This is a genomic window from Paralcaligenes sp. KSB-10, from assembly GCF_021266465.1.
GTDB lineage: Bacteria > Pseudomonadota > Gammaproteobacteria > Burkholderiales > Burkholderiaceae_B.
The window spans coordinates 1,719,134-1,776,075 of sequence record NZ_CP089848.1 but is presented as its reverse complement, the minus strand read 5'-3'; the positions used below and the strand labels follow the sequence as shown (position 1 = coordinate 1,776,075).

General features: G+C 58.7%; 47 protein-coding genes and 1 tRNA gene (2 of these 48 running past the window's edge). 26 read left to right on the top strand and 22 right to left on the bottom strand.

The features are described 5' to 3' along the window. Window positions 1-1,162, bottom strand: the 5' portion of a protein-coding gene (locus tag LSG25_RS08050) for a M20 aminoacylase family protein (protein WP_232744156.1). 44 nt of this gene lie to the left of the window's left edge; only the first 1,162 of its 1,206 coding nucleotides appear in the window; the start codon lies at window positions 1,160-1,162; its stop codon lies beyond the left edge, outside the window. An 89-nt stretch (window positions 1,163-1,251) separates the two neighbouring features. Here LSG25_RS08050 and LSG25_RS08045 point away from each other — a divergent pair, with 89 nt between their 5' ends. Then, window positions 1,252-2,937 carry an AMP-binding protein gene (locus LSG25_RS08045; protein WP_232744155.1) on the top strand — a complete coding sequence of 562 codons (1,686 nt, stop codon included), beginning with the start codon at window positions 1,252-1,254 and terminating at the stop codon, window positions 2,935-2,937. Between the two features lie 45 nt (window positions 2,938-2,982). Here the strand turns inward: LSG25_RS08045 and LSG25_RS08040 are convergent, their stop codons facing one another. Further along, complete coding sequence (locus LSG25_RS08040) at window positions 2,983-3,828, bottom strand: inositol monophosphatase family protein (protein ID WP_232744154.1); 846 nt, start codon at window positions 3,826-3,828, stop codon at window positions 2,983-2,985. A gap of 109 nt (window positions 3,829-3,937) precedes the next feature. On the opposite strand from LSG25_RS08040, the gene mnmC reads away from it, so the two are divergent. From mnmC to LSG25_RS08015, 5 genes are all read left to right on the top strand, one after another. After that, window positions 3,938-5,812, top strand: a complete 1,875-nt coding sequence (gene mnmC / locus LSG25_RS08035) for an FAD-dependent 5-carboxymethylaminomethyl-2-thiouridine(34) oxidoreductase MnmC (protein ID WP_232744153.1) — start codon at window positions 3,938-3,940, stop codon at window positions 5,810-5,812. Between the two features lie 118 nt (window positions 5,813-5,930). Beyond that, the gene (locus LSG25_RS08030) at window positions 5,931-8,144 is read left to right on the top strand and encodes a TIM-barrel domain-containing protein (protein ID WP_232744152.1); all 2,214 of its coding nucleotides are present in this window, start codon (window positions 5,931-5,933) and stop codon (window positions 8,142-8,144) included. A 170-nt stretch (window positions 8,145-8,314) separates the two neighbouring features. Next, window positions 8,315-9,022: an RNA polymerase sigma factor gene (locus tag LSG25_RS08025; RefSeq protein WP_232744151.1), complete on the top strand. Its 708-nt coding sequence runs from the start codon at window positions 8,315-8,317 to the stop codon at window positions 9,020-9,022. A gap of 38 nt (window positions 9,023-9,060) precedes the next feature. After that, window positions 9,061-9,639 (top strand): ferritin-like domain-containing protein, encoded by a 579-nt coding sequence (locus LSG25_RS08020; protein ID WP_232744150.1) that lies wholly within the window; start codon window positions 9,061-9,063, stop codon window positions 9,637-9,639. 62 nt (window positions 9,640-9,701) lie between these two features. Beyond that, entirely contained in the window at window positions 9,702-10,058 is a 357-nt protein-coding gene (locus LSG25_RS08015) for a cytochrome c family protein (RefSeq protein WP_232744616.1), read from the top strand. A gap of 20 nt (window positions 10,059-10,078) precedes the next feature. Here LSG25_RS08015 and LSG25_RS08010 read toward each other — a convergent pair whose 3' ends face one another. Continuing rightward, window positions 10,079-10,864, bottom strand: a complete 786-nt coding sequence (locus LSG25_RS08010) for a metallophosphoesterase (RefSeq protein WP_232744149.1) — start codon at window positions 10,862-10,864, stop codon at window positions 10,079-10,081. A gap of 144 nt (window positions 10,865-11,008) precedes the next feature. On the opposite strand from LSG25_RS08010, the gene LSG25_RS08005 reads away from it, so the two are divergent. Both LSG25_RS08005 and LSG25_RS08000 read left to right on the top strand, forming a co-directional pair. Continuing rightward, window positions 11,009-11,084: transfer RNA gene (locus tag LSG25_RS08005), tRNA-Lys, on the top strand. 221 nt (window positions 11,085-11,305) lie between these two features. Further along, window positions 11,306-11,860, top strand: a complete 555-nt coding sequence (locus tag LSG25_RS08000; RefSeq protein WP_232744148.1) for a hypothetical protein — start codon at window positions 11,306-11,308, stop codon at window positions 11,858-11,860. Between the two features lie 877 nt (window positions 11,861-12,737). Here the strand turns inward: LSG25_RS08000 and LSG25_RS07995 are convergent. After that, the gene (locus tag LSG25_RS07995) at window positions 12,738-16,424 is read right to left on the bottom strand and encodes an EAL domain-containing protein (protein WP_232744147.1); all 3,687 of its coding nucleotides are present in this window, start codon (window positions 16,422-16,424) and stop codon (window positions 12,738-12,740) included. Between LSG25_RS07995 and LSG25_RS07990 the strand changes: the two genes are divergently transcribed. From LSG25_RS07990 to glnQ, 7 genes are all read left to right on the top strand, one after another. After that, entirely contained in the window at window positions 16,411-16,689 is a 279-nt protein-coding gene (locus tag LSG25_RS07990; RefSeq protein WP_232744146.1) for a hypothetical protein, read from the top strand. The two genes, LSG25_RS07995 and LSG25_RS07990, sit on opposite strands and share 14 nt — an antisense overlap. Window positions 16,690-16,957: 268 nt before the next feature. After that, on the top strand, window positions 16,958-17,968 hold the full coding sequence (locus LSG25_RS07985; RefSeq protein WP_232744615.1) for a methionine ABC transporter ATP-binding protein: 1,011 nt from the start codon (window positions 16,958-16,960) through the stop codon (window positions 17,966-17,968). After that, the gene (locus LSG25_RS07980; RefSeq protein WP_232744145.1) at window positions 17,965-18,624 is read left to right on the top strand and encodes a methionine ABC transporter permease; all 660 of its coding nucleotides are present in this window, start codon (window positions 17,965-17,967) and stop codon (window positions 18,622-18,624) included. Before LSG25_RS07985 ends, LSG25_RS07980 begins: the two co-directional genes overlap by 4 nt. Window positions 18,625-18,644: 20 nt before the next feature. Further along, window positions 18,645-19,430, top strand: a complete 786-nt coding sequence (locus tag LSG25_RS07975; protein WP_232744144.1) for a MetQ/NlpA family ABC transporter substrate-binding protein — start codon at window positions 18,645-18,647, stop codon at window positions 19,428-19,430. A 237-nt stretch (window positions 19,431-19,667) separates the two neighbouring features. Next, window positions 19,668-20,432, top strand: coding sequence for a glutamine ABC transporter substrate-binding protein GlnH (glnH, locus tag LSG25_RS07970; protein WP_232744143.1), 765 nt, complete (start codon window positions 19,668-19,670; stop codon window positions 20,430-20,432). Between the two features lie 106 nt (window positions 20,433-20,538). Beyond that, window positions 20,539-21,378: an ABC transporter permease subunit gene (locus LSG25_RS07965; RefSeq protein ID WP_370635972.1), complete on the top strand. Its 840-nt coding sequence runs from the start codon at window positions 20,539-20,541 to the stop codon at window positions 21,376-21,378. Further along, window positions 21,375-22,103, top strand: a complete 729-nt coding sequence (gene glnQ, locus LSG25_RS07960) for a glutamine ABC transporter ATP-binding protein GlnQ (RefSeq protein ID WP_305072067.1) — start codon at window positions 21,375-21,377, stop codon at window positions 22,101-22,103. Before LSG25_RS07965 ends, glnQ begins: the two co-directional genes overlap by 4 nt. Before the next feature lie 827 nt (window positions 22,104-22,930). Here glnQ and LSG25_RS07955 read toward each other — a convergent pair. The 3 genes from LSG25_RS07955 to LSG25_RS07945 all read right to left on the bottom strand — a co-directional run bounded on the left by LSG25_RS07955 (window position 22,931) and on the right by LSG25_RS07945 (window position 25,576). Continuing rightward, window positions 22,931-23,641, bottom strand: coding sequence for a DUF6776 family protein (locus LSG25_RS07955; protein WP_232744142.1), 711 nt, complete (start codon window positions 23,639-23,641; stop codon window positions 22,931-22,933). Window positions 23,642-23,828: 187 nt separating this feature from the next. Then, window positions 23,829-24,524, bottom strand: a complete 696-nt coding sequence (gene murU, locus LSG25_RS07950; protein ID WP_232744141.1) for an N-acetylmuramate alpha-1-phosphate uridylyltransferase MurU — start codon at window positions 24,522-24,524, stop codon at window positions 23,829-23,831. Next, on the bottom strand, window positions 24,524-25,576 hold the full coding sequence (locus LSG25_RS07945; protein ID WP_232744140.1) for an aminoglycoside phosphotransferase family protein: 1,053 nt from the start codon (window positions 25,574-25,576) through the stop codon (window positions 24,524-24,526). Before LSG25_RS07945 ends, murU begins: the two co-directional genes overlap by 1 nt. A gap of 146 nt (window positions 25,577-25,722) precedes the next feature. On the opposite strand from LSG25_RS07945, the gene LSG25_RS07940 reads away from it, so the two are divergent. The 3 genes from LSG25_RS07940 to rsmA are packed head-to-tail and all read left to right on the top strand — an operon-like array spanning window position 25,723 to window position 30,426. Continuing rightward, window positions 25,723-28,110, top strand: a complete 2,388-nt coding sequence (locus LSG25_RS07940) for an LPS-assembly protein LptD (protein WP_370635971.1) — start codon at window positions 25,723-25,725, stop codon at window positions 28,108-28,110. Next, window positions 28,107-29,630: a peptidylprolyl isomerase gene (locus tag LSG25_RS07935; RefSeq protein ID WP_232744611.1), complete on the top strand. Its 1,524-nt coding sequence runs from the start codon at window positions 28,107-28,109 to the stop codon at window positions 29,628-29,630. Before LSG25_RS07940 ends, LSG25_RS07935 begins: the two co-directional genes overlap by 4 nt. A 7-nt stretch (window positions 29,631-29,637) precedes the next feature. Next, window positions 29,638-30,426: a 16S rRNA (adenine(1518)-N(6)/adenine(1519)-N(6))-dimethyltransferase RsmA gene (rsmA, locus tag LSG25_RS07930; RefSeq protein WP_232744139.1), complete on the top strand. Its 789-nt coding sequence runs from the start codon at window positions 29,638-29,640 to the stop codon at window positions 30,424-30,426. 656 nt (window positions 30,427-31,082) lie between these two features. On the opposite strand, the gene LSG25_RS07925 is transcribed toward rsmA, so the two are convergent. Both LSG25_RS07925 and LSG25_RS07920 read right to left on the bottom strand, forming a co-directional pair. Further along, the gene (locus tag LSG25_RS07925) at window positions 31,083-32,114 is read right to left on the bottom strand and encodes an IS110 family transposase (protein ID WP_232740868.1); all 1,032 of its coding nucleotides are present in this window, start codon (window positions 32,112-32,114) and stop codon (window positions 31,083-31,085) included. A gap of 558 nt (window positions 32,115-32,672) precedes the next feature. After that, window positions 32,673-33,902, bottom strand: a complete 1,230-nt coding sequence (locus tag LSG25_RS07920; protein ID WP_232744138.1) for a nucleoside recognition domain-containing protein — start codon at window positions 33,900-33,902, stop codon at window positions 32,673-32,675. A gap of 146 nt (window positions 33,903-34,048) precedes the next feature. On the opposite strand from LSG25_RS07920, the gene LSG25_RS07915 reads away from it, so the two are divergent. After that, on the top strand, window positions 34,049-36,274 hold the full coding sequence (locus LSG25_RS07915; protein ID WP_232744137.1) for an acyl-CoA dehydrogenase: 2,226 nt from the start codon (window positions 34,049-34,051) through the stop codon (window positions 36,272-36,274). Window positions 36,275-36,390: 116 nt separating this feature from the next. Here LSG25_RS07915 and gloA read toward each other — a convergent pair whose 3' ends face one another. From gloA to glyQ, 6 genes are read right to left on the bottom strand one after another with little or no spacing between them, the layout of a single operon-like run. Beyond that, the gene (gene gloA, locus LSG25_RS07910) at window positions 36,391-36,786 is read right to left on the bottom strand and encodes a lactoylglutathione lyase (protein ID WP_232744136.1); all 396 of its coding nucleotides are present in this window, start codon (window positions 36,784-36,786) and stop codon (window positions 36,391-36,393) included. A 48-nt stretch (window positions 36,787-36,834) separates the two neighbouring features. Then, window positions 36,835-37,719 carry a M48 family metallopeptidase gene (locus LSG25_RS07905; protein ID WP_232744135.1) on the bottom strand — a complete coding sequence of 295 codons (885 nt, stop codon included), beginning with the start codon at window positions 37,717-37,719 and terminating at the stop codon, window positions 36,835-36,837. Continuing rightward, on the bottom strand, window positions 37,709-38,434 hold the full coding sequence (locus LSG25_RS07900) for a 1-acyl-sn-glycerol-3-phosphate acyltransferase (protein WP_232744134.1): 726 nt from the start codon (window positions 38,432-38,434) through the stop codon (window positions 37,709-37,711). Before LSG25_RS07900 ends, LSG25_RS07905 begins: the two co-directional genes overlap by 11 nt. Window positions 38,435-38,437: 3 nt before the next feature. After that, entirely contained in the window at window positions 38,438-38,977 is a 540-nt protein-coding gene (gene gmhB / locus LSG25_RS07895; protein ID WP_232744133.1) for a D-glycero-beta-D-manno-heptose 1,7-bisphosphate 7-phosphatase, read from the bottom strand. After that, complete coding sequence (gene glyS / locus LSG25_RS07890) at window positions 38,974-41,121, bottom strand: glycine--tRNA ligase subunit beta (protein ID WP_232744132.1); 2,148 nt, start codon at window positions 41,119-41,121, stop codon at window positions 38,974-38,976. Before glyS ends, gmhB begins: the two co-directional genes overlap by 4 nt. Further along, window positions 41,118-42,029: a glycine--tRNA ligase subunit alpha gene (gene glyQ, locus LSG25_RS07885; protein WP_232744131.1), complete on the bottom strand. Its 912-nt coding sequence runs from the start codon at window positions 42,027-42,029 to the stop codon at window positions 41,118-41,120. Before glyQ ends, glyS begins: the two co-directional genes overlap by 4 nt. Window positions 42,030-42,228: 199 nt before the next feature. Here glyQ and LSG25_RS07880 point away from each other — a divergent pair, with 199 nt between their 5' ends. The 5 genes from LSG25_RS07880 to LSG25_RS07860 all read left to right on the top strand — a co-directional run bounded on the left by LSG25_RS07880 (window position 42,229) and on the right by LSG25_RS07860 (window position 47,643). Continuing rightward, window positions 42,229-42,996 (top strand): crotonase/enoyl-CoA hydratase family protein, encoded by a 768-nt coding sequence (locus LSG25_RS07880; RefSeq protein WP_232744130.1) that lies wholly within the window; start codon window positions 42,229-42,231, stop codon window positions 42,994-42,996. 70 nt (window positions 42,997-43,066) lie between these two features. Further along, complete coding sequence (locus LSG25_RS07875) at window positions 43,067-44,590, top strand: fumarate hydratase (protein WP_232744129.1); 1,524 nt, start codon at window positions 43,067-43,069, stop codon at window positions 44,588-44,590. Window positions 44,591-44,783: 193 nt separating this feature from the next. Then, window positions 44,784-45,614, top strand: coding sequence for a MaoC family dehydratase N-terminal domain-containing protein (locus LSG25_RS07870; RefSeq protein ID WP_232744128.1), 831 nt, complete (start codon window positions 44,784-44,786; stop codon window positions 45,612-45,614). After that, complete coding sequence (locus LSG25_RS07865; RefSeq protein ID WP_232744127.1) at window positions 45,611-46,834, top strand: CaiB/BaiF CoA-transferase family protein; 1,224 nt, start codon at window positions 45,611-45,613, stop codon at window positions 46,832-46,834. Before LSG25_RS07870 ends, LSG25_RS07865 begins: the two co-directional genes overlap by 4 nt. Continuing rightward, entirely contained in the window at window positions 46,831-47,643 is an 813-nt protein-coding gene (locus LSG25_RS07860) for a CoA ester lyase (protein ID WP_232744126.1), read from the top strand. Before LSG25_RS07865 ends, LSG25_RS07860 begins: the two co-directional genes overlap by 4 nt. Window positions 47,644-47,728: 85 nt before the next feature. On the opposite strand, the gene folK is transcribed toward LSG25_RS07860, so the two are convergent. From folK to hda, 4 genes are read right to left on the bottom strand one after another with little or no spacing between them, the layout of a single operon-like run. Beyond that, window positions 47,729-48,211, bottom strand: a complete 483-nt coding sequence (gene folK / locus LSG25_RS07855) for a 2-amino-4-hydroxy-6-hydroxymethyldihydropteridine diphosphokinase (RefSeq protein ID WP_232744125.1) — start codon at window positions 48,209-48,211, stop codon at window positions 47,729-47,731. Next, window positions 48,208-49,557, bottom strand: a complete 1,350-nt coding sequence (gene pcnB, locus LSG25_RS07850) for a polynucleotide adenylyltransferase PcnB (RefSeq protein ID WP_232744124.1) — start codon at window positions 49,555-49,557, stop codon at window positions 48,208-48,210. The genes folK and pcnB overlap by 4 nt, the downstream gene beginning before the upstream one ends. A 9-nt stretch (window positions 49,558-49,566) precedes the next feature. Continuing rightward, window positions 49,567-50,268 (bottom strand): HAD family phosphatase, encoded by a 702-nt coding sequence (locus LSG25_RS07845; protein ID WP_232744123.1) that lies wholly within the window; start codon window positions 50,266-50,268, stop codon window positions 49,567-49,569. Beyond that, window positions 50,265-50,966, bottom strand: a complete 702-nt coding sequence (gene hda / locus LSG25_RS07840; protein ID WP_232744122.1) for a DnaA regulatory inactivator Hda — start codon at window positions 50,964-50,966, stop codon at window positions 50,265-50,267. The genes LSG25_RS07845 and hda overlap by 4 nt, the downstream gene beginning before the upstream one ends. A gap of 342 nt (window positions 50,967-51,308) precedes the next feature. Between hda and purM the strand changes: the two genes are divergently transcribed. Next, the gene (gene purM / locus LSG25_RS07835) at window positions 51,309-52,358 is read left to right on the top strand and encodes a phosphoribosylformylglycinamidine cyclo-ligase (RefSeq protein WP_232744121.1); all 1,050 of its coding nucleotides are present in this window, start codon (window positions 51,309-51,311) and stop codon (window positions 52,356-52,358) included. Between the two features lie 30 nt (window positions 52,359-52,388). On the opposite strand, the gene miaA is transcribed toward purM, so the two are convergent. After that, a complete protein-coding gene (gene miaA, locus LSG25_RS07830; RefSeq protein WP_232744120.1) occupies window positions 52,389-53,324 on the bottom strand; it encodes a tRNA (adenosine(37)-N6)-dimethylallyltransferase MiaA in 936 nt (311 codons plus the stop codon). Then, window positions 53,321-55,195: a DNA mismatch repair endonuclease MutL gene (gene mutL / locus LSG25_RS07825; protein WP_232744119.1), complete on the bottom strand. Its 1,875-nt coding sequence runs from the start codon at window positions 55,193-55,195 to the stop codon at window positions 53,321-53,323. Before mutL ends, miaA begins: the two co-directional genes overlap by 4 nt. A 164-nt stretch (window positions 55,196-55,359) precedes the next feature. Here mutL and LSG25_RS07820 point away from each other — a divergent pair, with 164 nt between their 5' ends. Continuing rightward, entirely contained in the window at window positions 55,360-55,992 is a 633-nt protein-coding gene (locus LSG25_RS07820) for a VTT domain-containing protein (protein ID WP_232744610.1), read from the top strand. A gap of 193 nt (window positions 55,993-56,185) precedes the next feature. Here LSG25_RS07820 and LSG25_RS07815 read toward each other — a convergent pair whose 3' ends face one another. Then, on the bottom strand, window positions 56,186-56,942 hold the 3' portion of the coding sequence (locus LSG25_RS07815; protein WP_232744118.1) for an N-acetylmuramoyl-L-alanine amidase. The gene runs 605 nt beyond the window's last position; only the last 757 of its 1,362 coding nucleotides appear in the window; its start codon lies off the right edge, out of view; it ends in the stop codon at window positions 56,186-56,188.

The following is a 56,942-nucleotide window of genomic DNA, read 5'->3' as shown; positions in this document are numbered from 1 at the left end:
CCCAGTAGCTCGCGCCCAAAGGGAGGAGGTCGTCGTTGAAGTCGTAACTGCCATTGTGCAGCATGCACGGCCCCATGCCATGCCCCTGGGTGCGGTGGGTGCCGTCGCCATTGCCTATCCAGACATAACAGCCGGGTTTTTCCCTGAGCATGAAGGCAAAATCTTCGGAGCCCATGGAAGGCCGTACCGACTGGTTGACCCCTTGTTGGCCGACGATGCCTTTGAGCACATTGGCGCAAAAGGCGGTTTCCCTGGCGTGGTTGACGGTGGCCGGATATTTGCGGTGAAACGTGAATTCGGCTTTGCAGTTCATGGCTTGACAGCCCAGGTGCGTAATTTCGGACATGCGTTTTTCAATGATGTCGAGGGCTTTGTCGGAAAATGTGCGGACGGTGCCTCGCATCGAGGCGCTGTTGGGGATGACATTGTCGGCCGAACCGGCATGAATCTGGGTAATGCTGAGTACGGCGGGATCGAGGGGGTCCAGGTCGCGCGTGAGTATGGTCTGGAACGACTGCGCCAGTTGGACGGCGGCCATGACGGGATCGACGCCCAGATGCGGCATGGCGGCATGCGCTCCCTTGCCTTCGAGGACGATTTCGAACGTATTGCTGGAGCCCATCATGGGGCCTGGAATGACGCCGAAAGTGCCGACTTCCATGCCCGGCCAGTTATGCATGCCAAATACGGCGTCCATGGGGAACAGCGTGAAGAGGCCATCGTCGATCATTTTTTTTGCGCCGCTGAAGCCTTCTTCGGCAGGCTGGAAAATAACGTGAACGGTGCCGTCGAAATCGCGATGCTCGGCGAGATAGCGAGCTGCCGCCAGGAGCATGGCGGTATGGCCGTCGTGTCCGCAAGCGTGCATCTTGCCGGGGTTTTTGCTGGCGTGCCCGAAGGTATTCAGTTCTTGCATGGGCAGCGCATCCATGTCGGCCCGCAAGCCAATGGCATGGCCATTTTGCGTTTTACCGTGTATTGTTCCTACGACGCCTGTAACACCCAGGCCCCGGTGCGTATCGATGTTCCAGGATTCGAGCTTTTTTGCCACGACATCGGCGGTGCGGACTTCTTCGTAGGCTAGTTCAGGATGTGCGTGGATATCGCGCCGGATCGCAGCGATCTCGGCTTGCCATGCAACGATAGGTTCAACTAATTTCATGATGGATATCCTGTTGTAGTCGTCGATGAAACTGTACGCCTGTGACAGCGTATCATCAAACTGTTGAAATCGGGAAAAGGGGCTGACAGATGGAAAAACCGTGGTTGCTGCACTATCCGAAAGACGTCCCGGCTGAAATAAATACCGGAAATTACTCTTCGCTGGTGGATTTGCTGGATCAGGCCTGCAAGAAGCACGCAGACCGGCGCGCCCTGACATTGATGGGCCGCAGCCTGCTTTATCGCGACCTCGATCGGCATGCCGATGCGGTGGCCGCCTGGATACAGCAGCAAGGCCTGCCCGCGGGCAGCCGCGTCGCTCTGATGATGCCCAATGCCATGCCCTATATGGTGGTTTTCATGGGGGTTTTGCGTGCGGGCATGGTGGCTGTCAATATCAATCCCATGTATAGCGAGCGCGAGCTCGAACACCAGCTCCAGGACTGCCGTCCGGAATTGATTTTCATTCTGGAAAATTTTGCCGCCACCCTGGCCGCGGTTCCGGGCGATCAGCAGCCAGGGCGGGTGGTCATTGTGTCGCTGGGCGATTTGCTGGGATTCAAGGGGCGCCTGGTCGATCTGGTGGTGCGCTACGTCAAGCGGCTGATTCCCCCTTATAGCCTGGCGGGGGCACTGCGTTTTCGCGTGGTGCTGGAGCAGGGCGCCAAAGCCGCCTTTACGCGGCCCGTGGTGGCGATGGACGACCTGGCGGTGCTGCAGTACACGGGAGGCACCACCGGCGTGCCCAAGGGCGCCATGCTGACTCACCGCAACCTGGTGGCCAATGTGTTGCAGGTCAGGGCGGTAGCCCGCCCGGCGCTGGGCGATCTGTCGGGCGAGCCCCTGACCATCTTGAGCGCCTTGCCTCTTTATCATATTTTTGCGCTGACGGTCTGCGGGCTGTTTGCCGTGCACGCGGGCATGTGCAGCGTACTGATTGTCAATCCGCGCGATTTATCCACGATCGTGCAGGCATGGCGCCGTGATCCGATTCATATCTTTCCCGCTGTCAACACCTTGTTCAATGGTTTGGCCAATCGGACCGAATTTGCCGCCCTGGATTTTTCCGCCTTGCGCCTGTGTTTTGGCGGAGGAGCGGCCGTACAACGTGCCGTGGCCGAAAAATGGCAGCAAATCACAGGCAAGCCGCTTATTGAAGGATACGGCCTGTCCGAGACATCGCCTGTCGTGTGTGTCAACCCAACCGATGCCGGCGAATACTCCGGGGATATCGGTTTTCCCCTGCCGTCCACCGACATTGTCCTGTTCGATAATCAGGAACAGCCTGTGGCCCTGGGCGAGCCCGGCGAGGTAGGCATACGCGGCCCCCAGGTCATGAAGGGGTACTGGCAGCGTCCCGACGAAACGGCCCAGTCTTTTACCAAGGATGGATTTTTCAAGAGCGGCGATATCGGCATCATGAGCGAGCAAGGGCGAATCCGCCTGGTCGATCGCAAAAAAGACATGATTCTGGTTTCGGGATTCAATGTCTATCCCAGCGAGATCGAAGAGGTCGTGGCCGCTCATCCGGGCGTGCTGGAGTGCGCGGCAATAGGCCTGCCCGATGCGCGCACCGGTGAAATGGTCAAGCTCTATGTAGTAAAAAAAGATCAGTCCCTGGACGAACGGCAGTTGCGGGACTGGTGCGCCGAGCGGCTGGCGGCGTACAAGCGTCCGCACAGAATCGAATTCCGTACCGAGCTGCCCAAAAGCAATGTGGGCAAGATTTTGCGGCGAGCGCTGCGCGATGAGGCGTCGCAAGGCGTTGTTGCCTGAACGTCGCCCAGCCCTGGAAAGGCCTTGGCGCCGGACCTTCTCAGGTCAGCGCGGCTTCAAATGAGGCCGGATCATGGCATCGATGGCGGATGCCGTGTCGGGATTGCCGGCGTACACATAGCCTTTTATGGGCCAAGGGTCGATGTGATGCATATCTTCGGCTACTCCACCTGCTTCGCGCACGATGACCGTCCCCGCGGCCACGTCCCAGGGAGCCAGGCCCATTTCCCAATAGCCGTCGTAGCGGCCGCAGGCGGTCCAGGCCAGATCGAGCGCGGCCGCCCCTAATCGCCGTACTCCGCGTGTGGTGTTAATGGCTTCATGCAAGGTGGGCATGTATTGCTCGGCAAAGGAGAAATCCCGGAATGGAAATCCTGTGGCCAGTACTGCCTCGCTCAGGTCGCGAGTTTGCGAGCATGAGATCCTGTACTCGTTCAACCACGCGCCCACGCCGTGCATGGCGGTAAATATTTCTTCGCGGTTCGGATCGTAGACGACCCCGATTACAGGCGTATCCTGCTCCAGGGGCTGATCGTCGAGGATTGCCCCGGCGTGCGCAATCAGCGCTATCGAAACCGCATAATGGGGTATGCCATGCAGGAAATTGGTGGTGCCATCGAGGGGATCGATGTACCAGGTCGCTTTACCCGCTGTTTTTCCGCCGGATTCTTCCGCCACGATGCCAAAGTCGGGCGTGCGTTCACGCAACAGGTCGATAATAGCGATTTCCGCTTCCCGATCGGCTTGGGACACCAGATCGTTTCTGGCTTTCTTGTTGATGACCAGGTCGGATCGATTGTGGGCGTAGGATTGCAGAATCGCCGCTGCTGCACGAGAGGCGGTAACCGCGGCGTCAAGGGATTCGCTGAGATTGAGGCGTGGTATTGGCATACGATCCGTAAGCGTCTGAGGGTCGGGAAACTCTAGTGTACGTAACATTGTACCCGGCCAAGTTTGCAACTGGCTTTCAGCAATACTGGATTTGAGCGTAGTTTGGTTTATGGCAATTTCTTTTGAGCCGCTGGTTCCGGCAAGCGTAGCCTTCGATGCGGCGGGCACTCCCGTGAGCGAGCAATATGGCGATGTTTACCATGCGGAACTGGGTGCTCTGGCGCAAGCCGAACATGTATTTTTAAAGGGCAATCAATTGCCCTTCCGCTGGCGCGGCCGGGACACATTCACCGTGTGTGAAACGGGTTTTGGCCTGGGGCAGAATTTTCTGGCGTTGTGGCAGGCCTGGCGCGCCGATCCGGAGCGTTCGTCACGCCTGCACATGGTGTCGTTCGAAGCCCATCCTTTTTCGAAAGAAGATCTGGCGCGGGTGTTGTTGCCGCGGGTTCCGGCCCGGTTTGCCGGACTGGCCGAGCAACTGGTCGCCGTGTGGCCCGCCGCGTTGCCTGGATTGCATAGGCTGGAGTTCGAGTCGGGGGCCTTGACCCTTACCCTGGCGTTCGGTTTCGTGGAAAAACTTGCCCGGCAACTTGATGCGCGGGTCGACGCTTATTTTCTGGACGGTTTTGCTCCACAAAAGAACCCTGAGATGTGGTCGCCCAGGTTGTTTGGCCAACTGGTCCGCATGGCCAATGCGGGGGCTACGGCGGCAAGCTGGTGTTGCGCAGGGAGCGTGCGCCGTGCATTGACCGAGGCTGGCTTTCTGGTCTCCAAGGCGCCGGGCTTTGGCCGCAAGCGGGAGGTAACGGTCGCGACCCTGCGGCCAAGCATGCGCCGCGATAGCGCCTCTGCTGTTCGGGGTCATTCTGTCCTCGTGGTGGGCGGCGGACTGGCGGGCGCCGGCATTGCCCACAGTCTGGCGCTTCGAGGCCATGCCGTCACCGTGCTGGATCCGGTCTTCGGACAGGGCGTGGGCGCAAGTCACAAGGGGCACAGGTCGGCTGCGCTGACACCTTTGATTTCCCGGGACGACGATATTCGTGCGCGCTTGTCCCGTGCCGGTACTTTGAGAGCCTTGCATCGCTGGCAGACTCTTGCCGAGCCGGCGCGTCCGCTGCGCTGTGGAACCCTGGAGCTGGCCACGGACCCGCAGGATGCGCTTGAGCGCCAAGCGACCTTGGCGCATTTGTCGTTTCCGGATAGCTGGGTGTCGTGGCTGGAGCCGGAGGAAGCTTCGCGCCGCGCGGGGCTTTCCCTTGCCCGGGGCGGGGTGTTTTTTACCGATGGCCAGTTGGTGCGGCCCGAGCCGCTCATTGAAGCGCTGCTTGGCCGGCCTGGCATTCGTTGCCAGGCCGTTCAGGTTGGCAGCCTGGAACAATCTGGGCCCGGGCAGTGGCTGGTGAGGGACGCGGCAGGCCGGGAACTTGCCCGGGCATCCACGCTGGTGCTTGCCAACGCGGTTCAGGCCAAAACCCTGCTGGCGGCTACACCGTATACTGCAGCCTTGCCCAAGTTTTTCGCCATGCAGGCGTTGAGCGGGCAAGTCAGTCATTTTTCCGCGCCGGACACAGCGCGACTCAACCCCCAACTCATACTCGGAGGAGTCGGTTATTGCCTACCGGCTGTAGACCAGATCTGTGTTGGGGGCAGTACCTACGACGCGGATGCCCTTGTCAGCTCTGTCACCGATCGGGGGCATGACGAGGTGATCGACAAATTAAATATGTTGCTGAATGTATCTGTTTCTGAATTGCGATCAGCGCTACATAATTCAGGCGGCTGGGCCGGATGGCGAGCGGTGGCGGCAGGGCGCTTGCCGCTGATAGGAGAACTTGCGCAGGCGCCCGGGCTATGGCTGGCGTGCGGCTACGGCTCACGCGGCTTGACGTGGTCGGCCCTGGCAGGAGATATTATTGCGGCGCGTCTCAATCATGAGCCGGCGCCGGTAGAGCGTGATTTATTGAGGGCAATTGCGCCTCGTTGAAGCGGTTTTGACGGCTTTTGAAACAGGCCTGAATGTATGCGATTTTATTTTATAGAGTAAATCCGTCAAAATAGTCACTTTTGAATGCTTTTTGGGCTTAGAGCCCGAGGATTGCGCTGTGCCGCCCAAGTCTAACCTTGCTCACGTGACGCAACTTGCTTCTTTGAAATTTCTGACGGCGAAATCCACGCGCGCAGATTTTTCGTTCGACGAGCTGCAGCTTCAAATCGAAGCCCATGCGCCTGGCGTATATCGTTTGCGCTGCGCCGAGGCCAAAGCCTTGCTCGATGACAAACCTGGCGCTCGCGCCCGGGCGCATGCCGATATGCTGTTGGCGCGGCACGAGCCGGTCGGCGAATTGGCCGTCAGCTCCATTACCCTGGCCGATCGCCGTGGGTGGCGCCTGGAGCAAGGCGACGTCGTTCTCGAAATATCGTCCGATCCCTTGCAGTTTTTGCTGTATCGGGGTGATCGCTGCGTGTTGCGCAGTGAAATCTCGGCTACGCTCGGACGCGAGGCCCTCGAGGGCTCCAACCGGTGGCGTTTGGGCCTGGAGCTCGATGGCGACGATGCCTTGTACGGTTTGGGCGAAACAGCCGGCGATCTGGATCGCCGCGGCGAACGCCTGGTTTCCGACTCCCCGCAAGATCGAGCCCTGCCTCTAGTCTGGAGCACGGCCGGCTGGGGGCTTTATGTCAATACATTTGGGCGCGTCGAGCACGATCTGGGGGCTGCGGATTCCGATTTATATACGGTGCATTTGCAAGACCGGATTTTCGATGTGTTTGTCTTTGCGGGCGACCCCGCTGAAATCCTCAATCAGTACTCGGCGCTTACCGGGCGTGCCGGGCAACCCGGCCTGTGGCCCATGGGCGTCTGGCTGGACCAGGCTCCGGGCCAGGCCGTCGAGGCCACATTGAAAATAGTGGAAGACTTCCGTGCCGGCGAGCTTGCACTCGATGCCGTCCGTCTGGCGGCCCCGGGTATTTACGGTTTTCAGGCAGATAAGCCGGCATTCGAATGGGATGCGCACAGGGTGCAGGATTCGCGCAGTATGCTGGCGCGGTTTCAGGCATTGAATGTGCAAGTGGCGGCTCCTTGCTTTCCAGGCGTTCTTGCCGATACTCCCCTGTTCGGAGAGTGGGAGGATCGCGGCTGGCTGCTCATTGACGACTCCAGTGGCGCTGCGCACCGTTTTGCGGGCAATACGGTAACCGCCGGCCAGCGTTTTGGGCTGCTCGATCTGACCAATAAAGATGTATACAAACTATGGGCCGAGCGCCAGCGTCAACTGGTGGACGAGGGCCTGGGGGCTCCGGACTGCGTTGCCCAGTTCGATATTCCCGATGGCATCACTGCCCGTGGGGGCGAGTCGGGGGCGGTTTTGCGCACGATGTACCCACTGTTGGCGCGCCGAGCCCTGTTTGACGCTGTCGCAGGCCACAAGACCCCTCAGGAAGGGATCATATGCAGTACAGATCTGTTCCCTGCCGCCCAGCGCTTTCCCTGGCAGATCGGACCTCGGGCCGGCAATAGCTGGGCGGGCCTGGAGCATACCTTGCGCACGGCTTTGTCACTGGGGGCCAGCGGTGTTCCTGTGCAAGTGCATGGCTTAGGGTCGGCGGCGCATTCCACCGCGACCATGAGTCCCGAACTGTACATACGCTGGCTGGCCATGAATGTCTTTTCCGCCAACTTCAGCTTTCAGGGCGTACACGGCTTGTTGCCGGAGGCCTTCGACGCGGCAACGCGCGAGCTGGTCCAGCATTGGCTGCAGTGGCGTTATCGCCTGATTCCGTACGTGCTGGGTATTATCGAAGATTCGGTACGTACGGGCCTGCCTGTGCAACGCCCCATGGCGCTGGCTTTCCCGTCCGATCCCGTGGCTCATGCATGGGACACGCAATATCTGCTGGGACCGGCCTTGCTGGTGGCGCCGGCGGTGCAGGCCGGCAAGGAATCCAGAGTGTATTTGCCCGAAGGCGAGGCCTGGTGGGATTTGAACACGGGTTGGCGCTACGAGGGCGGCACTACCTGGACGGTCGAAGCCGGGCTGAATACCCTGCCGGTGTTCGGGCGTGAAGGGCATATGCTGTGCCTGGGGCCAACCGCCCAGCATACCGGCGAATTCAACTCAGCCCGGATTCTGGATGAGGTCTGGATGTTCGGGATGCCCGAACACAGCCCTGTTGTCATGCGCAACAAGATACGTGTCATGCAGATGCAAGGTTCCAGCTACATCAAGGGGCTGGAAGGTCTGCGCATACTTCCATCGGAAGGCCTGGAGGTCAAGCGCCGGGGGGCCGAAGTGCGTATTTCCAGGGCGCGGTAGATCTTTTTCCCCTGGTCTATAGGGCCGGGAATTCAGACTTTTCGAGTCTGAATTCCCGGCCCTTGTCATTCATGCCGCCGGCCTGCATGATAAGTAATCGCCGGCAGCGGGAACGCCAGCCGCGATAGCCTAATCTAATGTCGTAATCACCCCTTTTGCCTGGATCCAGCATGCCATTGTCAATCGTAAAACCTCACAGCAGTCAGGATTTGTCCGATACCGAGATTGCGCTACGGATCTCGCAAGGAGATCGGGAAGCCCTGAAAGCCTTGATGCGGCGCTATAACCAGAGGCTGTTTCGAGTCGCCCGCAGCGTGCTGCGCAATGACGCCGATGCCGAGGAAGCGGTTCTTGAGGCGTTTTTCCTTGCTTATCGCGCCATGGGCCGATTTCGTGGAGACTCGGCCTTGTCGACCTGGTTGACTCGCATCGTGGTCAATGAGTCGAACAAGCGCCTGCATAAAAACAAGCGCCTGCATGCCGTGCTTGAGTACGACGACGATCTCGAGCATCTGGGCGATCAGGTGCTGGCGGACACCGATGAATCTATTTACAGCCAACCGGAGCAGGCCATGGTGCATGTCCAAACCAGGCATCTGATTGAGGCCAAAATCGATCTGCTGCCCGATGTCTTTCGTACAGTCTTTGTCTTGAGAGCCGTTGAGGAAATGACGGTCGACGAGGTGGCGCAGTGCCTGGAGATTCCTCCGGCAACCGTGCGTACACGCTATTTCAGGGCACGGGGCTTATTGCGCAAGCTGCTGTCCCAGGAAATCGGGCACGGGCTGGAAGATGCGTTCGCCTTCGCGGGCGACCGCTGCGACCGCATCGTGGCCGGCGTTCTGGCTCGTGTCGATGCTTTACGTACAAATTCATGATGCCTGATTGTTCAGGCTCTATACCTGGGAGAACCACCATGTCGTTTCTTGATTTTATTGATACCTCCACCTCGCAAAGCTCACGCAGGGCTTTTCTGGGCAAATCCGGCATGCTTTTGTCGGGTACGGCGGTTGCGCTGCTTGCCGGCCGGGAGGCCCTGGCCAAAGGAACGAAGGGTTCAGCCGCTTCGGACGCGCGAATTCTGAACACGGCGCTGGGTGCCGAACTGGAGGCCATTGCTGCGTACCAATTGGGTGCGGAAAGCGGCTTGTTGCAAAAGCCCGTGCTCGATTTGGCTGTCACCTTTCAAGGGCATCACAAGCAGCACGCGGAACTGCTTTCCAAGACCATTGTGACCCTGGGCGGCAAGCCGGTGGTGGCCAAGTCCAAATACACATTCCCGACCGACAAGCTGAAAACGCAAACCGATGTGCTGCGTTTTGCGTCCTTGCTGGAAAAAGGAGCTGTCAGCGCCTATCTGGGGGCCGTACCTATTTTCGACAATCGCGATCTGGCCAAGGCAGCCGCCAGCATCCTGGGCGACGAGTCCATGCATTGGGCGATTTTGCGCAATGCCTTGGGCGAACCCCCCGTTCCTTCGGCTTTCATGTCATGAGACGCCGGGCCCAGTGGATCAGGCTTCTGGCCTGTACGTTCCTGATAAGCACGGGGGGGGTATTGCACGAAGCATGGTCCGAGCCTTTGCTGACCGGCAACGCAGGCCGAGGCGAGGCAATTTATACCCGCTGTCTTGCGTGCCATGCACTGGCCTATGATCGAACCGGCCCACGGCATTGTGGTCTTTTCGGTAGAAAGGCGGGCAGCGTCAAAGGTTTTGTTTATTCCGATGCGATGAAAAATTCAAAAATCGTATGGACCGAAGAAACCTTGAATGTCTTTCTGAAAAATCCGATGGCGGACATTCCGGGAACCGCCATGGGTTACGCAGGCATTCCCGACCCGCAGGAGCGGGCCGATCTGATTGCGTACCTGAAGCGGGAAAACGAATCGGCCACCTGTGCCAACGTCAAGTAGCCGCCAGCTTTAAGCAGCCGCTAGCGTTCGACCTCGACGATCAGTCGTGGGTCGAACGCGGCGTTTTCGTTGATTCCGTCCTTGCAGTAGCCTCGCGGGTTGCAAATCACCCTTGTGCCGTTGACCAGATAGTCGAAGCTGTCGTGGGTGTGCCCGTGTACCCATAAAATGGCGCGGTCCTTGCTCATGAGATGTTCCAGCCTGGATACATAGCAGACATTGAGCGGCGAGCCATCGAATCGTGGGTGTATGCTGCCCGTCGATGGGGCGTGGTGGGTAATGACGACTGTGGGGCCCTTGTACGGCTCGGCCAATTTGCGATCCAGCCAGGCACTGTGGTTTTTGCAGAGCATTTCCGAGTCGGATGGAGTAAACCTTTGTTCGCGGGATGTGTCCGACTGGATGCGGCTGAAGTCGCGAATCATGAGCTGTGCCTGGCGACAGGCCTCTTCGCGTTGCGGGCCACGCCCATACAACAGGAAGTCGGTCCACAACGTGGCCCCCAAAAATCGTACTCCCTGCAGGATCAGCTCGTCTTGGTCGAGCACGTGGATGTGAGTCCCTTGGCTGCGCTGCTTCAGTTCTTGCAGCGTGTCGGGCAGGTTGCCGCCATAAAACTCGTGGTTGCCTGCTATGTAGATCACGGGCTTGTCAAAGCCGCGCGCCCATTCTATCGCTTCGCGCGGGCGGGTGATGTCGCCGGCCAGCACAATCACATCGGCGGATGTTTCGGGCAGGGGCAGGCCGCCCTGGCTCAAATGCAGGTCGGAAAGTATGTTCAGCCGAAGCGGCGCTAGTTTGGCCATGCTCAATCCTTGTGACAACGATGCTGGAATCGGATGCGTTCTTTGTTATTTTAGAGGCGGACGCAAAGGCTTGATGCCGAGGGGGCCAATATACTGGTCAATTTGACAGTAAAAAAATTATTCTTCATAATCTCGTTCTTTGTTGGGTCGTTAGCTCAGTTGGTAGAGCACCGGACTTTTAATCCGATGGTCGCGCGTTCGAGTCGCGCACGACCCACCAGAAACCCTATATGCATTAAGCACTTATCCGACGGCAGGCCGAATCACGTTCGACCTGCCGTTTGTTGTTATGGGGTTGCGATTATTTATTTGTGGAAATGGCGAGCGCGCTGCGGTTCACCCCGGGGGCGCTCCGGGGGGTTAATATCGCCTGCAAGGCTTGCTTCATGGTTGCGAAGGAGCTGACTTGCGATTCCTTGTCCATAAATGGAAATAATCACTATGTCATATTTTAAAATACCCGCTTTGGCTAAGTTTGCGGTGCTGACAGTGGTGTTTGCGCTGCAAGGTGCGGCAATGGCGGCACCCTCAGATGCGCCTGCCAGTGCCACGCAAAGTGTTGCGCCCGCCAGCGCCAGTCAGACCGTGCCTCGTGCGACAAAGCGTCATCATGAGAAAAAGGGCATGGCCTTGGTGGTGCCAGGCTTTGGCACTGTCAAGCACAAGGTGGTGAACTCGCTGAAACTGAACGATAGCCAGATGAAACTGCTTGCCGATGCGCAGGCGGCACAAGACGCGTTTCAAAAATCTTTGCATGACTTGAAACGAACAGCGCGCCAAGAACAAAAAGCACAATTGGATACGGGCAAGATCGATCCTCATGCCGCCCAGAAGGCGGCTGATGACATGTGGAAAAAAGATATGGGCGCGAGTCGTGACCAGCTCACTCAGAAATGGCTGGCCGTCTGGGATGCGCTTGATGGCGCGCAGCAACAGAAGGTCACTGCCTATCTGAAGGAAAAGGCCGACAAGCACACTGGGCATCGGAAAGACTAGAGTATTTTCGGTTCAGGTGTTTACGGCGCTGGACGTGTTTCTGTGACTTTGTTTTTGAGCCGTTTTTTGGCTTGGGTAGTGACTTTGGACTGAGCGTTGCTGTGTAGGCGGCGGTTAATTCTATAAAGACGCCGCAGGGTGGGCGGTGCTGTGCAGTCCGGCACGTCCAGCGGTCGTGTCGCTACGCGCCCCGACTGCCCGGGTCTGCCTCGTCCAGGCGGGCGTCGGGCGAACTCGCCCGGCCTCGCGAGGCCGGGCTCAGACAGCGCCCGCCGAAAGCCCCCGCCTTCCCTTCGTCAGCACCCGGCGCTGGACTACCGCCGGACTACACAGCACCGCCCACCCTGCGGCTTGCGTTGAGGCAATGCATCGAGGTATACGTTGAAGCGTTGGGCGCTTAGTAAATCCAGGGTTTGGCACATCGTGGTGTAGTGGCCACGTGATAGAGGCATGGGTGCAGGCACGTAAATTCCAGGCATCCCGTGATGCAATTCCAGGCATGCCGTAACGTGAGCCGTCTATCGGGGCTTGGGGTCAGGGCCGGCGTAAGGCGTGCGCCGGATGCTACCGTAGGGAAGGCGGGGGCTTTCGGCGGGCCATGTTTGAGCGCAGCCGCGCCAGCGGCGTAGCGAGTTTGGCCCGACGCCCGCCTGGACGAGGTAGATCCGGATCAAGCACGCCGTGCCGGCCCTGACCCCAAGCCCCGATAGACGGCGTCTTTATATACCAATACCCCATCCATCGAAGAATCCCATAAACAACTCAACCCAAAAATGCTCTAGAAGCGCAAGCTATAAGAAAACAACGGCACCTACAAAGGATGCCGTTTCACTTCTCCTTGCGTCGGGCCGCGCACGGCCCACAGGATACCTATGTGTCATGCCACGGCTTCCTGCTGCCGCTGTTCCAGCCACGGCCCTATCTGGTCGGCCTGCATCGGCCTGGCAATGTGATAGCCCTGTACATAGTCGCAACCCAAATCGGTCAATTGCTTCAAGGCCCATTCGGTTTCTATTCCTTCAGCCGTGACGGACACCCCCAGGCTGTGTGCCAGGCCCACGATCGATCGCACGATTGTGTGCGCTTCAGCGTGTTTGCTCATGTCCATCACAAATGAACGATCGATTTTCAGATTGTCGACGGGAAGCTTCTGCAGATAGGCCAGCGACGAATAGCCGGTTCCAAAATCGTCTATGGCAATTCCCACGCCAATATTGTGAAGCCTGGTCAGGACATCCAGCGATCGGATCGTGTCGGCCATGATGGAGCTTTCGGTAATCTCCAGTTCAAGACAGTCGGCTTTCAGATCGTGGCGTTTGAGAATTTCCTGGATTTTCCCCGGAAGGCTGATGTCCAACAGATTTCGCGTCGAAATATTTACTGCAATGGTTATCGGATGCCCCTTTTTCCGTTCCTGGCTGCATTGCATGACGGCATTCTCGATGACCCACAGCGTCAGGGGGTGAATTAGGTCGCTGAGCTCGATCATCGGCATGAATTCGGCAGGATACAAAATTCCACGCTCGACATTCTTCCAGCGGATGAGCGCCTCGAAACCAATCCTCTCCGCGCTGTTCAGCGAGAGCATGGGCTGGTAATACAGCACGAATTCTTCCTTGTCCAAGGCGTGTCGCAATTGGTTCATCAGCAACAGGCGATTCGGCGTTTGCTGGTCTTTGGACGGGTCGCTATAAGCGTAGCCCATGCCTTCCCGTTTAGCCTGGTACATGGCCTGGTCGGCATTGCGCATGAGGCTGTTCAGGTCTCTGCCGTTGTCGGGGTAGATAGCGACCCCGACACTGCCACTGATCTGGATCTCCATGCCATTCAGGACGAAGGGCGTTCTGATCTGCGTCAAGAGACTATTGACAAAGGTATCCAGTGAGGAGCGCTCGACCCATTGTTCAAGAAGAATGGCGAATTCGTCTCCGCCGATCCGGGCAATTGTGGCGCCGCTATTGAAAATTTGCTTCAGACGCTCGCTGACTTGCCTGAGCAGGACGTCGCCGGCGTGGTGGCCCAGGGAGTCGTTGATTTCTTTGAAGCCGTCCAGATCCAGCAGCAGAATGGCGAAGGGTGTTTTGGGCTGGCTGGTTCTGCGCAGCACCTGATTGATCCGGGATGCAAAGTGGGCGTGATTGAACAGACCCGTGAGCGAGTCGTGCGTGGCCTGGTATGTCAGGGCGTTGTTGTGGCGGCGGCGTTCGGTGATATCCAGGAAAGTGACGATCGATCCGACGACCTTGTCGCCGCGTCGCATGGGGTACGACCAGTACTCGACCGGCAGGGCGGTTCCGTCTTTGCGCCATAGCACTTCGTTTTCTATGTGGACATGGCGTTTGGTGGTCAATACGCGGTGTATCGGGCAGTCTTCCTGTGGGTAAGGACGGCCGTCTTCGTGTTTGCTGTGAATCAGGGAATGCAAGCGGTGGCCGATCAATTCGGAAGTGGTGTATCCGAGCAGTTTGGCGCAAGCCTGGTTGGCGAACGTGCAGCGCCCTTCCTGATCGATGCCGTAGATGGCTTCGGCTGTCGATTCCATCAGGAGCATGAACAACTCGTCGCGTTCGCGGATGTTCTGGGTGAGCGTCTTGCGTTCGGTAATGTCCTGTATAAGGGTCAGCCGCGCGTCGCGTTCGCCGAAGCTGAGAGGGAAGAACGACACCTCGACAGAAATGAGGCTGCCGTCTTTTCTGCGATGCAGGCGGACCGCCTGGTTCAGGGAGTGGGCGCTCTGGGACTCGAGCTTCGAGATGTCGGCCGATGCCGGATCGTCGGCCTGCAGGTCATTGTCGGACATGGCAAGGAATTCGTGCCTGTCGAAGCCGTAGTGTTGTATGGCCTGGTCATTGACCGCCAGTATCCGGCCGCTTGCGGCGTCGCATACCCACATGGGATCGGGGTTGCTTTCGAAGAGAAGCCGGTACTCTGCTTCGGATTGTTCCAGCGCGGTTGCGATACGGCTGCGTTCAATGGCGACGGCCGCCAGTTCGGCGCCCATCTGGCCCATTTGCAGTTCTTCCAGCTTGGGAGAGCGCGGGCTTTGATAATACAGGGCAAATGAGCCCAGGATGCGCCCGCCGGACGAGATAATGGGATGCGACCAGCATGCGCGCAGGCCGTGGCCCAGAGCCAGTTCCCGATAATCTTCCCAGAGCGGGTCGCTGCTGATGTCTTCGGTAATGACGACCCGTTTTTCGCTGATGGCGGCACCGCAAGATCCGGTTTTGGCCCCGACGACGGCGCTGATCAGCGAGTCGCAGAAAGATGCCGGGAGCTTGGGTGCGATGCATGAGCTCACCCGCGTTCCATCGACCGAGAGCAGCAGGATCGACGAGATGGTGCCGTCGATCTGGCCTTCGGCGAAGTGGGTCAGGGAGATTAGCGTGTCGTCAAGGCGTCCGTCTTGTGCAATTCTGCGCAAGATGTCGTTCTGGCCTTGCTGCCTTTGGAATGAGACTTGCCATTGTCGCTCGCTGGCGCCCAGTTCTTCCGCCATTTTGTCGAACTGGTTGGCGATTTCGGTGAATTCCTGGCCGAAGACCTGGTTTCCGATCCGGGTATCGAATTGACGTTTCCTGAGGCGTTTCGCTGCTTCTGTCAGTTTTCGAATATTGCGGCCCAGAATGGCGTGGGTTCCGGCCCAGCCGGCGAAGAGCGCCATCAGCATCAGAAGGGCGGTGACGGCGGTTCCTATCCAGAAGCTGCGCTGGATTTCGGACAACAGGCCGGACGCAGGGTTTCTATAGATAACGGCCAGGGCGCCGGGATCGTCCGGGGTTCCCGCTTTGGCATAGCTGACAAACCAATCCTTGTTGTCGCTGCCGCGTATCAGTTTGGCACCCTTGTTCTGGGGCGTTATGAGGTTCAGGATGTCTTTGTTTTTCAGGGCCTCGCCGGGTGTTCCCAGGTCTGTCGACGATGTGGTCAGGATGGTGCCGTGCCTGTCGAGGATAGTGAGATCGTCGCTGCGGCTTGGCAATGTGTGGTCTTGGATCTGCGACACGACCGCCATGTTCAGGGCGGCGAAGAGCACGGCGCGCGGCGCTCCCTCGTTGTTGCGCAATGCGGTTGCCACCGTGATGGTATGGGTGGCCGATATTCGGCCCATCAGGGAGTTGCTGACGACAAAGCCTGTACTACTCAGTGCGCGTTTGAAGTACGGGCGATCTCCAAGGTAGGGCATCTTCTCGACATTGGCCGAGACTCCGCTGCAAAGAACTTCGCCATTGGTGCCTATGACGCCAAAGTTCGTGTATCGGTTGCCGTGCTGGCGGAGCAGGTCCGAGAAATATTGATAACAAAGTTTCCAGTCGCTGTTTTGAATCAAAGGAGTTGAAGCGATTGCATTCAAGGTTTCCATGGAGCTCTTGAGCAGCCAGTTTTCGTTGCGGGCGGCCAGATCTACATAGCGCTGGGCGTTTTGCTGGCTGATGTCCTGCAGGCGGCTTCGTTGTTGGAGGACGTAATACGTCAGGCCGATAAAGGTGGGAATGGCGGCAACGCATATGACCAGAAACATTTGTGCATAGATACTTCGAAAATATCGTATGTTGAGCGTCATGTTTTATCCTCCCCGGCATTTCGCGCGCACTTCAGGCCTGTTCGCTGCATTATCGGATTTTGTCTGCATTACATGGGGCGTCCTTGCTGGTTGCTCAATGGGTGCCGAACAAAATCGTTTTTTCAGGGTGCGCGGTGGCGCCAACAAGCGCGGCCCGGAAAAGTTCAGGGCGTGGCGGTTTTTTATTGGGCTTTTGGCGAATTGGCATTTCTACAAAACCTTGTTTTTTTATGGATCGGCTCTGTATAGGGATAATTTTTCATGATAATACCCTTCTTTTTGTCCGATGGTTCACCCCTTGCATTAAATACGCGATAGCCGTTTTCTCGTCGGAAAAGAATGATCCTCCGATCCTGTGCTCGCATCTCCAGGTTTTTCCTGTCTCGACGAACTTTTCGTTTCAGCTCAGCGTCAACCGCATTTATATTTCCAAAAGTAATTAGTTTCTAATAAAAAAATAAATACGGTTATGTTAAATTATCGTTCCACTTCTTCGCGCTTTATGCGTAGTTTTTTTGGTTGAAACCCGCACCTTGATACGCCTGGAAAATATACACAAAACTTATGTTTCGGCCGGTCGCGTTTCGCACGCACTGGCCGGTATCGATTTGCAAATAAGGCAGGGAGAGGTATTTGGCATCATTGGGCGTTCGGGCGCCGGTAAAAGCACCTTGATACGCATGCTCAATTTACTGGAGCGTCCTTCTCAGGGCAATGTCTGGGTGCGCGGACAGGACATCACGACTTTTTCCGACTCGAAGCTGCGGGAATTCCGGCTGGGTGTGGGTATGGTGTTCCAGCATTTCAATCTGCTGCGTTCGCGCAGCGTGCTTGATAATGTCTGCTTTCCCCTGCGGCTGGCAGGCTTGCCGCGGTCGGAGCAGTTGGAGCGCGCGCACGAAGTCCTGGCTCTGGTCGGCTTGGCCGAGCATGCCAATAAGTATCCGCGCCAATTATCCGGGGGGCAGCAGCAGCGTGTAGGGATTGCGCGCGCGATTGCCAACAAGCCTGGGCTTTTGTTGTGCGACGAGGCGACTTCGGCATTGGACCCGGAAACCACTCAATCCATCTTGCGCCTGTTGCTGGACATCAACAAGAGCCTTGGCCTGACCATAGTCCTGATTACGCACGGCATGGATGTGATCCGCACGGTATGTGATCGTGTGGCGGTCATCGACGCCGGCTTGATTGTCGAGATGGGCGAAGTGCTGGATGTGTTCCTGCATCCCAGGCATCCTGTCACACAATCGCTCTTGTCTGAAAGCGGCGTTGATGCGGAGGGCTGGCGCGGCATGGCCAATGGCATTCAGGGGCATTTGATACGCCTGAGCTTTCGTGGCAATTCAACGGTGCAGCCGATTTTGAGCCGTATCAGCCGCGATTTGAACGTGAACCTGAGCATTCTTCAGGGGGCGGTCGGCCGCATCAAAGAAACGCCCTACGGACAGTTGGTGCTGGCTGTGGACGGAGAAGAGTCCTCATTGGCGCGGATCGCGGAATTTTTCGTGGCCGAAGGCCTTGAATGCGAGGTGTTGCGGCCATGATGTTTGCCAATATCGATTGGGCGCTGATTGCCGAAGCCACGGTTGACACCTTGCTCATGACGGGATTTTCCCTGCTGTTTACCGTACTGATAGGTTTGCCGCTGGGCATTGTTCTATTCCTGACCGGCGAGCGCCAGATGCTGGCGAACGGCCCTTTGTACCAGGTCTTGTCTTTTATCGTGAATGTCCTGCGGTCGGTGCCGTTCCTGATTTTGCTGATCGTGATGATTCCCCTGACGCGCGTCCTGGCCGGGACATCGCTCGGCGTGCAAGGGTCGATTCCGCCACTGGTGCTGAGCGCTGCGCCATTCTTTGCGCGCCTGGTCGAGAATGTGCTGCGCGAGCTGGATCCCGGCGTGACCGAGGCCTGTCGCGCAATGGGAGCAAATTCGCGTCAAACCGTGTTGATGGCCCTGATTCCAGAGGCGACGACCGGCATTGTCGCGTCGATTGTCGTCACGGCGATTGCGCTTGTCGGGTATTCGGCCATGTCGGGAGTGATTGGGGGCGGAGGGCTGGGCGATTTGGCCTTGCGCTTTGGCTATCAACGTTATCAAACCGATGTCATGATCGTGACGGTCGTGATTCTTGTTGTGTTGGTGCAGATTTTTCAGATGCTGGGCGATCGCCTGGTCTTGCGATTAAACCGGAAGTAATGTGTTCTATGGAGTTTTCGATGTTTTTGAAAAAATTCAGTACGGCAGTGGCCATTTCCGCCACCTTGTTTGCAGGTGCCGCGCAGGCTGAAAAGCTCAGTGTGGCCGCCACTCCGGTGCCCCACGCCGAGCTGCTCGAGTTCGTAAAGCCGGTTCTGGCCAAGGAAGGCGTGCAGTTGGACATCAAGGTATTTACCGATTACGTCCAGCCCAATCAGCAGGTGGCCGACGGCCATATCGACGCGAATTTCTTCCAGCACAAACCTTATCTGGACACATTCAATAAAGAGCACAACACCCATCTGGTTTCCGTAGGACTGGTGCATGTGGAGCCTTTTGGCGCGTATTCCCAGAAGATCAAGAAAATCGGCGACCTTAAAGACGGAGCCCTGGTGGCCGTGCCCAACGACCCTTCAAATGGTGCGCGTGCCTTGTTGCTGCTGCAAAAACAGGGTCTGATCAAGCTGAAAGATCCTAAGAACATCCTGGCTACCTCGCGCGATATCGTCGAAAATCCCAAGAAATTGAAATTCAAGGAACTCGAGGCGGCTACTTTGCCACGCGTGTTGCCCGATGTCGATCTGGCCTTGATCAATACCAACTACGCGCTTGAAGCCGGCCTCAATCCCATCAAGGATGCGCTGTTTATCGAAGGTTCCGATTCGCCTTACGCCAATATCGTGGTAACTACGCCGGCCAAGAAGGATTCGGCAGCCATCAAGAAGCTGATGGCTGCCTTGAATAGTCCAGCCACCCGAAACTTCATTCTTGAAAAATATAAAGGGGCGATTGTTCCGGCATTTTAGGGATAGGCCTCTTAGTAGAAACCCCAGGTTTTCTACCGCAATCGGGATTTAAAGAGTTCAGGCTTGCCTGAACTTTTGTTTTCCGGCCGAGTTGGCGTTATGCTAGCTCGCTCGGGGAATAGCGTGTCTGGGTTACCGATCCTGGGCACGGCCGATCATCACGAGTGGTCTGGAAATTGGTGCCTTCGGGCGCATCTTCATTTAACGGTGCAGCCCCCAAAATCAAGGAGTTTTTGAATGTTTAAAAACAAAGTTAAAGCGGCGTTGGCCGGCCTGGCGTTGGTAATGGTTTTGCCCGCAACCAGTGCGGTGGCGCAAAGCAAAGAACTCGTCGTGGCGACCGACACGGCGTTTGTGCCGTTCGAGTTCAAGCAGGGTGAAAAATACACAGGCTTCGATATCGAACTGTGGGCGGCCATCGCCAAACAGGCAGGCCTCAAATATCGTCTGCAGCCTATGGATTTCAACGGGATCATTCCTGGCTTGCAAACCCATAATATCGATGCGGCACTGGCCGGCATTACGATACGCGACGATCGTAAAAAAGTGATCGATTTTTCAGATCCTTATTATGAGAGCGGCCTGGCGATTCTGGTGGCCAGCAATAACGACACCATCAAAACCGCCAAAGACCTGGACGGCAAGACAGTGGCCGTCAAAATTGGCACGGCCACGGTCGACTATCTGAAAAAGAATGTGCCCGGGGCCAAGCTCAAATTATTCCCGAATATCGATAATGCTTTCCTGGAACTGGCTACGGGCCGTGTCGATGCTGTGGTGCACGACACTCCCAACGTTCAGTACTATGCGAAAACAGGCGGCCACGGCAAGGTCAAGGTCGTCGGTGCGCTCAAGAGCGGCGACTACTACGGCATAGGCTTTCCCAAAGGCAGTGACTTGGTGCCCGTGGTCAACAAGGCGCTCAAGGCTGTCGAGGCCAGCGGCGAGTACGATACTCTTTACGAAAAATGGTTTGGCAAAAAACCCTCTAAAACACAATAAATCGTTCTTTAGTCTGCGACGGCGATCAAGTGTCACCACCGGATCGCCGTTTTTCATTTGACGGCCGTTTCATGCATGCAGCGGCCAAATTTACGAGGCAAACAACGTGACTTTTGACTGGTCTGCGATTTGGGATGCATTGCCCAGCCTGTGGGACGGCACAAAAATGACGATTCAAATCACGGTGCTGGGTTTGGTCGGCGGCACCCTGATCGGCTTTTTAACCGGCGTAACCACGACATATATCAAGGTGCTGGTTACGTGGAAGAACACCGCGATCGCCATCGCCAGCCTGGTCGTTATTTATATTCTGGCAAAACTGGCCTCATGGATTGCAAGCAGTTATTTGCCTGGTGTGCCCGACTGGGGCTGGTGGCTGGTCAAGGCCATTATTCTTGTTGCCCTGATAGTGCGGTTTTTTTCGTATGTGCCGGTGGCCCTGTCGTTCCTGGCGCAGGTGTACGTGCTGGTCATTCGCGGCACGCCGATCGTTGTGCAGGTCATGTTCATTTATTTTGCGCTGCCGTTGATTTTCGGTTGGCGCATCGATGGCGTTTCGGCAGCGGTCTTTACCCTGATGATCAATTCGGGCGCCTATATTTCCGAAATTGTCCGCGGCGGCCTTCTGGCGGTGCCCAAAGGGTTGAAAGAGGCCGGGCAGGCCATGGGCTTGCCGTTCTACAAGATCCTGCTTCATATCATCGGCCCTGTGGCCCTGCGCCGCATGATTCCCGCCATGGGCAACCAGTGCATCATCAGCCTTAAAGACTCGTCGCTATTTATTGTGATCGGCGTGGCCGAGCTTACCCGGCAAGGCCAGGAAATTATCGCCAGCAATTTTCGCTCCGTCGAGATTTGGGGCGCGGTGGCGGTCATCTACCTGATTCTTACGGGGATCATTGCGCTGACTCTTAAATTTGTCGAACACAGGACTCGCATCGTATGAGCATGGTCGAATTCAAAAATGTAATCAAGCGCTTTGGTTCGAGCACGGTGCTCAACGGTATAGATTTATGTATCGAGCAGGGCGAGGTCGTTGTGGTGGTCGGGCCTTCCGGGTCGGGAAAATCGACGTTCCTGCGCTGTATAAATGTGCTCGAAACCATTGAAGGCGGCGACATTGTCGTCAATGGCCTGAGCGTGCGTGGCAGCGGGGCGCAAATTCGCGAGCTGCGCCGCGAGGCCGGCATGGTGTTCCAGCAGTTCAATTTGTTTCCGCAACTGACTGCGCTCGAGAATGTGATGTTCGGCCCAGTTCATACGCGTGGCACGGGCCGCAAGCAGGCGCGGGCCGAAGCTATCGCCTTGCTGGACAAGGTGGGGCTGGCCGAGCGGGTCAATCATTATCCCGGCGAGCTTTCGGGAGGGCAGCAGCAGCGCGTGGCCATTGCCCGTGCCCTGGCCATCCGGCCGCATCTTATGTTGTTTGATGAGCCCACTTCGGCGCTCGACCCGGAGTTGCGTCACGAGGTATTGAAGGTTATGCAGGTGCTGGCTGAAGAGGGCATGACCATGATCGTGGTGACGCACGAAATGGAATTCGCCCGCAAGGTGGGCAGTCGCCTGATTTTCATCGATCAAGGCAAGGTTGCCGAAGATGGTCCTCCGGGCGAGTTGTTAAGCAATCCTCCCAGCCAGCGGCTGAAGGACTTCCTGCAGCATGTAGGCTAGAGCATTTTCGGCTCGGGTGTTTACAGGGCTGAACGTGTTTTAGTGGCTTTCGTTTTGAGCCGTTTTTAGGCATGGATCTGCACCTCCCGCCGGTCGCCGCAGGCGTATTGGCTTGAGCGATGACTTTGGGCTGTGCGTTGCGGTGTTGGTGACGGTTAATTCTATAAAGACGCCGCAGGGTGGGCGGTGCTGTGCAGTCCGGCACGTCCAGCGGTCGGCTAGCTGCGCTATCCGACTGCCCGGGTCTGCCTCGTCCAGGCGGGCGTCGGGCGAACTCGCCCGGCCTCGCGAGGCCGGGCTCAGACAGCGCCCGCCGAAGGCCCCCGCCTTCCCTTCGTCAGCACCCGGCGCTGGACTACCGCCGGACTGCACAGCACCGCCCACCCTGCGGCTTACGTTGAGGGAATGCATAGAGGTATATGCTGGGGCCGGCAAGTTCATTCCAGGCATGCCATTACGCGAGCCGTCTATCGGGGCTAGGGTCAGGACCGGCGTAAGGCGTGCGCCGGATGCTACCGTAGGGAAGGCGGGGGCTTTCGGCGGGCCCTGTTTGAGCGGCGCTCGCGACGCGAGTTGGCCCGACGCCCGCCTGGACGAGGTAGATCCGGATCAAGCACGCCGTGCCGGGCCTGACCCTAGCCCCGATAGACGGCGCCTTTAAATACCAAAACCATAAATACCAAAGCTACCCACCCATCGAATCCCGTAAACAACTCGAACCAAAAAACGCGCCGGCCTTTCGCTGCGAAAAGGGCCGGCCCCGGTCGATCGGATGGGCACCAGGCTCGCCCCTACGCCACCGCGACGATGTCTGTAGGGGTGGTGCTTTAGCGCAGCACGCGAAGCGTGCGTGTGGCGCTGATGTGCTTGCTGTTTTGATCCGTGATGCGGATGGTCACTTGACGAGCGGTAAAGGTTTCGGGCAAGGGCAGGCTGCCGCGCACGTAGGTGTATTGCTGCAGCGACACGTCCATCGGCGGCAAGGTGATGGTATTGGATTTGCCATTGGCATAGCGGCCGGCTACGACCAGTTCAAGCTGGCCGTTGTAGGTAGTGGCTTTTTTATTGTCATCCTGCATGACCAGTATCTGGTAATCGAGCTGCCCGGCATTGTTTTTAAACGTGGCCGAGCGGATGCCCGGAGAGGTGCCACGGGGGTCGGGCGGCATGGCATCGGCGAACAATTGCAGATCGTTATTGGTTTTGACGACTTGCTCTTGCGCCGCCTTGAGCTGGGCGGATTGACTGCTGAGGCTGGACTTGGCCTCGTTCAGGTCGTGCGTTGCCTGGTTGAGCTGCGATTGCAGGCGCTGTTTGTCGAGATTGGCGCTATTCAGATCATTGTGCAACTGCTCCGATTGTTCAACCGTGAGCCGGGTGGGGCCGTAGCTTTTTTGCAGAAACAGCAGGCCTCCCGCGCCCAGCACAATGCCTGTCAGCATCAAGACCATCCAGCGAGGTATGCGGCGCGGGCGGCGCGTGTTGCCGTACGCTGTAGGTTTGAATACATTGCGTTTGGAGGAACCGAAACTGGCCATTGTGAAAATATCCTGTATAGCGAGGCTAAAAGCTTGTTACCAAACCGTAGCCGAAAAATTTTTCAAGCATAGTCTGTAATGAATGGGTTGAGTGGGCATCTATGATTTTGCTTGCGCTTTGCCAAACTTCGAAACATTTCTGCCGCGCAGGACAATGTTGCAGTGTAGCCTTGCTTCAACACGATATCTAGCCGGCCAACATGCGGTCGAGCGCGCTCAGGCGTTGAGGAGTGCCGACATCGATCCAGATACCATCGTAGAAGCGTCCTGCCACCTGGTTTTTTGCCATGGCCTGTCGGAGCAGTGGCGCAAGACGGACCGCCTTGGCTTTATCCAGGCTTTGAAACAGGGCGGGCCTGTATACGCCTATGCCGGCGAAGGTAAGTGCGTCTGCTCCTTGGCTCGAAGGCGAGTCGTAGACATTATTGGCCGGGGACAGCAGGAAGTCTCCGGCGGCGTGATGCTCGGGGTTGGCGACCAGAAGCAGCCACGCCAGCTTTTCGTCGCGTTCAAGCATCTTCCCTTGCTGCAGCGCCTCGGCCGGGTTCCAGTCGCACCAGATATCGCCGTTGACGACCAGGAACGGCTGGTCTTGAAAGAAGTCCAGGGCCCGGGCTATGCCGCCCGCCGTTTCCAGGGCCTGGGGTTCTGCCGAGTAGGTAATGCGCGCACCGTAGCGCTGCCCGTCCTGCAGCGCTGCCTCGATGAGGTAACCCAGCCAGGCATGATTGATGATGATGTCGCGAATTCCCGACTCGACCAGCCGCTCGATGTGCCAGACAATCAGGGGTTTGCCGCCTACGGGCAATAAAGGCTTGGGTGTCGTGTCGGTGAGCGGGCGCATGCGTTCTCCCCGTCCCGCGGCAAGAATCATGGCTCGCATCAGAATGTGTACCCGACGGCAACCTGACGGTTGTCCAGCTTGTCGAGCAGGCGCAGCAGGGGGGTGAAAACCCCATAGCGGGAGGCAACCTGCCGTACATAGGCGTTGACACGCGGCATATGCTGCAAATAATGGTCTTTGTGATCGCGGTGCGAAAGCCGTGCAAAGACGCCGAGTATGCGCAAATTGCGTTGCAGGCTCATCCATTCGTAGGCGCGATGGAAATCGGCGAAATCGTGGGGAACCGCGATATCCGCAAGCCTGGCCGCCTCCCAGTAGCGTATGGCCCAGTCGAGCTGCTGCGGCTCTTCCCACGTGGTGCGGGCGTCCATGACCAGCGAGGCAAGGTCATAGCTCAGCGGCCCCGCCAGGGCGTCCTGGTAGTCTATGACTCCCGGATTCGGGCCATATTCGGGGCGATCGCAGACCATCAGGTTGGGGGAATGGAAGTCGCGGTGCACCAGCACGGTGGCCTGCCTGACATTATCTTCCACCAGGGTGGCGAAGGCTTTCTGCAAAGTGGCCTGCTCGGTGTGATCGAGTTGTGCCTGGCAATGGCGCTGGGCATACCATTGCGGAAACAGGGCCAGTTCGTTTGTCAGGCGCTCCTGGTCGTATGCAGGCAGGCCCGTCGTGCGGGCTTGTTGCATCTGCACCAGGGCGCCGATGGCGTCGCGGTACAGTTGCTGCAGGCGTGTGTCGTCCAGCCCCGCCTGTATGGCCTGGTGATACGTTTGCTTGCCTAAATCGGATAACAGCAAAAAGCCTTGCCCGGGATCTTGCGCTAAGATGGTGGGCACGTTCAGCCCGGCATCCGCAAGGAGCTGGCTGACGTGCAAAAAGGGCTGGCAGTCTTCATGTTTAGGAGGAGCGTCCATGACGATTACCGTGCGTCCATTTCCGTTCAACCGAAAATAGCGGCGGAAACTGGCGTCGCTGGAGGCCGGCTGCAATGTTTCGGGGTCGAGGCTATGCGTGGGGGCGATGCTCTTGAGCCAATGTTGCAGCGCGATGAGTCGGGAGTCTGGGCTGGGGTTCAAAATCAATTCCATAATAATATTCGTACGGGCGTTTTTTGGTCTTTGGCCATGCTTTAACCATGGATAGGCCAGCTTCTCTATAATACCGGGTCGCCAATCGATCCGGTGCGGCAGTTTTATCGAAATAGTGTCAGTTTTTCCTCGGAGACGAAAGGCCCGTGCGTTTGGTTTGGTGGATATTCCTCGTTGTATTAGCTAGTGTGTCGACGGCTCAGGCTCAGCAGGCCAATCCCGTGTCGACCGGGTCGGCTACCTTGCCGGAACTGAACGTTTCCCCCAATCTGCAGTTGCACAAGAACCTGAACGAAGACCAGATGTCGGTATTCCTGGTCGGAGACAAGGTCGAGTCCAATCCGGATGGCAAGGTTACCTTGTCGGGGAATGCCGAAGTTCGCCGCATCGATTCGGTGGTCAAGGGCGACCGGATCGATTATCAGCGCTCCACGGGCCAGGTGCATGTCGTGGGCAATGGCCTGATCATGCGCGATGCCAGCATAGTTCGCGGCCCGACGCTGGATTACAACGTCAACAGTGAAACCGGCGAAGTCAATGATCCGAACTTCTGGCTGGGGGCGGGCGGTGGCGCAGGCAAGGCGGCCAAGGCCGATATTCTAAGCCGCAGCAAAATGCGTCTGACCACGGCCACGTATTCGGGCTGTCCGTGCCCGGATCCGGCCTGGTATATCAAGGCCTCTCGCGTGGATTTGAATTCGACCGAAAACGAGGGTGTTGCGCACAATGGAGTGCTGTATTTCAAGAACGTGCCCATTTTGGCGTCGCCCTATTTCACTTTCCCCATTAAAAAAGAGCGTAAATCGGGCTTTTTGCTTCCCACCTACGGGACTACCAGCAATAGCGGTTTTGAGTTTTCCCTGCCTTATTACTTTAATCTGGCTCCCAATTACGATGCCACGCTCACGCCCAAGTACATGAGCAAGCGCGGCCTGCAGATGGGCGGCGAATTCCGGTATCTGGGTTCGAGCTATAACGGCCAACTGGCGGGTACGTACCTGGCCAAGGATAGCCTGACGGGCGACGCGCGCTGGATGTACTCCGCCCAGCACAACCAGAACCTGGGCGGCGGCTTCAGCGCCATGTACGATATCCGGCATGCGTCCGACGATAATTATTTCCGGGACTTTTCCACGCTTGGCCTCAATGAGTCGACCACCAATCTGCTGCCCAGTATTGCCCAGATCAACTGGAGCGGGCTGAAGTACTGGAATGCGTATTTGCAGACCTATACGTACCAGACGCTGCAGGATGCCAGCTCCGCGTATACGCTGCCGCCTTACGACAAGCTTCCCGAGCTGCATGTGCAGGGGGCGCGCTACAACTGGGGCGGGTTCGATGTGCAGTCCGACAACTACGCCACCAAATTCAGGTCGCCCGTCTATGACGGCAATATAGCCGCATTCGCCAACGGCTTCTACAATGGCCGCCAGGTTTACGGCAATCATGTGGTGCCGGACGGCACGCGTTTTACGTCATACACCACGGTGTCGTATCCGATTGTCCATGCCGGCTGGTACGTCACGCCGAAGATCGGCCTGCACATGAGCCAATACAATACGGACTGGTATGGCTTGAGCGGCAATCCCCGTACCCAGTCCCGCATCCTGCCCATCATGTCGCTGGACTCGGGCATGACTTTCGAGCGCCGGACTTCCTTGTTTGGCAACGACTCGATCCAAACGCTGGAACCCCGGATCTACTACTTGCGCGTGCCGTATCGCGATCAATCGCAGTTGCCGGTTTTCGACACGGCACTGTCCAATTTCAATTTCTCGCAGGCTTTCGACGAAAACCTGTATAGCGGCGGCTGGGATCGCATCGCCAACGCCAACCAGGTCACGCTGGGCCTGACCACGCGCTGGCTCGATGAAAAAACCGGCTTCGAGCGCTTGTCGCTTCAGGCGGCGCAGCGCATTTATTTCGAGGATCAGCAAGTAACGCTTCCGGGCGAAACGCCCAGAACCAATACCAAGTCCGATTTTCTGTTCGGCGCGAATGCGGCGCTGACCGATACCCTGAATGTGCGCTTCGACGCGCAGGTCAGCCCCTATTCCAAGGAACGCAACGAGATGTCGGCCGGTTTCAAGTGGCAGCCCAAACGCCTGGCCATACTGTCCGCCGCCTATCGATACAAGCGTGATCCCGCCGCGGTCGTCGACCCGAATGTGGTGTATTCCACGGGCTATGTCGACAATAGCACTGAGCAGGTGTCGGTTTCTGGCCAGTGGCCGATCACGAGTAAAATCTATGCGCTGGGGCGGATCGATTATTCCCTGCAGGACAAGCGAACCACCCAATCCATTGTCGGGCTCGAATACAAGGGCGATTGCTGCTGGGCGGCGCGTGTGGTCCTGCAGCGCTCGGCGGTTTCCGCCGACCAGTCCAATACCGCCATGTTTTTCCAATTGGAACTATCAGGATTGGGCTCGCTGGGCAGCGACCCCATGAGCCTGTTGAGCAAGACAGTTACGGGTTATCAACCGATCGTTCCACCTATACCTGACAAAACCACCTTCGAGAGGTATGAATAATGCGTAGTCTGCACACGAAGCATAGGCTTGCGTTTGTGTTGATCCCGATTCTGGGGCTGTTATCGTCAAGCCCGGCATGGGCGGCCAAAGCGGCGCCGCATCATGCGGCCTCGGCCCGGACGACGCCTCAGTCGGAGCAGTTCGTCGATGGTATAGCGGCTGTTGTGAACAAGAAGGTCATTACCCTGGGCCAGGTAAATGCCGAGGCGCAATCTGCCGCGGCGCAACTGAAGCGGCAGAAAATAGCGGTACCCGACACTCAAACGCTGCAAAAGCAAGTATTGCAGCGCATGATTGCCACCGAGGTCGAGAGGCAGGAAGCCGAGCGCTTGGGCATCAAGGTCACCGACGCGGAGCTTCAGCAGGCGGTTGATGTCGTGGCCAAGCGCAATAAATTAAGCACCGACAGATTGCGTCAGGAAGTGCAAAAAACGGGGGTGACCTGGGACAATTATCTGAAATCCTTGCGCGAGGAAGTTCTTTTCGATCAATTGCGCCAACGAGCCGTCGACAGCACAATCGTGATTTCCGATGCGGATGTCGACGCTTTTATAAAGAATCAGGAAGCGCATGGCGGCCAAATGGCCGTGGCTCCGCCGCCAGAGCCGACTGCGGCGCCTGAAGCTCCCCCGGTCCAGCAAACGGGGCCGGTCATGCTGGGCCTGGCGCAAATCCTGGTGGCGGTGCCGGAAGGCTCGTCGCCGCAGCGTGTGCAAGAATTGCGTCAAAAGGCCGAAGCCATTCTAGCCAAGTTGCGCGGCGGAGCCGATTTCGCCAGTGTGGCCGCAGCCTCTTCCGACGACCAGCAAGCCCTGAAAGGCGGCGACCTGGGTGTGCGGCCTGTCGAGGGCTGGCCCGATTTATTCATACAGGCTACCCAGAAACTGCGGGCAGGCCAGATCAGCGGCATTATCCAAAGCGGCAACGGCTTTCATATTCTCAAGGTGCTGAAGCGCGGCCAGGCCCAGAGCCGGCGGCCGGCGGCAAACACGGCCCCGGTGCGCGCGCCGGCTCCGGCAGCTAATCAGCCTGCGGAGCAGCAGGGCCCCGTGATGGTTACGCAAACCCATGCGCGGCATATACTGATCAAGGTTTCCAAGGTGATGTCCGATACGCAGGCACAGACTCTCCTGAACGATATCCGTCAGCGTATCGAACACGGTGAAAAGTTTGCCGATCTAGCCAAACGGTATTCACAGGACTCTTCGGCTCCTCAGGGCGGCGATCTTGGCTGGCTGAATCCTGGCGAAACCGTGCCGCCTTTTGAGCAAGCCATGAATGCCTTGCAACCCGGACAAATCAGTCAGCCGGTGCGCTCGCCGTTCGGCTGGCACCTGATCGAGGTCGAGGGACGGCGCACCAAGGATATGGCCAACGAATACAAGCGCATGCAGGCCCGCAAGATACTCTTTCAGCGTCGCGAACAGCCGGCGTTCGAAGATTGGTTGAACCGGCTGATTGGCGAGGCGTATATCGATAACCGGCTTGATCCTCAGTCGAATCGACGACCCAGCCGATAGTCGCATCATGGCTCAGCATCAGGCACGCAAACGCTTCGGCCAGCATTTTCTGGTCGATGAAGGTGTGATCGAAGCGATTGTGCGCGCCATTGCTCCCAAGCCCCAAGAGATCGTGGTTGAGATTGGACCGGGTCTGTCGGCGCTGACTCAACCCTTGATGCAGGCGCTCGATCATTTGACTGTGGTCGAAATCGATCGCGATCTCGCGGCTCGTTTGCGTCGTCAGCATCCGGAAGGCCGCTTGACTGTCGTCCAGGGAGATGCGCTCGAAGTCGATTTCGCCGCCCTGGGCGAGCGTTTGCGTATTGTGGGCAATTTGCCCTACAACATTTCCACACCTTTGCTGTTTCATTTGATGGCGTGTGCGGATCGTGTACGGGACCAGCATTTCATGCTGCAGCGCGAGGTGATCGATCGCATGGTGGCCAGGCCGGGTTCTGCCGATTATGGCCGTTTGTCGGTCATGCTGCAGTCACGCTATCTTATGCACAAGCTGTTCGATGTGCCGCCCGAGGCTTTTGATCCGCCGCCCAAGGTGGTCTCGGCTGTGGTGCGCATGACGCCGTTGCCCGATAGTCGTGTGCAGGCGCAAAGCCACGCCGTTCTGGAGAAAGTGGTTGCAAAGGCTTTTGCGCAGCGGCGCAAGATGCTGCGTCGGGGTCTGGGCGACTGGGCTGCGCATGTCGATTGGGATGGACTGGGCATTCCCGCTACTGCTCGAGCCGAAGAGCTATCTGTGGGCCAATTCATCGCGTTGGCCGATAGTCTTTTGGCGGCTGGCGTGGTGTGCGCTTAGCGCATTTTCGGTTCGAGTGTTTACAGGGCTGAACGTGTTTTAGTGGCTTTGTTTTTTTAGCCGCTTTTTAGGCATGGGTAGTGACTTTGAGCTGCCTGTGCTGGCTGGGGCGATGACTTTGGATTGAGCGTTGCTGTGTTGGCGGCGGTTAATTCTATAAAGACGCCGCAGGGTGGGCGGTGCTGTGCAGTCCGGCACGTCCAGCGGTCGTGGTGCTACGCACCGCGACTGCCCGGGTCTGCCTCGTCCAGGCGGGCGTCGGGCGAACTCGCCCGGCCTCGCGAGGCCGGGCTCAGACAGCGCCCGCCGAAAGCCCCCGCCTTCCCTTCGTCAGTACATGGACGCCCCTAATTTGCCTAGCCCTTTTTTGCCCTTCCGGTTTCTTAGGTGTTGATTGCAGCAGTACATCCGGGCTTGACGAGGTGACACGCGTGTCACGGCCCCTAATGGGTTGTGCTGACCGGCTCCCCTTAGCACCCAAGCACTTTGATGTGCGGCTGACGAATCGGGTTTGACTGGTCCTGGTCTGACCTAAGTGGCCATTACGGCTAAAAGTGCTTCAAGCAATCGGTGCGGTGGTGTCCTACGTTAAAAGGGATAAACGGTGGTGAGGCGCTGCCGGGTTGGCCCCGAGCTCGGTACGCGTGCCGTAGACCCTAGCGGGCCCGGCTCAGCGTATGCCCAGGGTCGTAGGGCGTGTCGTACGCCATCAGAGCCCAGGCGATGCGCGCATTTTTATTGGCCAGCGCGATGGCCACCACATTGAGCGGGCGGCGCACAAGCAGTTGGCCTAGCCAGGTCGTTCGATCGGCCTGGGCGCGCGCTCGGATCAGCACCGACTGCGCGCCCAAGAGCAGGAGCTTGCGCAGGTACCCATCGCCGCGCTTGCTGATCCCCAGCAGCGTGGCCTTGCCCCCGCTGGAGTGCTGGCGCGGCACCAAACCTAGCCAGGCGGCCAGTTGCCGGCCATTTTTAAAGAGCCGCGGATCGCCCACGCTGGCGGCCAGGGCGCTGGCCGTAATCGGCCCGATTCCGGGCAACTGCGCTAACCGCTGGCTGACCGGATTGGCACGATGCCCGTGCACGATCGATCGCTCCAGGGCCTGGACCTGCGTATCGAGCGCGCGCAGGTGTTCAACCAGCGTACGGATGAGTTCCACGAAAGGGCCAGGCAGGCGCGCCAGCGCGGACTCAAGCAACGCCGGCACCCGCCGGGTGACGTGAGCGATGCCTTGGGGCAGGATCAACCCGAACTCGGCCAGCAGGCCGCGGATCTGATTGGCCGCGGCGCTGCGCGCCTTGACGAAGCCTTCACGGGCCCGGTGTAGGCTCAGTACCGCTTGTTGCTCGACCGATTTGATGGCGACAAAGCGCATGGAGGGCCGGGTGACGGCCTCGCAGATCGCCTGCGCATCGGCGGCATCGTTCTTGTTGGATTTAACGTAAGGTTTGACGAACTGCGCGGCGATCAGCCGCACGTCGTGGCCCTGGTCGCGCAGCAGCCGCGCCCAGTGGTGGGCGCTCGCGCAGGCCTCCATGCCGATGAGGCACGGTGTCAGCTTCGCAAAGAAGGCGCTGAGCTGCTCGCGGCGTAGTTGCCGGGTCAAGACGGTATGGCCTTGCGCATTCACGCCGTGAACTTGAAACACGGACTTTGCTAAATCAAGACCAATCGTTGTAATCTTCATGATGGATGCTCCTTCCGATAGCAGTGAATGAGTTAGTAACCCCTTCACTTTGGCACAATGATGCCGGTTCGAGAAGGGGCGTCCATTCCATTGCACCCGGCGCTGGACTACCGCCGGCCTGCACAGCACCACCCACCCTGCGGCTTGCGTTGAGGAAATGCATAGAGGGAAGCGTTGAGGTCATGCACCGAGAGAAACGTTGAGGTCATGCATCGAGGTATACGCTGAGTCGGCAAGTTCATTCCAGGCATGCCGCAATGTGAGCCGTCTATCGGGGCTTGGGGTCAGGACCGGCGTAAGGCGTGCGCCGGATGCTACCGTAGGGAAGGCGGGGGCTTTCGGCGGGCCATGTTTGAGCGTAGCCGCGCCAGCGGCGTAGCGAGTTTGGCCCGACGCCCGCCTGGACGAGGTAGATCCGGATCAAGCACGCCGTGCCGGGCCTGACCCCAAGCCCCGATAGACGGCGTCTTCAAATACCAAACCGTAAATACCAAAGCTACCAACCCATCGAATGCCAAAAACGTCTCGAACCAAAGATACTCTAGTAGCCTTGCCGTGTCAGGCAAAAAACCAGTAACACACGGCAATCGAGGCAAGAACGCCCGCCAGATCGGCGGCCAGCGCACATCCTACGGCATGGCGCGCACGCTGTATCCCGACTGCGCCGAAATACACGGCCAAAACATAAAACGTGGTTTCGGTACTCCCCTGGACGGTAGCGGCCAGCAAGGCGGGAAAGCTATCCACGCCGAAGTGCTGCATGGTTTCAATCAGCATGGCTCGCGCCGCGCTGCCTGAAAAGGGCTTGACCAAAGCGGTGGGCAGTGCGTCGATGAATCGCGTATCCAGGCCGGCGGCATGCGTGGCCCAGCGGATGATGTCGAGCAGGGCGTCCAGTGCGCCGGACGCACGCAATACACCGACGGCGCACAGCATGGCTACCAGATAAGGCAGCAGGTTTTTTGAAATATCGAACCCTTGTTTCGCCCCATCGATGAATGATTCATAGACAGGCACCTTTTTATAGGCGCCGGCGACCAGGAACAGGATGATGATGCCAAACAGTGTCAGATTGCCCATGAGCGACGACAGCGCGCTGATCGCGCCAGTCGACAATGTGGAAAGCAAGGCCATGAAACTACCCAATGCCAGCAGCAACCCTCCCATCCATGCCAGGACGACCGGGTCGCGAAGTTTGAGCTTCTGCATGAAAGCCACAACCAGCAGGCCGCATAGCGACGATGCCGTGGTGGCCAGGAGGATCGGCAAAAAAACCAGAGTAGGGTCGGGCGCTCCCTGCTGCGCGCGATACATGAAAATGGTGACAGGCAACAGCGTCAGCGACGATGAGTTAAGCACTAAAAATAGAATTTGTGCGTTCGTGGCCGTGTCGGGAGTCGGGTTGAGGGTTTGCAGCTCGCGCATGGCGCGCAGGCCTATGGGCGTCGCGGCATTGTCCAGCCCGAGTGCATTGGCGGCGAAATTGAGTGTGATGAGGCCCAGGGCGGGATGCCCCGCGGGTACTTCGGGCATCAGGCGGCGGAACAGCGGTGTCAGCAAACGTGCCAGCCGTTCTATCAGGCCGGCCTGTTCCGCAATGCGTAGAAATCCGAGCCATAGTGTGAGTGTGCCAAACAGCAGGACCATCAGGTCGACCGATAATTTGGCCATGTCGAACAGGCTGAGCACCAGGCGCGAAAAAATCTCGGCGTCGTGCAGGAACAGCCACTGGTACATACCCGAAAGACAGGCAATAATAAAGAAAGCCAACCAGAGCGTATTTAGCATAGACAGCAGCTCAGACCTGTGAACAAGGACTACGATTGTCGCAGAGTCTATTCTCATAGGCACGCAATAAATCCGGCGGCCTGTTCGCACTGCGGGCTTATGGGAGATAATAAATGCTATCCACGCATAGCCGATAGAGGGGAGTCATGAATTGGAGAGCTTGGCGTCGAAGCTGGCTGACAGAGCCTTTGTATCGCATGGCACGCGATGCCATGCCCAGTTTGTCGCCCACCGAGCAAGAGGCCATCGAGGCTGGCGACGTGTGGTGGGATGCCCAACTGTTTTCCGGGAATCCCGACTGGCAGGAATTGCTGGACGTCGAGCCGGCCTCGCTGACACCGGCCGAACAGGCTTTCCTTGAAGGGCCGGTGGCGGAGCTGTGCAGCAAGCTCGATGACTGGTCGATTTCCTGGGAGCAATACGATCTGTCCCCCGATGTCTGGGCGTTTTTAAAGCGGCATGGCTTTTTCGGGATGATTATTCCCACGGAGTACGGAGGGCTGGGCTTTTCGGCTTATGCCCATTCCGAAGTGGTGCGCCGGATTTCCGTCAGATCCGTTACGGCGGCGGTCACCGTCATGGTGCCCAATTCCTTGGGGCCAGGCGAGCTGCTTATGCAATTTGGCACGCAGGACCAGCGCGATTACTGGTTGCCGCGGCTGGCACAAGGCCAGGAAATTCCCTGCTTTGGCCTGACCAGCCCGGCTGCCGGGTCCGATGCGGCTTCGATGACTGACACCGGTGTCGTGTGCAGGCAACAGGTCGGCGGCGTCGATACTTTAGGCATGCGCCTGAACTGGCGCAAGCGATATATAACGCTCAGCCCGGTGGCGACGGTTCTGGGCCTGGCTTTCAAGCTCTCCGATCCCGATCATTTGCTGGGCGAGGAAACCGATCTCGGCATTTCGGTTGCGCTGGTGCCTACCCATTTGCCGGGCATCCACATTGGCCGGCGTCATCTGCCAGCCATGCAGGCGTTTCAAAATGGCCCGAATGAAGGGCACGATGTCTTCGTCCCCATCGATGCCCTGATAGGAGGCGTCGACAAGGCGGGGCATGGCTGGCAGATGCTGATGAGCGCGCTGGCGGCCGGGCGGGGAATTTCTCTGCCCTCGCTGTCTGCCGCAGCCTGTGTATTTACCGCGCACACGTCCGGCGCTTATGCCCGGGTGCGGAGTCAGTTCGGGATTCCGGTCGGCAAATTCGAGGGTGTTCAGGAAAAACTGGCGCGTCTGGCCGCCAACGCCTACCTGGTCGAGGCCGCGCGCCGGCTGACGTGCGCGGGGCTCGATATGGGCTACAAGCCTGCCGTAATATCCGCCATCATGAAACTGCACGCCACCGAGCGCATGCGTGAGTCCGTTAATGTGGCAATGGATGTGCATGCCGGCAAGGCCATCATCGATGGCCCACGCAATTACCTGGGTGGTTTGTATCGGGCCGTGCCGGTTGCCATTACGGTGGAAGGTGCCAATATACTGACGCGTAACCTGATTGTGTTCGGCCAGGGCGCAATTCGGGCCCATCCTTATCTCATGCAGGAGGTGAAGGCGCTGGGCAACAGCGACGAGCTTGCGGGGGAGGACGCATTCGATGCCGTAGTCTGGAAGCATGTGTGGCATAGCGTCAAAAATTTGTTCCGCGCCAAAGCCCTGGCCTGGACCGGTGGTTTTTTTGCCAGGGCCCCAAAGGCCGCCGGCGCCGCGGCACCTTATTATCGACGCCTCAGCCGTTACGTTTCGGCCTTTGCATTGGTGTCCGAGGCCACGCTTTTTGTTCTGGGCGGAACACTGAAGCGCAAGGAAATGCTGTCGGCCCGCCTGGGCGATGCTTTGGCCGAACTGTATCTGTTATCGGCGGTCTTGAAGCGTTGGCACGACGAGGGTCGACACGAATCCGATCTGCCGCTGGTCAAGTGGTGCGCCGAACAGGGTTTTGCCACCATCGAAAAGCGTCTCGACGATGTACTGCACAATTTTCCGGTGCGCTGGCTGGCGTGGCTGTTGCGTTTGGCCGTGCTCCCGCCGGTCATGCGGGCCAGGCCGCCATCCGACAAGGCAACGGCCGATTGCGCCGCCATTTTGCTCGAGCTCTCCGAGTCGCGCGATCGTCTGGTTGGCGCAGTCTGGGACAGGCTCGATCAAAAAAGCGTCGAAGTTCTTGAGCGGGCGTTTGAATTGGTCATAGAGCTTGCGCCTTTGCACGAACAGCTGCACCACAGCGGTCTGAAAGACTGGCGGCTGGCGCATGCCAAAGGGGCGATCAGCGACGAACAGGCGCGCATGCTCGAGGAAGCCGAAGAGGCGGTAGCCGCCGTGATCGAGGTTGATGACTTCGATGCCGATTCATTCGCCCGTCATCCGCGTTCTTGAGACGCGGGGGTAGCGGTCCAGGCAGGGGGGGCTCGCTTTGTCCGGCCCTGGCTTTTGCCCGCACTGCCCGCGGCCGGAGCCCGTGCGGCCACGGGACGGTTGGCAATCCTGGTGTTTCAGCCGGCCTGCGGCTTGTGCTGGATCAGTTCTATCTTGTAGCCGTCGGGGTCTTCCACAAAGGCGATGACGGTTTGCCCGTGCTTCATGGGTCCGGCTTCGCGTGTGACTTTGCCTCCTTTTGCCTTGATTCGCGCACAGGCTTCGTAGGCATCCTCGACTTCAAGCGCTATGTGGCCATAGCCGTTGCCTAGATCGTAGCTCGGCGTGTCCCAGTTGTGGGTCAGTTCGATGACGGCCCCTTCCGATTCATCCTGGTATCCGACAAATGCAAGGGTGAATTTGCCGTCTGGGTAGTCTTTGCGCCGCAATTGCCTCATGCCAAGTACCTTGGTATAAAAGGCCAGGGACTGTTCAAGGTTGCCGACCCGAAGCATGGTGTGTAAAAGCCGCATGAGAGTTTCCTTGGAAGAGAAGCCAACAATAAATGGGATAGCTTGCGCTTAGATCAGCGGCAGGGTGGTTGGGTCGTGTTGCCGCAATGCGTCGCGGGAGCGTTCGAAATCGGGAAGAATGCGGCCGACTTCGCGCCAGAAATTCTTGCTGTGATTCATTTCTTTCAAATGGGCGATTTCGTGGGCGACCACGTAGTCGATGATATCGTGTTCAAAATGGATCAGGCGCCAATTCAGCATGATGTTGCCGTCGCTGCTGCAGGAACCCCAGCGAGTGGCCGCGGAAGACAGTCGCCAGCGCTTGATCTGCAATTGGCTCGATGCCAGGAAGTGCTGCAGGCGCAGTTCGAACCATATTTTGGCCTGCTGTTGCAGCCAGGCATGCACGATATCGCGCACACGGCCATGTTCGGCGGTAACGGGCAGCGCCAGGCCCAGCATGTCTCCGTCGGCCGGAGTGAACTCCGCACCATGAAAATGGCTGCTGCCTTGCTGCGTATCGTCCAGTTTCAGGATGATGCGCTTGCCCAGATAAGGGATGTCGCCGCCGTCTTGCCAGCAGGTATTTGCCATGGCCAACTGGGCTTGCCTGGCTTGCCTGGCGCTCAGCTTGTCGAGTATCCAGCGCGATTTTTCCACTACGACCGCATCGATCTGGCCCAGAGTCACCCAGCCTGGCGCGGTAACCAGCAGACCATCGTCGTTGATCGTCAGGCCTATGCTTTTGCGCCTCGACCGCTGCAGGATGAATCCTATGGACTGGGTGCTGGCGCGAACTTCACGCCAGCGCGCGCCGGCCGCCAGCGACAGCGGGCGGGTCGTCGGTATGGTAATCGTATCGCTTGTTTGCCTGGCCGCTGCACGCGGCTCGCTGCTAGCGACGATCGCGGGGTGTGCGGCGGCAAACAGCTCAAGCTGTTCATTAAAGCCCATAGCGTTCCGGATTGAGTTGACGCATTTCATTTTCGATCCAATCCTGGACCTTCTTGTTCAAGGCATTGGCATCCAGCCCTTTGCTTTCGATCATGGGACCAACCGATAGTGTAATCAGACCTGGCTTTTTGATAAATGCCTTGCGCGGCCAGCATTCGCCGGCGTTGTGCGCAATTGGAATGACCCCTGTGCCGGTGCGGGTCGCCAGCATCGCGCCGCCCATTTTGTATCGTCCGACTTTACCAGGGGCGACACGCGTGCCTTCGGGGAACAAGATGGGCCAACGGCCTTCGTTGATGCGTTGCTGGCCAACCCGGACAACTTGCTCGAAGGCATCCCGCCCTTTGGACCGGTCGATGGGAATCATACGCAGAAGAGCCAGCCCCCAGCCAAAGAACGGCACACGATGCAGCTCTTTCTTGTAGACAAAGCAGACTTCGCGCGGCATGTAGGCAGGGAAAAACAAGGTCTCCCAGGCGGATTGATGTTTGGACAGCAGTATAGCCGGGCCGTCCGGAAAATTCTCCGCGCCTTTGATTTGCCAGCGTATGCCGAGTATGACTTTGGCTCCCCAAATGGCCAGCCTGGGCCAGCCTGCCGTGAGTTTGTAGCGCCAGCGCAAAGGCAGTGGCGCCCATATTACGCACGCAAATGCGTAAGGAATGACGGTAATGGCTAAAAACAGCAGATAGAAAATAGCTCGTATCGCAGCCATGCTTCAGGCCTCTTGTAGCCAGGCATCGACCATCGCGGCAAGATTTTCCCTGACCTGGGTGCCGGCGGGCAAATCGCCCTTGTCCCAGGTTTTCTGGCCATTGCCGGTAAGTACCAGCCAGGGCGAGCAGCCTGCCTCGCTGGCAGCCTGCAAATCACGCAGAGAATCTCCCACGGCCGGTACATTCTGCAGATCGATGTCGTAGCGCCGGCCTATGTCGAGAAACATGCCGGGCTTGGGTTTGCGGCACAGGCATCGGTCGTCGGGACCGTGAGGGCAGATGAATATGGCATCGATATTGCCACCGACATGAGCCAGCTCTTTTCGAAGCTTGGAATGTATGGCGTTGAGGGTCTCCATGCTGAACAGACCACGCGCGATGCCCGATTGGTTGCTGGCAATCACTACGCGCCAGTTGGCGCGGGATAATCGCGCGATGGCGTCCAGGCTGCCGGGCAGGGCAATCCATTCGTCGGGGCTTTTGACGAATGTATCACTGTCGTGATTGATGACGCCGTCGCGGTCGAGTATGGCAAGTTTCACTGGGCCAACCTTGAAATATCGGCGACCTGATTCATGACGCCATGCAGGTCGGCCAGCAGAGCCAGGCGATTGGCGCGTACCGCCGGGTCGTCGGCCATGATCATGATGTCTGCAAAGAACGCATCGACCGAGTCTTTGGCCTGGGCCATCGTTGCCAGGCTGGCGGCAAAATCGCCCAGTCCGAACTGGGCCTGGGCCTGGGGTTTGAGTCGGGTAATGGTTTGAGCCAGAGCCTGCTCGGCGGGCTCGGTCAGCTTGCCGTAGATGATCTGGCCGATGGCGCCATCGGCTTTTTTCAGCAAATTGGCAATACGCTTGTTGGCGGCGGCCAGGCTTTCCGCTTCAGGGCGCAGGGCAAACCTGGCGCAGGCCTGAATACGGGCCAAGACTTGATGCAAAGGCGGCTCCAGGCTCAGCACGGCATCCACCACATTGCGGTCGTAGTCGTTTGCCAGCAGATTGCGATAACGCTCGTAAATGAAATGCTGCACTTCGGCGACCGTGCCGGCGGCAATCGGGTGCGCGCCAAAAGTGCCTGCCGCGAAAGCAAGCAGTTGGGGCAGCTCGAGATTCGTTGGCCGTTGAATCGACAAATAGCCGCCGGCCGTCAGTTGCTCGAAAGCGCTGATGAGGCCCAGCGCGGCTCGGCGTATCCCATATGGATCGCGCTCGCCGGTGGGAACCAGCCCTATGCCCCAGATACCCATCATGGTTTCGATGCGTTCGGCAATGAACAGTATGGCCGATGTCAGGGACTGATCGTCGATGGCGCTGTCCAGGCGGGTGCGATATTGATTGCGCAGGGCCAGCACCACATCGGCGGGCTCGCCGTCGGCCGCGGCGTAGTAGGCGCCCATGACGCCTTGCAGCTCAGGAAACTCGGCCACCATGTTGGAGCCGAGGTCCGCCTTGGCCAGCAAAGCCGCGCGATCCGCGTTTTGTGGACTCTTGCCCAACTGCCCGGCGACGTAGCGGGCGATGTCGCGCACGCGTTCGACGCGCTCGAGCTGGGACCCCAGCTTATTGTGATAGACGATGTTGGCCAGAGATTCGACACGTGACGCCAGCGGCACTTTGCGGTCGGTGTCGAAAAAGAACCGGGCATCGGCCAGGCGCGGACGCACGACGCGCTGATTGCCCAGGACGATATTGGCCGGATCATCCACCTGCATATTGCTGACGATCAAAAAGCGGTACGTCAGCTTGCCGGTGCCGGGCTCGAACAGAGGGAAGTATTTTTGATTCAAACGCATGGTCAGAATCAGGCATTCTGGCGGCACCGCCAGGAACTGCTCATCGAATTCGCCGACATAAACCGTAGGGTGTTCGACCAGGGCGGTGACTTCATCAAGCAGGGCTGCGACTTCGGGGCCGTCGCCCAGCGTTGCTCTGAGCGCGGTCGCGTGCGCATGCAATTGCGCGGCAATCATGTCCTTGCGCGCGGCGAACGAGGCGATGACCTTGCCTTCGTCGTGAAGTTGCTGTTCGTATGAGTCGGGAGCCTGAATGGCGATAAGCCCATTGGCCATGAATCGATGGCCTTGGGTGTCGCGTCCGGCGGTTAGCCCAAGCGCATTCACAGGAATAATTTCGGAGCCCCATAGCGCAATCAGACGGTGTGCCGGGCGCACGAATTTGACACTGGTGACGCCGTCGGCCAATTGATAGCGCATGACTTTGGGGATAGGCAGATTGGCAAGGGCGTAATCAAGCGCTTCCTGCAAGCCGGCCTGTAGCGAGGCGCCTGGCGCCACGCCCTTGGCGTAGAGATAATCCTGTTTGCCATCGGACTCTTGAATGAGATCCGACGGATTCAGATGAGCCAGGCCCTTGCCGGCAAGTTTTTTTGCCAGGGCCGGAGTCAGTGCCCCGGCTTGATCCAGGCCGATTTTTGCCGGCATGAGTTTTTCTGTGTAGGCCTGCTCCGGGGCCTGGCCCAGCACGGCGCTTAGCCGTACGGCGAGGCGCCGCGGAGTGGCGAATTCGGTGACCGTGCATCCGGCATCCAGAAGGCGCTGTTTTTCGAGAATACTGCGTATTCCTTCGGCAAAAGCGAGGCCCAGCGCTTGCAGGGCTTTGGGTGGCAGTTCTTCGGTAAGCAGTTCGAGAAACAGGGGGCGCGGAGAGTGTGTCGTCGACGTCATTGCACGGCCTCCGGATTGAGGCGATTGCCAAGCATGGGAAAACCTAATTTTTCGCGTGAGTCGAAGTAGGCCTGGGCGACGGTTCGCGACAGGTTGCGTATGCGGCCTATATAGGCCGCCCGCTCAGTGACGCTGATCGCGCCGCGCGCATCCAGCATATTGAAGGTGTGGGCCGCCTTGAGAGCGGCCTCGTAGGCGGGCAGGGCCAGCGGGACTTCAATCAGCCGCTTCGCTTCGGCTTCGTAGTCGCCAAAATGGGCGAAAAGCATGGCGGTCGAGGCGTGTTCGAAATTGTAGGTGGACTGTTCGACTTCGTTCTGGTGGAAGACGTCGCGGTAAAGTACGCGCTGTCCGTTGGTGCCTTCGGTCCAGACCAGGTCGTAAACGCTTTCCACATCCTGCAGGTACATGGCCAGACGCTCCAGCCCGTAGGTGATTTCGCCGGTGGTAGGCAAGCAGTCCAGCCCGCCGACCTGCTGAAAATAGGTGAATTGGGTGACTTCCATGCCGTTGAGCCACACCTCCCAGCCCAGGCCCCAGGCGCCAAGCGTGGGATTTTCCCAGTCGTCTTCGACAAAGCGGATGTCGTGCTCTTTGGGATTGATGCCTAATGCTTCGAGCGAGCCTACGTACAGGTCGATGATTTCGGGAGGCGCCGGTTTAAGTACGACCTGATATTGGTAATAGTGTTGCAGGCGATTGGGGTTTTCGCCGTAGCGGCCGTCTTTGGGGCGGCGCGAAGGCTGGACATACGCGGCGCGCCAGGGCTCCGGTCCGATCGAGCGCAAAAATGTGGCCGTATGCGAGGTGCCCGCACCGACTTCCATATCGTAAGGCTGCAGTAGCGCGCAACCCTGTTTGTCCCAGTATTGCTGGAGAGTCAGAATGATTTGCTGAAAAGTAAGCATGAACAGAACCGGTAAGGCAAAAAGCTGCGAAGAATTCGATTTTAACTGGTTCCGTTAGCAGGCAGGATAGTTCCATTTCTGAACCGGTCTTGATTGGTCGTATGATATTGAATTGTGCCAGCGCCTTTTCTTTGTGTGCAAAGCACCTGTTATTTTAACTTTTGCGTATTTAGCGCTGCAATCTTCGGGAGTTTATTGCATGTCTGACTTGGTTAGAGTGGAAGTGGTCGATCGGATCCTGATTATTACGGTCAATCGGCCCGAGGCGCGTAACGCCATCAACTACGAGACGGCACAAGAACTGGCCGTGGCATTTGACCGGCTCGACCAGGACAAGGATATTGTTCTTGGTATTCTTACCGGGGCAGGCAATACCTTTTCGGCCGGCATGGATTTGAAAGCTTTTGCCGGCAGCGGGCAACGTCCGCTGATCGAAGGCCGCGGATTCGCGGGCCTGTGCGAAAGGCCGCCGCAAAAACCCATGATTGCGGCGGTTGAAGGGTACGCTTTGGCCGGCGGTTGCGAAATGGTACTGGCCTGCGATCTGGTGGTTGCCGCCAGCAACGCCAATTTCGGCCTGCCCGAAGTCAAGCGCGGCCTGGTTCCTGGCGCAGGCGGGATGTTGCGTTTGCCGCAACGCATTCCGCATCATATTGCGATGGAAGTCATCCTGACCGGCGGTATGCTGCCGGCGCAACGAGCCTACGAACATGGCCTGGTGAATCGCCTGGTCGAACCCGGTCAGGCCCTTGAAGGCGCCCTGGCCCTGGCGCGGCTGATTGCTGAAAACGGGCCCTTGGCGGTCCAGACGGCAAAAAGAATCGTGACCGAGTCCAAAGACTGGCGCCAGGCCGATATGTTCGATCTGCAACGCCCGCGGGCCGCGCATATTTTTTCGTCCGCCGATGCCCGAGAGGGCGCTACAGCGTTTGCGGAAAAGCGCAAGCCGGTTTGGCAAGGAAAATAACTACCTCGCTCAAAAACAGGGAAGCCGCGCGGGCTTCCCGTTTCTTTTTTATTCCACTGATTTAAATGCCATGACTACGACGATTAGAGAAAACGACCTGATTCAATCCATTGCGGATGCGGTCCAGTTCATCAGTTTTTATCACCCTGCCGATTACATCAGGCACTTGGCGCGTGCCTATGAACGTGAACAAAGTCCGGCAGCCAAAGACGCGATTGCCCAGATCCTGACCAATTCGCGCATGTGCGCCGAAGGGCATCGCCCCATTTGCCAGGATACCGGGGTGGTCAACGTCTTTCTGAAAATAGGCATGAATGCGCGGCTCGACACGCAGCGCAGCCTGCAGGAACTGTGCGATGAAGGCGTGCGCCAGGGCTATACCAACCCGGATAATCCTTTGCGCGCCTCAATCCTCGACGATCCTTTGTTTGCGCGCAAGAATACCCGCGACAATACCCCCTGTATCGTGAATGTCGAATTGGTGGTGGGCGACAAGGTCGATGTGCAAGTGGCCGCCAAGGGGGGCGGCTCCGAGAACAAGTCCAAGTTCGCCATGCTCAATCCCAGTGACTCGATTGTTGATTGGGTATTGAAGACGGTGCCCCTGATGGGCGCGGGCTGGTGCCCGCCCGGCATGCTGGGCATAGGCGTGGGCGGGACCGCTGAAAAAGCCATGCTGATGGCCAAGCAGTCCCTGATGGAAGACATCGACATGTACGAGCTGTTGCAGCGCGGCCCGCAGAGCAAGCTCGAAGAGCTGCGCATCGAACTCTACGAAAAGGTCAATGCGCTGGGAATCGGCGCACAAGGGCTGGGCGGCCTGACCACGGTGCTGGATATTAAAATCAATACCTTCCCTACCCATGCCGCCTCCAAGCCGGTGGCCATGATCCCCAATTGCGCGGCCACCCGCCATATACATTTCGTGCTCGACGGATCGGGGCCTGCCGAGCTGACTCCGCCCGCTTTGTCCGACTGGCCCGATGTGCACTGGGCGCCCGATTACAACAAATCCCTGCAGGTCGATTTGAATACCTTGACCAAAGAGCAGGTCGCGAGCTGGAAGCCGGGTCAGACCTTGTTGTTGTCGGGCAAAATGCTCACGGGCCGGGATGCCGCCCATAAACGCATACAGGGCATGCTTGAGCGCGGCGAGTCCTTGCCGGTCGATTTCACGAACCGCGTGATTTACTACGTCGGCCCGGTTGATCCGGTGCGTGACGAAGTGGTTGGCCCCGCCGGCCCGACCACTTCCACGCGCATGGACCAGTTTACCGAAATGATGCTGGCCCAGACCGGCTTGATTTCCATGATAGGCAAGGCTGAGCGTGGGCCGATAGCCATCGAGTCCATACGCAAGCACGGTTCGGCCTATCTGATGGCGGTAGGGGGATCGGCCTACCTGGTTTCCAAGGCTATCCGCGGGGCCAAGGTTGTCGGGTTTGAAGACTTGGGCATGGAGGCGATTTACGAGTTCGATGTCAAGGACATGCCGGTGACCGTGGCGGTCGACTCGACAGGCACGTCGGTGCATGACACCGGTCCGAAGGAATGGAAAGCGAAAATCGCCACCATTTCCCTGGTTCGTGCCTGATTGCTGTCCGGCGTTCGCCTGATCCGTTCGGGGAAAAGAGAGCTGCGGCTCTCTTTTTTTATAGCTCGTGCGGGGCTTGTTCGTTTTCGCTAAAGACAGTCTTGCAAAAAAGAGAATTCAAAAACAGGCATTTAGCAGGCAAGCTACGGTTTATTCTTTCAAATTACCGGGCGCTGACAGCCCAGAGATCGCCATGACAGCTACAGACCCAGCCTCCTGGATCGGCCGAACGGAAACGTGTGCCGACCGTATCGATATCGGACACATCGAAAAAATTGCGTTGAGCCTCGATGCGGTGGCGCCCGCGCCAGGTGGCGAGCTGCCCTTGCTGTGGCATTGGGGGCTGTTCATCAAGGCCTATCCCTATGACCAGCTTGGCGACGACGGGCATCCCAGGCGCGGCGGCTTTCTTCCTCCGGCCGAAAACCGCAATCGCATGTGGGCGGGTGGTCGGCTCGAGTTTTTAAGCCCCCTGCGCGTCGGAATGGATGCAAGCCGTGTATCGACCATTGCCTCGGTCAAGGAAAAAGAGGGCCGTACAGGCAAACTGCTGTTCGTGACGGTCAAGCACGAGTATTTCCAGGACGGCCTGTTGCGTATCTCCGAGGAGCAGGACGTGGTGTACCGGGAGCCCAGCCCTCCCAGGCTGGCAGGCTCGGAATCCGCCCCCGCGGCGGAGTGGTCCGAAACCATAGTGCCAAGTTCCACAGTGCTGTTTCGCTATTCGGCGGTTACCTATAATGGCCACCGAATCCATTACGACGAGCCTTATGCGACCCAGGTCGAGGGCTATCCGGGCCTGGTGGTGCATGGCCCCATGATCGCTACGCTCATGTGCCGCGCATTCAGCCGGGCCAATCCCGGCAAGACCGTTGCGTCCCTGTCGTACCGCGGCCTGCGCCCGCTTATCGCGCCACGGCCATTTCAGGTGGCCGGTTCTTTTTCCGGAGCGGGAGTCGCGCGCCTTTGGGCCGAACAGGACGGTACACTGGCGCATCAGGCCGAGCTGAGGGTCAAGACATGAGTCACGACACAATACAGCCGCTTGCCGCCGATACGGCGGCTCCTCGGCCGCTTGACGGCATTACCGTCGTCAGCCTGGAGCATGCCATTGCGGCACCGTTCTGTACGCGGCAATTGGCCGATATGGGTGCCAGAGTCATCAAGATCGAACGGCCCGCCGTCGGAGATTTCGCGCGCGGCTATGACGAACGGGTCAAGGGCTTGTCCTCGCATTTCGTGTGGACCAACCGCTCCAAAGAAAGCCTGGCCCTCGATCTGAAGCAGCCCGCGGCGCAAGAGGTATTGTCGCGTTTGATGGCCAAGGCCGATGTGCTGGTGCAAAACCTGGCGCCGGGGGCGGCAGCCCGGATGGGTTTGTCGTTCGAAACCCTCCATGAGCAATACCCGCGCTTGATTGTTTGCGATATTTCGGGCTATGGCGAGGGTGGGCCTTACCAGGATAAAAAGGCCTACGATCTGCTCATCCAGAGTGAAAGCGGATTCTTATCGGTGACTGGTACTCCCGAGCAATCCGCCAAGGCGGGTTGTTCGATTTCGGACATTGCTGCCGGAATGTATGCCTACAGCAGCATCTTGTCGGCGCTGCTGCTGCGCCAGCGCACAGGCGAAGGCAGCCGTCTCGATGTGTCCATGCTGGAGAGCATGGTCGAGTGGATGGGTTTCCCCATGTACTATGCGTTCGATGGAGCCGCTGCGCCACGGCGGGCCGGCGCCGCCCACGCCACGATCTACCCCTATGGGCCCTTTCCGGTCGGCGATGGCTCGCAGGTTATGCTGGGTTTGCAGAATGAGCGCGAGTGGGACGCGTTTTGCAGGACCGTGCTGATTCAGCCCGAACTGGCGCGGGATGCGCGGTTTTCGTCCAATACGTTGCGGGTCGAGAATCGTGATGTTCTGGGAGGCCTGATTGCTGCGACATTTGCCTTGTTGACGCGCGATCAGGTGCTGGAGCGCCTGGATGCGGCGCAAATTGCCAATGCCAGCGTCAATACCATGAGTGACGTATGGAATCATCCCCAGTTGGCGGCGCGCGAGCGCTGGCGTGAAGTGGACAGTCCGGCGGGGCTCTTGCCGGCGTTGATCCCGCCGGCAGGCAGTTCGGCCTTTGCCGCCCGTATGGATAAAATCCCGGCGCTGGGGGAGCATTCCGCGGCCATCCTTGGCGATCTTGGCTATTCCGGCGCCGATGTAGCCAGGTTGGCGCGGGAAAAGGTGATTTGATGAATGTATTGATGCGTTCGGTTCTGTTTGTGCCGGCCACGCGGCCGGAGCGATTTTCCAAAGCCCTGGCGGCCGGCGCCGATGGGGTGATCATCGATCTCGAAGATGCTGTGGAACGGCAGCACAAAGACGCGGCGCGCCAGAATTTGGCGGCTTTTGTCCAGGCTCATCCCGATTCCGCTGTTTTTGTTCGGGTCAATGATGCGACTACGCCCTGGTTTGCCGACGACCTGGCAGTGTGCCGCCAGTTTTCCAGCATTGCCGGTGTCTTGCTGCCCAAAGCCGAATCGGCGGAACAGATCAGGCTGGTTCACGCAGGCGGCAAGCCGGTATGGCCCATCATCGAAAGCGCCAAAGGAGTGCTGGCCTTGGGCGCAATAGCGGCCCAGCCCGGCGTAAGCCGCTTGTCTTTTGGTAGCCTCGATTTGATGCTCGATCTGGGCGCGACCGCGGATTCGGATGGCGCCGGGCTGGTGCTGGAACAGATACGTTGCCAGATTTTGCTGCATAGCCGTGCCTGCGGACTGGCTGCGCCGCTCGACGGGGTCTATCCCGATTTTGCGAATCTGGCTGGCCTGGCGCAACAAGCCCGCCGGGTGCGGGACATGGGCTTTGGCGGCATGCTGTGCATACATCCGACGCAGATCGCCACGATTCATGCCGCGTTTGCATCAAGCCAGGCTGAAACCGAATGGGCCCGGCGTGTTATCGATATGGCGGAGTCGACCGGCTCTTCGGCCTTTCAACTGGATGGCAAAATGGTGGATTTACCGGTGATAGAATGGGCGCGAAAAATTCTGGGCAGTTAGCCATGGCGCCGAGCCCGCCTAGTAGATACCGTCTTGTAGGTCAATAGGCGACGTAGCGGCACCCCTTGTGGGTGCCCGATGCGGCTCAGGGCGCGGGCAGGCACTCTTCTATGGCCTGATCCGAGCAGGCTGCCAGCAGAGTGCGCAGCGAGCCTTGCGCCAGTTGTAATTGGGGGGCCAGGTCGCTGAGTGGTTTCAACACAAAAGCACGCTCGTGCATGCGCGGGTGTGGAACCTTTAAATCGGGCTCATCGATGGTTTGGCTTCCGTACAGCAATAAATCCAGATCCAGTGTACGCGGCGCGTTCCGGTAGGGGCGCAGGCGGCCGTATTCTTCTTCTATGCGCTGCAAGGCGGTAAGCAGCGCCGATGCGCTCAGGCTGGTCTGGATCGACGCAGCGGCGTTGATGTAGTCCGGCCCGCTGGAGTCCACGGGAGCCGTTCGGTACAGTTTCGACAGAACCAGTTGATGGATTCCATCGGTTTGCGCCAGGCTCTTTGCGGCTTGCAGCAAGGTGTTGCGGGCATCGCCCAGATTGGCGCCCAGACCTATATACGCCAGTGTCATGCCGGTGTGGTGCTGGCGCCCGGATTGCGGCGTGGGCGCCTGCGGCGTTTCGCCGGGTTTGCGGCAGCCTTGTTTTGCTGCATATAGGCCTCGATCATTTCGGCGCGTTCGCCATCGTCGGCATTGGCGAGATCCATCCACCACTGTGCCTGGACGCTGTCGACCTCGCGCGCTTCAGCGCGCAACTGCAGAAAATCGACTGCGGCCCGAAACCGGGGCTGTTCGATCAGGCGCCAAATGGTTTTCCCGTTGGCGCGTTCGAAGCGCGGCTGCATGAACCAGATTTCGCGCATATCCGACTGATAGCGCCGTTGAATGGCAAGTTTCCGGGTTTGTTCATCCATGACTGAATCCGCGGCTTCCATGAGCGCCTGGATGGAATGTTCTCCCTTGGCAACCGTGGCTTGCCAGCGCTTGTCCACGAGCTTCCAGAGCAGCGCGGCAAACAAAAAGCTGGGGCTGATGGTTTTGCCGGCCCGCACTCGGCCATCGGTGCGTTCCAGCGCCAACTCGACAAACTGTTCACCGCCCGTCTCTTCGAAGATAAGATCGATGAGCGGCAGCAGGCCCTGATGAAGCCCGACCGTACGCAACTGCCGCAGGCAGTCCATGGCGTGGCCACAGGTGAGCAACTTGAGCATTTCGTCGAACAGACGCGAAGCCGGCACATTTTCGATCAGATTTGCCAGCTTCTTGATGGGGGCTTGCGTGGCGGGATCTATCGTGGCGTTGAGCTTGGCGGCAAAGCGCATGGCACGCAGCATGCGTACCGGATCTTCGCGATAACGGGTTTCAGGATCGCCGATCATGCGCACGATGCGCTTTTTCAGGTCGCTGAACCCGTGATGGAAGTCGATGACTTCTTCTTTGATGGGATCGTAAAAAAGCGCATTGAAAGTGAAGTCGCGCCGTATGGCGTCTTCTTCGTGGGTGCCAAAGGTGTTGTCGCGCAGTATTCGCCCGAATTCGTCGGTTTCCTGTTCCACCGAAGCGGGGGCGCGAAATGTGGACGTTTCGATGATCTCCTGCCCGAAAACCACGTGGACCAGTTGAAAACGCCGGCCTATGATGCGCGCGCGCCGGAATAGCGGGCGAATCTGGTTGGGCGTGGCGTTGGTGGCCACATCGAAATCCTTGGGTTCCAGGCCTACGATCAGGTCGCGTACGGCGCCGCCCACGATGTAGGCGTCGAAGCCGTTTTCATGCAAAACCTCGCATACCTTGATGGCGTGGCGCGAGACATTGCGCCGATCGATGCCGTGTTTGTCTCGCGGCAGGCGTTCAGGCCCTCGCGCAGGCGCGGCAAACAATCGGCTGACAAAGTTTTTTATTGTTTCTGTAAGCATGTGGGTATTTTAGGACTTTGCGTCTTCCATGTGCTGGAAAAGCTCGAGAATTTGCCAGCCTCTGGCTTGCGCGATGTGTCGCAGGGCGGGGCTGGGGTTGGTGGCAATGGGGTGGCTGACCGCATCGAGCAAGGGAATGTCGTTTGGAGAGTCGCTATAGAAATACGATCTTTCAAAATCGTCCAGCGCCAGGCCCATGTCGGCCAGCCACGCCGCGACGCGCAGCACCTTGCCTTCCTTGAAACTGGGTATGCCGCTGATGCGTCCAGTGTAGTACCCATTGCAATATTCGGCGCAGGTGGCGATCAGATGCGGCACGCCGAACGCCCGGGCGATGGGGGCGGTAACGAATTGATTGGTTGCCGTGACGATTGCGCACAGGTCCCCTTGTGCCAAATGTTCTTGTACAAGGTCGAGTGCCGCGGGGAAAATATGGGGGCGGATGATCTCGGACATATAGTGTTCGTGCCATTCCGCCAGTTGGGCGCCGTTGGTGCGCGTCAGGAGGCCCAGCATGAATTCGGCGGCCTGTTCGGCAGTAAGATTGCCGGCGTTATAGCGTTGCATAAGGTCTTCGTTGCGGCGGCGCGCCTCGGCGGGATCGCCCGCCCGTCCGGTGCGGGCCAGAAAATCGGCCCATTGGTAATCGCTGTCCAAGGGCAGCAGCGTGTGGTCCAGGTCGAAGAGAGCCAGGCGTTTGACGGAGCTCATAAACTTGTTTCGGTCATAGTATGGGTCGCCAGCAGATCTCTCAGCAAAGGCAGGGTAATGGCGCGTTGTCTTTCGAGAGAGTAGCGATCCAGGGCATCAAGCAGTGCATTCAGTTTGCTCATGTCGCGTGCATAGTGCGTCAGCATCCAGTGAATGACTTCGGGTGCCAGTTGCAGGCCGCGTTCGCCCGCGCGGGTCTTGAGCGCCTCGGCACGGTCCTGGTCCGACAGCGCTTCAAGGCGAAAGACCAGGTCCCATCCAAGGCGGGTTCGCAGATCTTCCCGCAAGGGCAGTGCCAGCGGCGCCCGGTCGCCCGACAGCAGCAACGCAAAAGCCTGTTCGGTCGCGGCCACTTCGCGCCAGCGATTGTACAGGGCAAACAGGGCGGCCTGGGCCTCGGGGCTGAATTGTCCGATATCGTCGAGCGCAATGAGTTTGAGCGTGCAGGTTTCTTCCAGGGCAATGGCGTGCAGCGCATCGGCATCGTCGCGCGCCGTGAAATACCGTGCTTGCGGTGTTGTGCCCAATGCCCGCAGCAAATGGCTGCGGCCGACGCCGGGCGCGCCCCATAAATAAATGGCTCTTCCCGGCTGAAGGTGTTCGATCGCGTCGAGGGCGGCGCGATTATCGCCCACGACGAAATTGTCGAGAGTGGGCGGCGGAGCGGGCAGAAGATCAAGAATGAGTTGCTGGGTCATTGCGTGGTGTGAAACGGGCAGGGACGATACAGGTATACAGGCGCCGGACCACCGTAGGGAGTGCTGCGCTTATGGACGGCGTCATTGAATCAATATACCGGAAATGATTGCGGCTGCAATTCGCCCGTAGTCGCCGTCGAATTGTAACAAAGCTGCGGGAATTGCGGGTTTCCTGCATGGCCGGTGTTTGCTTTCTGCTGGAAACCCGGGAGCGGGTGATCGATTTCGCCGATAATATCGACGATGGCTTTTGCCGGTGCCGCGCAGTTGGCTCGATCATCGTAAAATTGGCCTTCGTATTTAATTCAACGTGCAATTCTTGCACATCCCACGGCATTTCTCATGACAAACAAACATTCAGCTTCATTGACTTACCGCGACGCAGGCGTCGATATCGACGCGGGCGATGCGCTGGTGGATCGCATCAAGCCATTGGCGGCTAAAACCATGCGTGCCGGCGTAATGGCCGGCATAGGTGGGTTTGGAGCGCTTTTCGAGGTCCCCAAGCACCTGAAAGAGCCTGTGCTGGTGTCGGGTACCGATGGGGTGGGCACCAAGCTGCGCCTGGCTTTCGAATGGAAGCGCCACGACACGGTAGGGATCGATCTGGTTGCCATGAGTGTCAACGATATCCTGGTGCAGGGCGCCGAGCCCCTGTTTTTCCTGGATTATTTCGCCTGCGGCAAATTGTCGGTCGATACAGCGGCCAGCGTGGTGGGTGGAATCGCCAAAGGATGCGAACTGGCCGGGTGTGCCCTGATAGGCGGGGAAACGGCGGAAATGCCGGGTATGTATCCGGAGGGAGAATACGATCTGGCCGGCTTTGCGGTCGGTGCCGTCGAGAAATCAAGAATCATCGACGGCAAGTCGATAGCGGTGGGCGATGTAGTGCTGGGCCTGGCTTCCAGCGGTGCGCATTCCAATGGGTTTTCGCTCTTGCGCAAGATCCTGACGCATGCGAATGCCAAGCCGAGCCAGGATTTCGGCGGGCGATCGCTTGAAGACGTGGTCATGGAGCCGACCCGCATCTACGTCAAGTCCGTGCTGGCGGCCTTGGCCGAACATGGCGAGGCGCTTAAAGGCTTGGCGCACATTACCGGCGGCGGCCTGCTGGACAACGTGCCGCGTATTTTGCAGCCTGGCCTGGCTGCGCAGTTGCATCGCGATGCCTGGCAAATGCCACAACTCTTTTCGTGGCTGCAGCAAAACGGCGGCGTGGCCGACGCCGAAATGCATCGCGTATTCAATTGCGGCATCGGCATGGTGATCGTGGTGTCGGCCGCCAAGGCGGATGCGCTTGCCGCAACGCTGGCCGCTCATGGCGAGCAGGTCAGCCGCCTGGGTGAAATCGTCGAGCAGGCGCCGGGTGCCGCGCAGACCGTGGTGTTGTAAGAGAAGCGCCGCTGCAAGAAGGCAGGGGCGTCAGGGCTCCCATATGCGCGCTATCGCCGCAAGCGCCAAGTCTGCCGCATTGGGGGCGAGGCAGTCGATGACATGGCGCTCGGGCTGAGCCCTCAACCAGGTAAGCTGCCGCTTGGCCAATTGCCGGGTTGCGGCGATAGCCTGTTCCACAGCCGATTCCAGATCGATCTTCCCGTCCAGATAATCCCAGAGTTGCCGGTATCCCACGCAACGCACCGAAGGCAGGCCTGTATGCAGGTCGGGCCGGCGGTGCAGCGCCTGAACTTCGTCGAGCAAGCCACGGCTGAGCATTTCCCGGTAGCGCAGGGCGATGCGTGCATGTAGCGCGAGCCGGTCGGAGGGTTCAAGGCTGATGGTCAGGTAATCGTAGGGGCTGTCGGACCGGCCGGATTCCGCGGCGAGCAGCGCTGACATGGTTTGGCCCGTGATCCGGTAGATTTCTATGGCGCGCTGTACGCGCTGGCTGTCGTTGGGTGCCAGCCGGGCGGCGGTGGCCGGGTCGAATTCGCCGAGCCGGGCGTGCAGTGCGGGCCATCCCGCCTGCCGTGCCTCGGCATCGATGGCGGCGCGGATATCCGCATCGGCCTCGGGCAAGTCATTCAGGCCCTCCCGCAAAGCCTTGTAGTACAGCATGGTGCCGCCGCACAGCAGGGGAATGCGGCCGCGCCGCAGGATTTCTTCAATCAGCTCAAGGGCATCGCGCCTGAACTCGGCGGCCGAATAGGTTTCGGCCGGATCGCGGATATCCAGCAAATGCTGCGGCACACGCTCTCGTTCGGCCTGTGAGGGCTTCGCGGTGCCGATGTCCATACCGCGATAAATCGTGGCCGAATCGACGTTGATGATTTCGACTGGCCAGCGCGCCGCCAGCGCCAGGGTGGTGGCGCTTTTGCCGGCCGCAGTGGGGCCCGCCAGGCAAATGACGGGGACGTTCATTGACCGCGCATGAAGAGTTTGTCGAGTTCACCCAGTTGCCATTGAACCCAGGTGGGCCGCCCGTGATTGCATTGATCGGCGCGTTCGGTCTGCTCCATTTTGCGCAGCAGGGCATTCATCTCTTCGATCGATAGGCGGCGATTGGCGCGCACCGAGCCATGGCAGGCCATGGTGGACAGCAGCTCGTTGCGTTGCTCGGTAAGGCGTGGCGAGCTGCCTACGTTGGCCAGGTCGCGAATCACGCCTCGCGCCAGGGATTCGATGTCGCCGTGCGCGAGCAGGGCGGGAACCGCCCGAACGGCCAGGGTGGTCGGGCCGGCGGGCCGAACCACGAGCCCCAGTTGGCTCAGGGTCGATTCATATTCTTCAAGCAGGCCTATTTCCTTTTCGGTGGCGTTGAACACTACCGGCACCAGCAGCTCTTGCCGGGGCAGTGTGTGCGTGTCCATGGCCTGTTTAAGCTGTTCGTAGACGACACGCTCGTGGGCGGCGTGCATATCGACCAGCACCAGCCCATGGCGGTTCTGGGCCAGAATGTAGATGCCGTGCAATTGGCCCAATGCCATGCCGAGGGGGAACTCGTCGTGCTCGGTGGCCATTTCGGGGCTCGAAGCGGTGCCTGCGGTTTCAGCCAGTGGCCGATAGAGAGCGTGCCAGCCTGTTCCGGGGTTTGCCGCGGCTTCATGCAGGTTCATGGAGGTTTGCCTCAAAGGGGGCATGTAGCCGGAAGGCCTGGTACCCCAGGCTCCGGGCGCCGGTGAAGTCGTTCCGGCCGGCGCTTGCGCGGCCGGACTTGCGCCCGGTGCATTGCCGCCGGACGTCGGGCGCTGCCAGTCGGTTTCCGTGTTGCCGGAGGCCCCGTTTGGGAGAACTGCGCTTTGCCCTCCGACCAGGGCGAGGGTCTGGCTCAGTGCCTGGGCGACAAAGCGGTGTATGGCGCCGCTGTCGCGAAAGCGCACTTCGTGTTTGGCTGGATGCACGTTCACGTCCACGGTAGCGGGGTCCAGCGTGAGGAACAATACATAAGCGGCCTGCCGGTCGCCGTGCAGGACATCGCTATAGGCCTGGCGAACGGCATGCGAGACAGTGCGGTCTTTGACGTAGCGCCCGTTCACATAAAGGTACTGCCGATCGGCACGGGCCCGGGCATAGGTGGGACGCGTAATCATTCCATGCAGTGCGATCAGGCCGTGTTCGATGCTTACATCGAGTCCCTGGTCAAAAAAATCGGTGCCCAGCACATCCCGGATGCGCTGCAATCTATTGGTGGCGCGCCAATGCCGTTGTGCCTTGTCGTTGTGGAACAGGCGAAAACTGATTTGGGGATGAGCCAGGGCGATGCGTTCCAGTGCGTCGACGCAGTGGCCGTATTCCGTGGCTTCGGCGCGCAGGAATTTTCGGCGGGCGGGCACTTCATCGAACAGTTGCCGTATTTCGACCGTGGTCCCCAACGGGCCTGAAGCGGGGACGGGCGCGTGTGCGCCATTTGGCAGTTGCCAGGCGTGATCGGCTTCGGCGGTACGCGAGGTAAGGGTCAGTTGCGCTACCGAGGCTATGGAGGCCAGGGCTTCACCACGAAAACCCATGGAGGCCACGGACTCGAGTTCAGCCAGGGTGTGGATTTTGCTGGTGGCGTGGCGCGTCAGCGCCAGGGCCAGTTCCGCATGGGGAATTCCCGATCCGTCGTCGGTGACGGCCACGCGGCGTATGCCGCCTCCCTCGAGACGTATATCGATCGCGCGGGCTCCGGCGTCGATTGCGTTTTCCAGGATTTCTTTCAGTACCGATGCCGGGCGCTCTATCACTTCGCCCGCGGCGATCTGGCTGATCAATAGATCGGGAAGCGTTGTTATGGCGCGGCGTTCAGGCATCAGGACTTCCATGTAAACAGAGCCAGGCGCTCCGTTGGTCAAAGAGGCCAGCCGTACTCGGCGGGACTCGCTGGAGCAATTTTAGCCTCTTCGACGCGGCGTTTGTCTTGCCTGCCAGGCGAGTGGGCTATATTGCGGTATTGCATTTATTTGGTAGCGTGGATATGCCTGATTTCCTGAACATGATTCTCCATATTGATCAATTCCTTGGAGCATGGGTAACCCAGTACGGCCCGTGGATTTACCTGGTCTTGTTTTTAATCATTTTTGGGGAAACCGGGCTGGTGGTTTTACCTTTTTTACCCGGTGATTCGCTGTTATTCATTGCCGGAGCCTTTGGCGCTTCGGGGCTGATCGATCCGGTTCTGCTGGCTGCCTTGCTGATGCTGGCCGCGGTGTTGGGCAATACGGTCAACTATGCCGTAGGCCGCTACATAGGACCGCGTGTATTTTCAAGCAATTTCAGATTCCTGGACCAGAATGCATTGATCAAGACTCATCAGTTTTACGAGAGGCATGGCGGGAAAACCATCGTCCTGTCGCGATTCCTGCCGGTGGTTCGCACATTCGCCCCCTTCGTGGCGGGCGTGGGCAGCATGAATTTCGTGCGTTTTCAGCTGTTCAATATTTCGGGCGCGGTGCTTTGGGTGGCGGGCCTGGTAACGCTGGGATACTTCTTTGGCAATGTGCCCATCATCAAGGAGCACTTGAATACCATTGTGATCATCGGTGTGGCGGCGGCGATTGTGCCTGTTGCCCTGGGCGCCTTGTGGAAGGTCTTCAAAAGAAAGGCTTAACCTGGCGTGGCGGCGGCATGGCAATGGCCGCCGTGAAGTTCCGAAAGCGCTCTGGCCGGGCTCATGTTTCAAGGTCGCGCCCTGGCCATGAAAACACCCCAGAAACCAGAACAACTGTCCGGTTTCTGGGGTGTTTTCATGAGGCGGGGGTTTTTAAGGTAATGTCTGTTTTTATGGTGTTGTGCCGCCGGATTCACGCTCTCCGGTTCAATGGCGGGTTGGAGGCAAAATAATCGTTGACGCCGCTGAGTATTGCGCGAGCGATACGATCCTGGTGTGCGGGACTACGCAATAGACGCTCCTCTTCGGGGTTGCTGATAAAAGCGGTTTCGACCAGTATCGATGGGATGTCGGGGGCTTTGAGTACCGCAAAGCCGGCGCGCTCCACGTGGTCCTTGTGCAGGCGGTTGAATTTCCCCAGCTCGGCCAGCACTCGATTGCCGACGTGCATGGCGTCGTTGATTTGCGCGCCTGTGGACAAATCGAGCAGCACCTGCGCGACTTGCTTGTTGTGCGACCCCAGGTTCACGCCGCCTATCAGGTCGGCATCGTTCTCACGTTGCGCCATCCAGCGCGCGGCGGCGCTGGTGGCGCCGTGCTGCGACAGGGCAAATACCGACGATCCGCGTGCGCTGGGTTTGATCCAGGCATCGGCATGGATGGAAATAAACAGATCGGCCTTGACGCGGCGTGATTTCTGCACACGAACATGCAGGGGGACAAAGTAGTCGTTGTCGCGCGTCAGGTAGGCCCGCATATTGGGCTGGGCATCGATCAGCGTTTTGAGGCGCCGCGCAATGCGCAGCACAATATCTTTTTCGTGCGTGCCCGCGCGTCCGGTGGCTCCCGGATCTTCCCCGCCATGCCCGGGGTCGAGCGCAATCAGAAGCGGGCGGTCATTGTCCGGCCGGCTGGCAATGGCGGGAGGCAGTGCGCCGGGTTTCTTTTTG

What these genes read in the sequence shown, in the direction of transcription:
- LSG25_RS07975 (WP_232744144.1), top strand. Translation starts at nt 18,645, where the DNA reads ATGTTTTTGAAAAAATTCAGTACGGCAGTGGCCATTTCCGCCACCTTG.
- gloA (WP_232744136.1), bottom strand. Translation starts at nt 36,786, where the DNA reads ATGCGGCTTTTACACACCATGCTTCGGGTCGGCAACCTTGAACAGTCC.
- glnH (WP_232744143.1), top strand. Translation starts at nt 19,668, where the DNA reads ATGTTTAAAAACAAAGTTAAAGCGGCGTTGGCCGGCCTGGCGTTGGTA.
- LSG25_RS08025 (WP_232744151.1), top strand. Translation starts at nt 8,315, where the DNA reads ATGCCATTGTCAATCGTAAAACCTCACAGCAGTCAGGATTTGTCCGAT.
- purM (WP_232744121.1), top strand. Translation starts at nt 51,309, where the DNA reads ATGACAAACAAACATTCAGCTTCATTGACTTACCGCGACGCAGGCGTC.
- LSG25_RS07920 (WP_232744138.1), bottom strand. Translation starts at nt 33,902, where the DNA reads ATGCTAAATACGCTCTGGTTGGCTTTCTTTATTATTGCCTGTCTTTCG.
- mnmC (WP_232744153.1), top strand. Translation starts at nt 3,938, where the DNA reads ATGGCAATTTCTTTTGAGCCGCTGGTTCCGGCAAGCGTAGCCTTCGAT.
- LSG25_RS07900 (WP_232744134.1), bottom strand. Translation starts at nt 38,434, where the DNA reads ATGGCTGCGATACGAGCTATTTTCTATCTGCTGTTTTTAGCCATTACC.
- glyS (WP_232744132.1), bottom strand. Translation starts at nt 41,121, where the DNA reads ATGACGTCGACGACACACTCTCCGCGCCCCCTGTTTCTCGAACTGCTT.
- LSG25_RS07980 (WP_232744145.1), top strand. Translation starts at nt 17,965, where the DNA reads ATGATGTTTGCCAATATCGATTGGGCGCTGATTGCCGAAGCCACGGTT.
- LSG25_RS07820 (WP_232744610.1), top strand. Translation starts at nt 55,360, where the DNA reads ATGCCTGATTTCCTGAACATGATTCTCCATATTGATCAATTCCTTGGA.
- LSG25_RS08010 (WP_232744149.1), bottom strand. Translation starts at nt 10,864, where the DNA reads ATGGCCAAACTAGCGCCGCTTCGGCTGAACATACTTTCCGACCTGCAT.
- LSG25_RS07915 (WP_232744137.1), top strand. Translation starts at nt 34,049, where the DNA reads ATGAATTGGAGAGCTTGGCGTCGAAGCTGGCTGACAGAGCCTTTGTAT.
- LSG25_RS07955 (WP_232744142.1), bottom strand. Translation starts at nt 23,641, where the DNA reads ATGGCCAGTTTCGGTTCCTCCAAACGCAATGTATTCAAACCTACAGCG.
- LSG25_RS08020 (WP_232744150.1), top strand. Translation starts at nt 9,061, where the DNA reads ATGTCGTTTCTTGATTTTATTGATACCTCCACCTCGCAAAGCTCACGC.
- LSG25_RS07925 (WP_232740868.1), bottom strand. Translation starts at nt 32,114, where the DNA reads ATGAAGATTACAACGATTGGTCTTGATTTAGCAAAGTCCGTGTTTCAA.
- folK (WP_232744125.1), bottom strand. Translation starts at nt 48,211, where the DNA reads ATGACACTGGCGTATATAGGTCTGGGCGCCAATCTGGGCGATGCCCGC.
- pcnB (WP_232744124.1), bottom strand. Translation starts at nt 49,557, where the DNA reads ATGCTTACAGAAACAATAAAAAACTTTGTCAGCCGATTGTTTGCCGCG.
- murU (WP_232744141.1), bottom strand. Translation starts at nt 24,524, where the DNA reads ATGCGAGCCATGATTCTTGCCGCGGGACGGGGAGAACGCATGCGCCCG.
- LSG25_RS07875 (WP_232744129.1), top strand. Translation starts at nt 43,067, where the DNA reads ATGACTACGACGATTAGAGAAAACGACCTGATTCAATCCATTGCGGAT.
- LSG25_RS07845 (WP_232744123.1), bottom strand. Translation starts at nt 50,268, where the DNA reads ATGAGCTCCGTCAAACGCCTGGCTCTCTTCGACCTGGACCACACGCTG.
- miaA (WP_232744120.1), bottom strand. Translation starts at nt 53,324, where the DNA reads ATGAACGTCCCCGTCATTTGCCTGGCGGGCCCCACTGCGGCCGGCAAA.
- glyQ (WP_232744131.1), bottom strand. Translation starts at nt 42,029, where the DNA reads ATGCTTACTTTTCAGCAAATCATTCTGACTCTCCAGCAATACTGGGAC.
- LSG25_RS07870 (WP_232744128.1), top strand. Translation starts at nt 44,784, where the DNA reads ATGACAGCTACAGACCCAGCCTCCTGGATCGGCCGAACGGAAACGTGT.
- glnQ (WP_305072067.1), top strand. Translation starts at nt 21,375, where the DNA reads ATGAGCATGGTCGAATTCAAAAATGTAATCAAGCGCTTTGGTTCGAGC.
- LSG25_RS07905 (WP_232744135.1), bottom strand. Translation starts at nt 37,719, where the DNA reads ATGGGCTTTAATGAACAGCTTGAGCTGTTTGCCGCCGCACACCCCGCG.
- LSG25_RS07945 (WP_232744140.1), bottom strand. Translation starts at nt 25,576, where the DNA reads ATGGAATTGATTTTGAACCCCAGCCCAGACTCCCGACTCATCGCGCTG.
- LSG25_RS07880 (WP_232744130.1), top strand. Translation starts at nt 42,229, where the DNA reads ATGTCTGACTTGGTTAGAGTGGAAGTGGTCGATCGGATCCTGATTATT.
- LSG25_RS08040 (WP_232744154.1), bottom strand. Translation starts at nt 3,828, where the DNA reads ATGCCAATACCACGCCTCAATCTCAGCGAATCCCTTGACGCCGCGGTT.
- LSG25_RS07995 (WP_232744147.1), bottom strand. Translation starts at nt 16,424, where the DNA reads ATGACGCTCAACATACGATATTTTCGAAGTATCTATGCACAAATGTTT.
- LSG25_RS08000 (WP_232744148.1), top strand. Translation starts at nt 11,306, where the DNA reads ATGTCATATTTTAAAATACCCGCTTTGGCTAAGTTTGCGGTGCTGACA.
- mutL (WP_232744119.1), bottom strand. Translation starts at nt 55,195, where the DNA reads ATGCCTGAACGCCGCGCCATAACAACGCTTCCCGATCTATTGATCAGC.
- LSG25_RS08045 (WP_232744155.1), top strand. Translation starts at nt 1,252, where the DNA reads ATGGAAAAACCGTGGTTGCTGCACTATCCGAAAGACGTCCCGGCTGAA.
- LSG25_RS07865 (WP_232744127.1), top strand. Translation starts at nt 45,611, where the DNA reads ATGAGTCACGACACAATACAGCCGCTTGCCGCCGATACGGCGGCTCCT.
- rsmA (WP_232744139.1), top strand. Translation starts at nt 29,638, where the DNA reads ATGGCTCAGCATCAGGCACGCAAACGCTTCGGCCAGCATTTTCTGGTC.
- hda (WP_232744122.1), bottom strand. Translation starts at nt 50,966, where the DNA reads ATGACCCAGCAACTCATTCTTGATCTTCTGCCCGCTCCGCCGCCCACT.
- LSG25_RS07990 (WP_232744146.1), top strand. Translation starts at nt 16,411, where the DNA reads ATGTTGAGCGTCATGTTTTATCCTCCCCGGCATTTCGCGCGCACTTCA.